This is a genomic window from Cupriavidus sp. 05T41, from assembly GCF_056396525.1.
Genome location: NZ_JBFTLQ010000042.1, coordinates 1 through 55981 on the forward strand (window position 1 = coordinate 1; position 55981 = coordinate 55981).

Annotated in this window: 51 protein-coding genes and 1 pseudogene; 29 read left to right on the top strand and 23 right to left on the bottom strand. The window is 68.2% G+C overall.

Annotation, left to right across the window (positions count from 1 at the left end):
• Positions 1 to 154: 154 nt before the first annotated feature.
• Together AC1DKV_RS23440 and AC1DKV_RS23445 are read left to right on the top strand one after the other, a co-directional pair.
• Positions 155 to 1171, top strand: a complete 1017-nt coding sequence (locus AC1DKV_RS23440; protein WP_441612151.1) for a tripartite tricarboxylate transporter substrate binding protein — start codon at positions 155 to 157, stop codon at positions 1169 to 1171.
• A gap of 37 nt (positions 1172 to 1208) precedes the next feature.
• Complete coding sequence (locus tag AC1DKV_RS23445) at positions 1209 to 2195, top strand: tripartite tricarboxylate transporter substrate binding protein (protein ID WP_441612152.1); 987 nt, start codon at positions 1209 to 1211, stop codon at positions 2193 to 2195.
• Here the strand turns inward: AC1DKV_RS23445 and AC1DKV_RS23450 are convergent.
• On the bottom strand, positions 2192 to 3760 hold the full coding sequence (locus tag AC1DKV_RS23450) for an MFS transporter (RefSeq protein WP_441612153.1): 1569 nt from the start codon (positions 3758 to 3760) through the stop codon (positions 2192 to 2194). The two genes, AC1DKV_RS23445 and AC1DKV_RS23450, sit on opposite strands and share 4 nt — an antisense overlap.
• Before the next feature lie 200 nt (positions 3761 to 3960).
• Here AC1DKV_RS23450 and AC1DKV_RS23455 point away from each other — a divergent pair, with 200 nt between their 5' ends.
• Positions 3961 to 4851, top strand: a complete 891-nt coding sequence (locus AC1DKV_RS23455; protein ID WP_441612155.1) for a LysR family transcriptional regulator — start codon at positions 3961 to 3963, stop codon at positions 4849 to 4851.
• A gap of 64 nt (positions 4852 to 4915) precedes the next feature.
• Here AC1DKV_RS23455 and AC1DKV_RS23460 read toward each other — a convergent pair whose 3' ends face one another.
• Positions 4916 to 5545, bottom strand: a complete 630-nt coding sequence (locus tag AC1DKV_RS23460) for a LysE family translocator (RefSeq protein ID WP_441612156.1) — start codon at positions 5543 to 5545, stop codon at positions 4916 to 4918.
• Between the two features lie 129 nt (positions 5546 to 5674).
• On the opposite strand from AC1DKV_RS23460, the gene AC1DKV_RS23465 reads away from it, so the two are divergent.
• Entirely contained in the window at positions 5675 to 6136 is a 462-nt protein-coding gene (locus tag AC1DKV_RS23465) for an Lrp/AsnC family transcriptional regulator (protein WP_441612158.1), read from the top strand.
• Between the two features lie 18 nt (positions 6137 to 6154).
• Here AC1DKV_RS23465 and AC1DKV_RS23470 read toward each other — a convergent pair whose 3' ends face one another.
• Positions 6155 to 6538, bottom strand: coding sequence for a hypothetical protein (locus AC1DKV_RS23470; RefSeq protein ID WP_441612159.1), 384 nt, complete (start codon positions 6536 to 6538; stop codon positions 6155 to 6157).
• Between the two features lie 261 nt (positions 6539 to 6799).
• Between AC1DKV_RS23470 and yfiR the strand changes: the two genes are divergently transcribed.
• The 4 genes from yfiR to AC1DKV_RS23490 all read left to right on the top strand — a co-directional run bounded on the left by yfiR (position 6800) and on the right by AC1DKV_RS23490 (position 10441).
• Positions 6800 to 7384: a regulatory sequestration protein YfiR gene (yfiR, locus tag AC1DKV_RS23475; RefSeq protein ID WP_441612160.1), complete on the top strand. Its 585-nt coding sequence runs from the start codon at positions 6800 to 6802 to the stop codon at positions 7382 to 7384.
• On the top strand, positions 7381 to 8661 hold the full coding sequence (dgcN, locus tag AC1DKV_RS23480; protein WP_441612162.1) for a diguanylate cyclase DgcN/YfiN: 1281 nt from the start codon (positions 7381 to 7383) through the stop codon (positions 8659 to 8661). The genes yfiR and dgcN overlap by 4 nt, the downstream gene beginning before the upstream one ends.
• 89 nt (positions 8662 to 8750) lie before the next feature.
• A complete protein-coding gene (yfiB, locus tag AC1DKV_RS23485; protein ID WP_441612163.1) occupies positions 8751 to 9257 on the top strand; it encodes an outer membrane lipoprotein YfiB in 507 nt (168 codons plus the stop codon).
• A gap of 107 nt (positions 9258 to 9364) precedes the next feature.
• Positions 9365 to 10441 carry a hypothetical protein gene (locus AC1DKV_RS23490; RefSeq protein ID WP_441612164.1) on the top strand — a complete coding sequence of 359 codons (1077 nt, stop codon included), beginning with the start codon at positions 9365 to 9367 and terminating at the stop codon, positions 10439 to 10441.
• 28 nt (positions 10442 to 10469) lie between these two features.
• Here AC1DKV_RS23490 and AC1DKV_RS23495 read toward each other — a convergent pair whose 3' ends face one another.
• The 6 genes from AC1DKV_RS23495 to AC1DKV_RS23520 all read right to left on the bottom strand — a co-directional run bounded on the left by AC1DKV_RS23495 (position 10470) and on the right by AC1DKV_RS23520 (position 15072).
• Positions 10470 to 10967 (bottom strand): FAD synthase family protein, encoded by a 498-nt coding sequence (locus AC1DKV_RS23495; RefSeq protein WP_441612165.1) that lies wholly within the window; start codon positions 10965 to 10967, stop codon positions 10470 to 10472.
• A 127-nt stretch (positions 10968 to 11094) separates the two neighbouring features.
• Positions 11095 to 12429 carry an ATP-binding protein gene (locus AC1DKV_RS23500; protein WP_441612166.1) on the bottom strand — a complete coding sequence of 445 codons (1335 nt, stop codon included), beginning with the start codon at positions 12427 to 12429 and terminating at the stop codon, positions 11095 to 11097.
• On the bottom strand, positions 12429 to 13142 hold the full coding sequence (locus AC1DKV_RS23505; RefSeq protein ID WP_441612167.1) for a response regulator: 714 nt from the start codon (positions 13140 to 13142) through the stop codon (positions 12429 to 12431). Before AC1DKV_RS23505 ends, AC1DKV_RS23500 begins: the two co-directional genes overlap by 1 nt.
• 27 nt (positions 13143 to 13169) lie before the next feature.
• Positions 13170 to 13463 (bottom strand): EF-hand domain-containing protein, encoded by a 294-nt coding sequence (locus AC1DKV_RS23510; protein ID WP_441612168.1) that lies wholly within the window; start codon positions 13461 to 13463, stop codon positions 13170 to 13172.
• A gap of 130 nt (positions 13464 to 13593) precedes the next feature.
• A complete protein-coding gene (locus AC1DKV_RS23515; protein WP_441612169.1) occupies positions 13594 to 14592 on the bottom strand; it encodes a hypothetical protein in 999 nt (332 codons plus the stop codon).
• Between the two features lie 312 nt (positions 14593 to 14904).
• Positions 14905 to 15072 (bottom strand): hypothetical protein, encoded by a 168-nt coding sequence (locus AC1DKV_RS23520; RefSeq protein ID WP_441612170.1) that lies wholly within the window; start codon positions 15070 to 15072, stop codon positions 14905 to 14907.
• A gap of 220 nt (positions 15073 to 15292) precedes the next feature.
• Between AC1DKV_RS23520 and AC1DKV_RS23525 the strand changes: the two genes are divergently transcribed.
• A complete protein-coding gene (locus tag AC1DKV_RS23525) occupies positions 15293 to 16201 on the top strand; it encodes an alpha/beta fold hydrolase (RefSeq protein WP_441612171.1) in 909 nt (302 codons plus the stop codon).
• Here AC1DKV_RS23525 and tdh read toward each other — a convergent pair.
• Entirely contained in the window at positions 16198 to 17271 is a 1074-nt protein-coding gene (gene tdh / locus AC1DKV_RS23530; protein ID WP_441612172.1) for an L-threonine 3-dehydrogenase, read from the bottom strand. The two genes, AC1DKV_RS23525 and tdh, sit on opposite strands and share 4 nt — an antisense overlap.
• Before the next feature lie 33 nt (positions 17272 to 17304).
• Positions 17305 to 18507: a glycine C-acetyltransferase gene (locus tag AC1DKV_RS23535; protein ID WP_441612173.1), complete on the bottom strand. Its 1203-nt coding sequence runs from the start codon at positions 18505 to 18507 to the stop codon at positions 17305 to 17307.
• 215 nt (positions 18508 to 18722) lie between these two features.
• On the opposite strand from AC1DKV_RS23535, the gene AC1DKV_RS23540 reads away from it, so the two are divergent.
• Positions 18723 to 19190: a hypothetical protein gene (locus AC1DKV_RS23540; RefSeq protein WP_441650010.1), complete on the top strand. Its 468-nt coding sequence runs from the start codon at positions 18723 to 18725 to the stop codon at positions 19188 to 19190.
• Positions 19191 to 19196: 6 nt separating this feature from the next.
• Here AC1DKV_RS23540 and AC1DKV_RS23545 read toward each other — a convergent pair whose 3' ends face one another.
• The 5 genes and pseudogenes from AC1DKV_RS23545 to AC1DKV_RS23565 form a co-directional block, all read right to left on the bottom strand.
• Positions 19197 to 19481 carry an Ada metal-binding domain-containing protein gene (locus tag AC1DKV_RS23545; RefSeq protein ID WP_441612175.1) on the bottom strand — a complete coding sequence of 95 codons (285 nt, stop codon included), beginning with the start codon at positions 19479 to 19481 and terminating at the stop codon, positions 19197 to 19199.
• Positions 19478 to 20557, bottom strand: a complete 1080-nt coding sequence (gene ada, locus AC1DKV_RS23550) for a bifunctional DNA-binding transcriptional regulator/O6-methylguanine-DNA methyltransferase Ada (protein ID WP_441612176.1) — start codon at positions 20555 to 20557, stop codon at positions 19478 to 19480. Before ada ends, AC1DKV_RS23545 begins: the two co-directional genes overlap by 4 nt.
• A 66-nt stretch (positions 20558 to 20623) precedes the next feature.
• Entirely contained in the window at positions 20624 to 21433 is an 810-nt protein-coding gene (locus AC1DKV_RS23555) for a 2OG-Fe(II) oxygenase (protein WP_441612280.1), read from the bottom strand.
• Positions 21382 to 21663 (bottom strand): annotated as a pseudogene (locus tag AC1DKV_RS23560) (methylated-DNA--[protein]-cysteine S-methyltransferase); the annotation flags it as partial. The gene AC1DKV_RS23555 and the pseudogene AC1DKV_RS23560, both read right to left, overlap by 52 nt.
• 326 nt (positions 21664 to 21989) lie before the next feature.
• The gene (locus AC1DKV_RS23565; protein ID WP_441612177.1) at positions 21990 to 22499 is read right to left on the bottom strand and encodes a TRAP transporter large permease subunit; all 510 of its coding nucleotides are present in this window, start codon (positions 22497 to 22499) and stop codon (positions 21990 to 21992) included.
• On the opposite strand from AC1DKV_RS23565, the gene AC1DKV_RS23570 reads away from it, so the two are divergent.
• From AC1DKV_RS23570 to hisD, 9 genes are all read left to right on the top strand, one after another.
• Positions 22466 to 23515 carry a LacI family DNA-binding transcriptional regulator gene (locus tag AC1DKV_RS23570; RefSeq protein WP_441612178.1) on the top strand — a complete coding sequence of 350 codons (1050 nt, stop codon included), beginning with the start codon at positions 22466 to 22468 and terminating at the stop codon, positions 23513 to 23515. The two genes, AC1DKV_RS23565 and AC1DKV_RS23570, sit on opposite strands and share 34 nt — an antisense overlap.
• A gap of 151 nt (positions 23516 to 23666) precedes the next feature.
• On the top strand, positions 23667 to 23990 hold the full coding sequence (locus tag AC1DKV_RS23575; protein WP_441612179.1) for a hypothetical protein: 324 nt from the start codon (positions 23667 to 23669) through the stop codon (positions 23988 to 23990).
• A 427-nt stretch (positions 23991 to 24417) separates the two neighbouring features.
• Positions 24418 to 25512: an ABC transporter substrate-binding protein gene (locus AC1DKV_RS23580; RefSeq protein ID WP_441612180.1), complete on the top strand. Its 1095-nt coding sequence runs from the start codon at positions 24418 to 24420 to the stop codon at positions 25510 to 25512.
• 28 nt (positions 25513 to 25540) lie between these two features.
• Positions 25541 to 26734, top strand: a complete 1194-nt coding sequence (locus tag AC1DKV_RS23585) for an ABC transporter ATP-binding protein (protein ID WP_441612181.1) — start codon at positions 25541 to 25543, stop codon at positions 26732 to 26734.
• The gene (locus AC1DKV_RS23590; protein WP_441612182.1) at positions 26727 to 28505 is read left to right on the top strand and encodes an ABC transporter permease subunit; all 1779 of its coding nucleotides are present in this window, start codon (positions 26727 to 26729) and stop codon (positions 28503 to 28505) included. The genes AC1DKV_RS23585 and AC1DKV_RS23590 overlap by 8 nt, the downstream gene beginning before the upstream one ends.
• Positions 28502 to 29764 (top strand): NAD(P)/FAD-dependent oxidoreductase, encoded by a 1263-nt coding sequence (locus AC1DKV_RS23595; protein ID WP_441612183.1) that lies wholly within the window; start codon positions 28502 to 28504, stop codon positions 29762 to 29764. The genes AC1DKV_RS23590 and AC1DKV_RS23595 overlap by 4 nt, the downstream gene beginning before the upstream one ends.
• 32 nt (positions 29765 to 29796) lie before the next feature.
• On the top strand, positions 29797 to 30498 hold the full coding sequence (locus AC1DKV_RS23600) for a GntR family transcriptional regulator (protein WP_441612184.1): 702 nt from the start codon (positions 29797 to 29799) through the stop codon (positions 30496 to 30498).
• Between the two features lie 64 nt (positions 30499 to 30562).
• The gene (locus AC1DKV_RS23605; RefSeq protein ID WP_441612185.1) at positions 30563 to 30943 is read left to right on the top strand and encodes a RidA family protein; all 381 of its coding nucleotides are present in this window, start codon (positions 30563 to 30565) and stop codon (positions 30941 to 30943) included.
• A gap of 267 nt (positions 30944 to 31210) precedes the next feature.
• Positions 31211 to 32524: a histidinol dehydrogenase gene (gene hisD / locus AC1DKV_RS23610; protein WP_441612186.1), complete on the top strand. Its 1314-nt coding sequence runs from the start codon at positions 31211 to 31213 to the stop codon at positions 32522 to 32524.
• 103 nt (positions 32525 to 32627) lie between these two features.
• On the opposite strand, the gene AC1DKV_RS23615 is transcribed toward hisD, so the two are convergent.
• Positions 32628 to 34922: a helicase C-terminal domain-containing protein gene (locus AC1DKV_RS23615; protein ID WP_441612187.1), complete on the bottom strand. Its 2295-nt coding sequence runs from the start codon at positions 34920 to 34922 to the stop codon at positions 32628 to 32630.
• Positions 34923 to 35299: 377 nt separating this feature from the next.
• Here AC1DKV_RS23615 and AC1DKV_RS23620 point away from each other — a divergent pair, with 377 nt between their 5' ends.
• Positions 35300 to 37354, top strand: coding sequence for an NAD(+) synthase (locus AC1DKV_RS23620; protein ID WP_441612188.1), 2055 nt, complete (start codon positions 35300 to 35302; stop codon positions 37352 to 37354).
• A gap of 15 nt (positions 37355 to 37369) precedes the next feature.
• Here AC1DKV_RS23620 and AC1DKV_RS23625 read toward each other — a convergent pair whose 3' ends face one another.
• Positions 37370 to 37570, bottom strand: a complete 201-nt coding sequence (locus AC1DKV_RS23625; protein ID WP_441612189.1) for a DUF2188 domain-containing protein — start codon at positions 37568 to 37570, stop codon at positions 37370 to 37372.
• A gap of 250 nt (positions 37571 to 37820) precedes the next feature.
• Positions 37821 to 38801: a LysR family transcriptional regulator gene (locus tag AC1DKV_RS23630; protein WP_441612190.1), complete on the bottom strand. Its 981-nt coding sequence runs from the start codon at positions 38799 to 38801 to the stop codon at positions 37821 to 37823.
• Between the two features lie 97 nt (positions 38802 to 38898).
• On the opposite strand from AC1DKV_RS23630, the gene AC1DKV_RS23635 reads away from it, so the two are divergent.
• Positions 38899 to 40158 carry an MFS transporter gene (locus AC1DKV_RS23635; RefSeq protein ID WP_441612192.1) on the top strand — a complete coding sequence of 420 codons (1260 nt, stop codon included), beginning with the start codon at positions 38899 to 38901 and terminating at the stop codon, positions 40156 to 40158.
• A 50-nt stretch (positions 40159 to 40208) separates the two neighbouring features.
• Here the strand turns inward: AC1DKV_RS23635 and AC1DKV_RS23640 are convergent, their stop codons facing one another.
• The gene (locus AC1DKV_RS23640; protein ID WP_441612193.1) at positions 40209 to 40457 is read right to left on the bottom strand and encodes a DUF2188 domain-containing protein; all 249 of its coding nucleotides are present in this window, start codon (positions 40455 to 40457) and stop codon (positions 40209 to 40211) included.
• 621 nt (positions 40458 to 41078) lie between these two features.
• Between AC1DKV_RS23640 and AC1DKV_RS23645 the strand changes: the two genes are divergently transcribed.
• The 3 genes from AC1DKV_RS23645 to AC1DKV_RS23655 all read left to right on the top strand — a co-directional run bounded on the left by AC1DKV_RS23645 (position 41079) and on the right by AC1DKV_RS23655 (position 44741).
• Positions 41079 to 42155 carry a porin gene (locus AC1DKV_RS23645; protein WP_441612194.1) on the top strand — a complete coding sequence of 359 codons (1077 nt, stop codon included), beginning with the start codon at positions 41079 to 41081 and terminating at the stop codon, positions 42153 to 42155.
• Positions 42156 to 42635: 480 nt separating this feature from the next.
• On the top strand, positions 42636 to 43922 hold the full coding sequence (locus AC1DKV_RS23650) for an MFS transporter (RefSeq protein ID WP_441612195.1): 1287 nt from the start codon (positions 42636 to 42638) through the stop codon (positions 43920 to 43922).
• A gap of 69 nt (positions 43923 to 43991) precedes the next feature.
• Positions 43992 to 44741: a creatininase family protein gene (locus AC1DKV_RS23655; protein ID WP_441612196.1), complete on the top strand. Its 750-nt coding sequence runs from the start codon at positions 43992 to 43994 to the stop codon at positions 44739 to 44741.
• Positions 44742 to 45095: 354 nt separating this feature from the next.
• Here the strand turns inward: AC1DKV_RS23655 and AC1DKV_RS23660 are convergent, their stop codons facing one another.
• Positions 45096 to 47042, bottom strand: coding sequence for an Atu1372/SO_1960 family protein (locus AC1DKV_RS23660; protein WP_441612197.1), 1947 nt, complete (start codon positions 47040 to 47042; stop codon positions 45096 to 45098).
• Between the two features lie 94 nt (positions 47043 to 47136).
• Entirely contained in the window at positions 47137 to 48150 is a 1014-nt protein-coding gene (locus tag AC1DKV_RS23665; RefSeq protein WP_441612198.1) for a tripartite tricarboxylate transporter substrate binding protein, read from the bottom strand.
• A gap of 145 nt (positions 48151 to 48295) precedes the next feature.
• On the opposite strand from AC1DKV_RS23665, the gene AC1DKV_RS23670 reads away from it, so the two are divergent.
• The 5 genes from AC1DKV_RS23670 to AC1DKV_RS23690 all read left to right on the top strand — a co-directional run bounded on the left by AC1DKV_RS23670 (position 48296) and on the right by AC1DKV_RS23690 (position 54580).
• Positions 48296 to 49225 carry a LysR family transcriptional regulator gene (locus tag AC1DKV_RS23670; protein WP_441612199.1) on the top strand — a complete coding sequence of 310 codons (930 nt, stop codon included), beginning with the start codon at positions 48296 to 48298 and terminating at the stop codon, positions 49223 to 49225.
• Positions 49226 to 49600: 375 nt separating this feature from the next.
• Entirely contained in the window at positions 49601 to 51394 is a 1794-nt protein-coding gene (locus AC1DKV_RS23675) for a caspase family protein (protein WP_441612201.1), read from the top strand.
• A gap of 277 nt (positions 51395 to 51671) precedes the next feature.
• On the top strand, positions 51672 to 52181 hold the full coding sequence (locus AC1DKV_RS23680) for a helix-turn-helix domain-containing protein (protein ID WP_441612202.1): 510 nt from the start codon (positions 51672 to 51674) through the stop codon (positions 52179 to 52181).
• A 217-nt stretch (positions 52182 to 52398) separates the two neighbouring features.
• Positions 52399 to 53997, top strand: a complete 1599-nt coding sequence (locus AC1DKV_RS23685; protein WP_441612203.1) for an MFS transporter — start codon at positions 52399 to 52401, stop codon at positions 53995 to 53997.
• Positions 53998 to 54115: 118 nt separating this feature from the next.
• Positions 54116 to 54580, top strand: a complete 465-nt coding sequence (locus AC1DKV_RS23690; protein WP_441612204.1) for a MarR family winged helix-turn-helix transcriptional regulator — start codon at positions 54116 to 54118, stop codon at positions 54578 to 54580.
• A 6-nt stretch (positions 54581 to 54586) separates the two neighbouring features.
• Here AC1DKV_RS23690 and AC1DKV_RS23695 read toward each other — a convergent pair whose 3' ends face one another.
• Positions 54587 to 55936 (bottom strand): cobyrinic acid a,c-diamide synthase CobB, encoded by a 1350-nt coding sequence (locus AC1DKV_RS23695; RefSeq protein WP_441612206.1) that lies wholly within the window; start codon positions 55934 to 55936, stop codon positions 54587 to 54589.
• Between the last annotated feature and the right edge of the window lie 45 nt (positions 55937 to 55981).

Below are 55981 nucleotides of genomic sequence, written 5' to 3' on the forward strand. Positions count from 1 at the left end.
GCGCCACGCTGGTGGCGTGGCTGCGCCGGCACGCCGTCGCGCGTGGCCGCCTCGACGGCGTGTTCCAGCGCGACTGGCGCGGCCGCGTGCTGGCGCCGGCCGCGGCGTTGCCGTGAGCGCCCGGATGTACCCGACAAAAACACAAGGAGACGACATGCAACCCAGTACCGAACAACAAGCCGGCCGCCGGCGCCCGGGGCCGGCGCCGGCAGCACTCGCCTGCGCGGCATGGCTGCTGGCCTGCGCCGAGGCACCGGCGATGGCCGCCGCAGCGCAGGCAGCCTGGCGCCCTGAGCGACCTGTCACCCTGGTGGTGCCCTACGCCGCCGGCGGCGGCACCGACGCCACCGCGCGCGCCGTCTCGAAGCAGCTCGGCGTGCTGTGGGGACAGCCCGTGGTGGTGGAGAACCTGCCCGGCGCCGACGGCCTGATCGGCACGCGCCGCGTGATGGAAGCCAGGCCCGACGGCTACACCCTGCTGCTGCAGGTGCCCGCCATCGTCGTCACCAAATACACGCCGGGCCTGAAAGGCATCGACCCGCTCGCGCGGCTGGAGCCTGTCACGGCCATCTCGCAGTCGCCCGCCGCCGTGGTGGCGAGCGGCAAGCTGCCGGTGAGGACCATGGCCGAGTTCGTGCAGTACTGCAAGGCAGTGGGCAGGGCGTGCTCGCTGGGCACCGGCGAAAGCGTGGCGCGCATCTCCGGCAGGCAACTGGCGGAAGAAACCGGCCTGCCCAATCTCATCATCGTCAACTACCGCGGCACCGGACCCATCGTCACGGACCTGATCGCCAACAACGTCAACCTGTCGTTTACCGGCATCACCGCGGCGCTGCCGCACTACAAGGCCGGCACGCTGCGGATCCTGGCCACCCAGGGGCAAAAGCGCGCGGCCGCGCTGCCGGAAGTGCCCACCACCGCCGAGGCCGGCTACCCGCAGTTCCAGTCGGTCACGTGGTACGGCCTGTTCGCGCCGAAGGGCACCCCGGCCGCGGTCACGCAGGGCGTGGTGGCCGCGCTACGCGAAGCCGTGAAGGACCCGGACGTGCAGAAGACCATCGCCGCCGCCGGCGCCGAGCCGGTGGTCAACTCGCCCGCCGAGTTCGCGACCCAGGTGCGCCAGGACAGCGAGCGACTCGGCGCGCTGGTCAAGCGCTACCCGTTCGAGTAGGCATGCCGCACGGCAAGGCAACGACCAGGAGCAAGACATGAAGCATTCAACCGACCGGCGCGCCGCAATGACGCGCGCCGCCGCGTGCCTGGCGCTCGCGCTGGCGGGCCTGCCCGCCTTTGCGCAGCCACGGTGGCCAGCCAGGCCAATCCGCCTGGTGCTGCCGTTCGCGGCCGGCGGTCCGGGCGACATCACCACCCGCATGATCGCGCGCGCGCTTGGCGCGCAGCTGGGCCAGAGCGTGATCGTGGACAACAAGCCGGGCGCGGGCGGCATCATCGGCACCGAGTTCGTCGCCAAGAGCGCGCCGGACGGCTACACGCTGCTGATCGCCGGCAACGGCGCGGTGGCCAACGCGCTGTTGCGCCCGAAGATGCCCTATGCGGACAGCGACCTCGTGCCCGTGGTCAGCACCAACGCCGCGCCGTCGGTGATGGTGGCGGGCAGCGCCGCGCCGTTCAGCGATCTCAAATCCCTGCGGGCCTATGGCAAGGCCAGGGGCGGCATCACGTTCGGCACCGCGGGCGCGGGCAGCACCGGGCATTTCGTCGCGGAGATGGTGCAGGCGGCGCTGGGCGTGCCGGTCACGCTGGTGCACTACAAGAGCGGATCGGAGACGCTCAACGCGGTGATCGGCGGCCAGATCGACCTGGCTTCGGAAGCGCCGGTGGGCGTGATGGGCTTCGTGCGCGGTGGCAAGCTGCGCGCGCTGGCGGTGGCCGACGACCAGCGGGCGCCGTCGCTGCCCGATGTGCCCACCACGGTGGAGCAGGGCTTTGCCGGCATCCGCATGGAGCATTGGGGCGGCATCTACGCGCCCCGGGGCACGCCGGGGCCGGTGCTGGACCGAATCGCGCAGGCCACGCAGGCCGCGTTCCAGGGCGACGCGGCCCTGCGCGCGCAGTTCGAGACCTATGGCTACCGGCCCGTGGCCGGCACGCGGGTCGAGTTCACGCGCTTTATCCAGCAGGAGAAAGCGCGCCTGGGCAAGATCGTGCACGATGCGCAGATGCGCATCGACTAGCCGGCATCACTCGCTACCTCCGCCGCCACTTTTTCGCGCGCCGGCTGGCGCACGGTGTTGTCGCGCATCAGCAGGCGCACCAGCACGGCACTCGTCAGCGCCGCCGCCGCGGCCACGCACAGCACCCACGAAAAGCCGCCCGCGAACGCGCCGCGCGCGAGCGGCGCCAGCGTGTCGCGCAGCGGCGGGGCGAAGGCGGCCAGCGCGCCGTCGAGGTCGCCGGCCGCCACGCGCGCCACGACGCGGGCAGCGGCGTCCTGCGGCAAGGCGCCGGGCGCCAGGGCGCGCAAGGCCGCATCGAACAGCGCTTGCATGTGCCAGGCCAGCAGGCCGGCGAGCAGGCCGAACGACAGCACGATGGCGCTGAAGCGGGTGGTGGTGCTGATGCCCGACGCCATGCCCGAGCGTTCGCGCGGGATGCAGGCCATGATGTTCTTCTGCGTATCGCCGTTGAGCAGGCCCGCGCCGCTGCCGGTGACCGCCATTGCCAGCGCGAATGGCAGGTAGCTCATGGTGGTGGCGGCCCACGCGCTCAGCAGGTTGCCCAGGCCGACCAGCACCAGGCCGGTCACCAGCATGGTGGATGCGTCGATCCGGTGCGACAGGCGCACGCCGATGCGCGGAAAGACCAGCATGGTCAGCGCGAACGGCAACATCGCCGCGCCCGAGGCGATGGCCGAGAAGCCCAGCCCGGTCTGCAGGTAGAGCGGGATCAGCGTCATCATCACCTGCGCGCAGCCGGCGTAGGCCGCCATCGCCAGCAGCGCGCCGATCAGGCGCGGGTTACGGAACAGCGACAGGTCCAGCATCGGCCGGCGCTGCACGCGCTGCGTGACGATAAAGAGCGCGAACAGCGCCGCGCCGCCGGCCACGCGCAGCAGCGTGTGCGGATCGCCCCAGCCGATGCGGTTGGCCTCGATCAGGGCCCAGATCATCAGGAACAGGCTGCCGCTGAAGGTGAGGGCGCCGCTCGCATCGATGCGCGCGGCGCCGGCATCGCGCGAGTTCTCCACATGCCGGATCACCATGGCGCCCAGCAGCAAGCCCACCGGCAGGTTCAGCAGGAACACCCAGCGCCAGCCCATGGTCTGGCTGATGATGCCGCCCAGCCCGGGCGCCACCAGCGTGGCCATGCCCATGCACGCGCCCCAGAACGCCCAGGCGCGGGCGCGCTCGCGCTCGTCGTGGAACGCATGCGCGATGGTGGCCAGGGCCGAGGTCAGCAGCAGCGCCGCGCCCACGCCCTTGGCCGCGCGCGCCAGGTTCAGCTGCAGGCTGGTGGCGGCAAGGCCGCAACCCAGCGAGGCCAGCATGAACACCGCCAGTCCCACCAGCAGCATGCGCTTGCGGCCGAACTTGTCGGCCAGGCTGCCCGCCGGCAGCAGGCCGCCGGCGAAGGTCAGCATATAGGCGCTGACCACCCATTCGATATCGGAGAACGTGGCATGCAGGTCCGCCGCGATGCGCGGCAGCGTGACGGCCACGATATTGGTGTCGAGCACGATCAGGGCGCAGGCGCCGGACGCCGTCAGGAGCGCCGCGCGGGAGCCGGTGCCGCCGCTCATGCTATTGCCCCCGATGAAACAATTGCGCCACTTGTGCCGCGCAGGCGGCCTTTTCGCCGCTGGTTCGCCGTATACCGCATGTCGTTGCTTCCTGTCTAGAGGAGCGCCAGCATACGTCTGGCCGTGGCCGGCGTTGTTGCGCTGGCCATGCTATTTTGTTGCCTACTAGCTAACAAAGCCTTGGGAGTGGTTGGCAACCAATGGAACTGCGTCATTTCCGCTACTTCATCGCCGTTGCCCAGGACCTGCATTTCACGCGGGCCGCGGCCCGGCTTGGCATTTCCACGCCCACCCTGACCAGGCAGATCCAGGAGATGGAGTCCGCGCTAGGGATCCGGCTGCTGGAGCGCAACCAGCGGTCGGTGGCGCTGACGCCGGCCGGCGAGGTGCTGCTGGTGGAAGCGCGCGCGGTGGTGGCGCAGTTCGAGTCAGCGCAACTGCATGCGCAGCGCGAGGCGCGCGGCGAAACCGGCGAGATCCATATCGGCTATGTGGCCTCGGCGGCGTATTCGGGCGTGCTGCAGCGGCAGGTGGAGGCCTTCCGCGCCGCTTGCCCCGATGTACGCCTGCTGGTGCGCGAGGCGCCGATGGACAGCCTGCCGGACCAGGTCAGGGATGGCCGGTTCGATATTGCCTACGTGCGCTCGCCGGTGCGCGTGCCCGAGGGCGTGGACGCGCTGCCGCTGGCCCCCGAAGGCTTCATCCTGGCGCTGCATGCCGCGTCCTGGCTGCGTGGCCTGCCCGAGATCCAGCCTGCGCATCTCAAGGAAGAGACGTTTATCCTGCCCGAGCAGGTCTCGGGCACGCTTTCCACCGCGGAGCAGGGCGGCTTCGCGCCGCGGCTGGGGCCGCAGCCCGGCGGGCTGGTCGCGGTGCTGACGCTGGTATCGCTGGGCGAAGGGGTGGCGATCGTGCCGAACGCGGTGGCCGGCCATATCAGCCTGCCCAGCCTGGTGTACCGCGAGATCGCCGGGCTCGGGGTGACTTCCTACCTCTCGCTGATGTCGCGCAGGCACGAACGGGGTGCGGCGATCCGGCGCTATATCGAACTGGTGTCGCGGCCGCCGCCCGGCCCGGAACCCGTTCGATGATGGCAGCCTCGGCGGCGCGGCAGACCGCCCGATGCGCGCCGGCGGGGCGGGCGGAGGCAGGCACTCACTCCATCGACAGCCGTGCCGCAAACGCCAGCAGCACCGCCGAGAACGACCAGCGCTGGACCGCCTGCGCGCGCGGGCTGCCGCGCAGCCAGGCGGCCATGCGCGCGGCGCCGAACACGCAGGCCAGGTCGAAGGCGATGCCGGTCAGCACCAGCACCACGCCAAGTTCCACCACCTGCGACCACACCGGCGCGCCGTGCGGATCGACGAACTGCGGCAGCAGCACCGAGCAGAACAACAGCGCCTTCGGGTTCAGCAGGCTGCTCAGCGCGCCGCGCGCGACCGAGGCGCGCAGGGGCGCGGCCGCGCCGGCGCCGCCCGCGCCGGTGTCGATGCCGAAGGCGGGGCTGCGCAGGATCTGGATGGCCACCCAGGCAAGGTAGAGCCCGCCCGCCACGCGCACGCCCTGGTAAAGCCACGGCGCGGCGCGCAGCAGCGCGGCCACGCCACAGGCAGACAACGTGACATGGGTGGCGCGCGCGAGCGCCAGCCCGGCCGCGTTGGCCAGGCCATGGCGGACGCCGCGGCTGGTGCTGGTCTGCAGCACCAGCGCCATGTCGGGGCCGGGCAAGGCGTAGACCACGGCCAGCGCGCCAATGAACGTGAGCAGCAGGTGAAGCGAAACCATGATGCACTCCTGTCGGGGATGGCGTCATGATGACGCACGGCGCGGAGGGATTTTTGGCGTTTTTCCACGGAAAAGTTATGGAAATTGGGGGAATGCGCTAATCTTCCGGGATTCCGTGGAGGCAGGACGATGGAACTCGATAAAGTGGATCGCGCGATCCTGATGGCGGTACAGGCCGACGGCCGCGCCACCAACGCCAGCGTGGCGGAATCCGCAGGGCTCAGCGAGACGCCCTGCGCGCGCCGGCTGAAGCGGCTGGAGGCGGAGGGCTATATCGAGGGCTATCGCGCGTTGCTGTCGCGGCAGGCGCTCGGGCTTGGAGTGATGGCGTTCACGCAGGTGCGCTTCGGCGTGCACAGCCGCGAACTGTCCGACCGCTTCGAGCGCGAGGTGCAGGCGATTCCGCGCATCATTTCCTGCCATAACGTCTCCGGCAGCGCGGACTACCTGCTGCTGGTGGTGTCGCGGGACCTGGACGACTACGGCATCTTCATGCGCGATGTGCTGCGCACCTTGCCCGGCGTGACGGCCGTCGAGTCGATGCTGTCGCTGCGCGAGGTCAAGCGCAACGCGGGTTTGCCGTTGCTCTGAAGGCAGGCGGGGCGCCCTTCAGCCCTCGCTGTCCCCGCCGCGATGCCGGGCCGCCAGCGCTACTTCGCGCGCCACCGCGAAGCACAGCAGGGCCGCCGCCGTGGCCAGGATCGCCAGCGTGATCGCCAGTTGCCTCCCGTGCCACAGGCCGCCGAACCACTGCGAAAACTCGGCCGCCAGCACCGCTGCCTTGCCGCCGATGCGCTCGAGCTGGAAATCGTATTGCCGCTGCCAGCCCGGGCCGTACAGCAAGTCGGCGGAGGCCTCTTCGCGCGCGGCGTTCAGGTAGATCAGCGCAGCACCGATCCAGCCCGCGCCGAGGATGACGGCGCCCAGCAGGTAGAGCCGGGCCGGCAGGGTCAGGCGCTTGCGCGCGGGCGGCGGGGTTTCGGTCTCGTTCATTGGGGCGCGGGGTCGTGCCTGGATGTTCCAGGCATTGTAGGCAAAGTCCGCCTAAGCCTCCGCCCCCGCCTCCGTCCCGGCCGTGCGCCGGGGTAAATATCGCTGCCGGCGCGCCGATATAGGGAGTGGGCTAGCAAGGCTTGCGGGTGCGTTGCATCGGCGCGCTGCCGTTTTTCTAGCCAGAGCCAGACCGGCGCGCATGCTGCGACCTGGTCTGCCCCGAACAAGACAATTGGCAGGCACCCCTCCTTGCCCCATTCCATGGCTACTGACCCAGGCGATGCGAGCAACCGCTCGAAGCGCTTGCGCCGGCTTCTTCTCTTGCGCATCGTGCCGGCCCTGTTCGCGGCGCTGCTGTGCGTGCAGCCGCCCGGCGCCGCGGCCGATACGGCCCAGCCGCGCTCCGAGGCGGTGATGCGCACCGTGTACAGCCTGCTCGGCTATGCGCGCTGGCCCGTCGAACGCGAGGTGCTGCGCCTGTGCGTGGACAGCTCGGCGCGCTACGCCGGCAAGCTGTCCGACGGCGGCACGCTGGCCAGCGGGCGCCCGATACAGTCGCGGCGCATCGATGTCATGGCCGCGGGCTCGATGACAGGCTGCGACTCGGTCTACCTGGCCGCGATGACCGACGCCAGCCGCAAGAAGGTCGCGGCCGATCTGGGCGGGCGCCCCGTGCTGGTCATCACCGAAGAAGACTTCGAGTGCGAGGTCGGCAGCATGTTCTGCCTGAGCGTGGCGGACAACCGCGTCTCGTTCCGCGTCAACCTCGATTCCGTCGCGCGCAGCGGCATCCATATCCATCCCGGCGTGCTGCAGCTCGGGCGCCGGCGGGGGGCGGCGTCATGAGGCCGCGCTCCCGCCCCGGCGCGGCGGCCGCGCGCCCCACGCTCTACCACACGCTGCGCCGCATCCACCTGAGCGTGGCGCTGATCGCCGTCTGCACGGCGGGGCTCTCGCTCACGGCGCTCGGCCTGGCCGCACTGCGCGTCTACGCCGACCACAACCTGCACCTGATCGCACGCTCGCTCGCCTACACGCTGGAGGCCCCGGTGGTGTTCCGCGACCCGGCGGCGGCAAGCGAAGCGCTGGTGGCCATCGCCACCGCCGAGGTGGCGCAGGCCAGCGTCTACGACCGCGACAACCGGCTGCTGGCCGAATGGCATCACCCGGCCAACAAGCGCCTCGCCGGCCTGCAGCGCATGGCGAGCAGGCTGATGGCGCCAGGCCCGGTGGAACAGGTCATCCTGCACGAGACCCAGGTGGTAGGCACCGTGCGCCTGTCGGCCGATCCCGCCAAGCTGTTCCAGTTCGTGCTCAGCGGCCTGCTTGGCCTGCTGGCCTGCCTGTTGCTGACCGCGGTGAGCGCGCACTACATGTCGAGCCGCATGCTGGTGCATATCATCGAGCCGGTGCGCAACCTGATGCGCGTGGCCCACGCGGTGCGCTCCGGGCGCGCGTTCGACCAGCGCACGCCGCCGGCGCGCATTGCCGAGCTCAATGCGCTGGGCGAGGACTTCAACGGCCTGCTCGACGAGCTCGAAAGCTGGCAGGACCAGCTGCAGCACGAGAATCGCTCGCTGGCGCACCGCGCCAGCCACGACAGCCTGACAGGGCTGCTCAACCGCGGCGCGTTCGAGGATGCGCTGCACCGCGCCGTGCGCTTTGCCGCGATTTCCCGCTCGCACGTGGGCGTGCTCTACCTGGACAGCGATGCGTTCAAGGAGATCAATGACACCTTTGGCCATGCCGCCGGCGACGAAGTGCTGGCCGGCATCGCCCAGCGCATCCGTGCCTGCCTGCGCGAGGGCGACCTGGTCGCGCGGCTGGGTGGCGACGAGTTCGCGGTGCTGGTCACGCCCCTGCGCCGGCCCGCCGACATCGTCCAGGTGGCCGAGCACATCCTGCAGCGCATGAAGGATCCGGTCCGGCTCAGCGGCGGCACCAGCATCGAGGCCTCGCTCAGCATCGGCCTGTCGGTGTTCCCGCAGCATGGGCAGAGCGCCGCCGAGTTGCTGCACAAGGCCGACGAGGCGATGTACGAGGCCAAGCGCGGCCGCGGGCGACGCTGGCAGATCGCGGAGCCGGGACTGGTTGCCGGCGAGCCCGTCGCCGAGCCGCAATAGGCCAGTGCCGGGAGCAGGGTGCGCCGGCGCCGGCGCGAAAGCAGCGCCATGGGCGCCGTACAAATCGCAAAGAGGATAGGAGAAGCATCGTGTCATCGAACCTGTCGGGAAGCGCAAGGCGATGCCTGGCCGCCGTCCTGGCCGCCGCCACGCTGGCCCTGGGCGCCTGCCAGAGCACGAGCGGCGCCGGGCTCAGCGTTCCGCAGATCGAGACGCTCAAGGAACAAGGCTTCACGCAGACCGAGAGCGGCTGGGAGCTGAACCTGTCCGAGAAAGTGCTGTTCGGCCTGAACGAAGACACCATCGGCACCGACCACGAGGCGATCGTGCTGCGCATCGGCATGGCGTTGAAGAGCGCGGGCATCGGCCGTGTCCGGCTCGACGGCCACACCGACGACTCCGGCCCGGCCGACTACAACCAGCAACTCTCGGTGCGGCGCGCGCAGGCAGTGGCCAGGGTGCTGGCCGTGAATGCCTTCGCGGCGCAGGACATCGAGGTGCGCGGGCTGGGCAAGAGCCGCCCGGTGGCGGACAACCGCACCGCCGCGGGCCGCGCGGAGAACCGGCGGGTTGCCATCGTGGTGACGGTGGAGTAGGGGACGCGCCTTGCGTGAAGTTTGCGTGCAAGCCTGCCCGCTGATCCGGCGATTGCCCGCCGCGCATTGCGCCTAGACTGGCGGCTCCGCATCGACAACGCAGCAGCATGGACACACAACCGGCACCACATCCGGCCGGCCAGGGCGCCGCCCAGGCCGCCGCCCAGTTTGGCGCGCTGACCGCACGCCTGCAGCAAGGCGGCGTGCTGCCGCCGGACGATATTCGCCAATGGTGCCAGCTCGGCCTCGAACAGGGCTACGCCGCCGCCGTGCAGCAGGTCTGCCAGAACCTGCTGGCGGCGCCGCAGGCGCATCCGGCGCTCCTGCCGTACTGGTTGTTCTTCCTCGGCACCGCATTGCTGCATCAGCAGCGCATCGAAGAGGGCGTGCTGGTGGAGCGGCAGGCGCTCGAAGCCTTGTGCGCGGCGCCGCTGGTCCACAATCCGCAGCCCGCCATGCGCAAGCTTGCCGATCCGCAGGTACAGGCTCTGCTGTGGCAGGTGCTGGCGCAACTCGCGGGCAGCGGGGTGCGCGCCTTCGCGCATGCCGGCACCCTGCTCGGGCTGGTGCGCGAAGGCCGCCTGCTTCCGTTCGACAAGGACCTCGACCTGGGCCTGCTGGTGGCGGAACTGCCGGCCGCGCACGCCATCCTGAGCGCCCACGGCTGGCAGCGCCCGCAGCCTGTCTTCGCCATCGACAATATGGCGACCTACCATCATCCGCGCCTGGACGTGGTGCTGGACCTCTGCGGCCTGCAGCCGCAAGCGGATGGTGCCACGCTGCTGGGCGGCTTCTGGACCGGCGGCGGCACGCCCGCCAGCCACCAGCGCGTGACCCGCTTCCCCGGCCCGCTGCAACTTGAACAAGCCGGCAGCCCCGCCGGTCAGGTGTGGCAGCTGCAGGATCCGCATGGCTGGCTCGAGGCGGTCTATGGCAAGGCCTGGCGCGTGCCGGATCCGGCCTTCGACACCATCATCGGCGCGCATAACCTGCTTGGCTTCTCCGCCCTGACGCAGTGGTATGCCTACTCGCGCATCGCCAATGCCTGCCTGAACGGCTACTGGGAGAAGGCGCTGCGGCTCGTGCGGCTGGTGCTGGAGCGCCATACGCCGGAAGACAGGCTGCTGCTGCGCATCGGCGGGGTGCTCGAAGGCCGGCTGGCCGGGTTGCGCCCGCCAGCCTGAAGCGCCGCGCCCGCACCGCTACGCACCGTTAAGCGGCGCGCTCCAGGCTGGCCAGAATGCGCTCGCGCAGCGCCGTGGTCGAGACCTCGCTGGCGCGCGGCGTCCAGCTCAGCCCGATGCCGAGCGCCGCCAGCCGTGGCGCCAGCCGCTCCCAGCGCGCGCTGCCGCGCCAGTCCTCGCCGATGAAGACGTGATCGACTCCCAGGTCCGCCACCCAGCGCACCGCGCCTTCGGTGTCATCCAGCCCGCCCGGCTGGAGCAAGGCCTCGTCCACCCACCCCAGCCCCCGCACGATTTCCAGCCGCTCGGCCTCCGGCACGGCCGGCGTGCGCCCCTTCCTGGCCAGCACGGTGGCATCGCGCGTGACCACCGTCACCAGCGTGGCGCAGCGCGCGCGGATGTATTGCAGGTAGCGCAGGTGGCCGACATGGAAGAGATCGAACACGCCCACGGCCAGGCCGCGGGCCGGGAGCGCGTAGAGAGGCAGGGTGGTTGCGCCGTGCGTGTGTGGCAGGTTGTCGGTCATGGGTGAACGCTGTCGGGGATGGCTTGCCGGCGGGGACCGCACGGCGGGATCGCCCGCGATGATAGTGCGGTGGGGCGCAGGGCAATCGAGGGAATAAGGGGGGGATTGGGGGCGGCGTGTCCCGCCTCTACGCGGAATGCCCTTTCAGCGGCAGTGCCACCACCGCTTCGAGACCGCCGCCGTCGCGCGCGCGGAACCGCAGCGAGCCGCCATGCAGGCGCGCGATGCGTTCGACGATCGCGAGTCCGAGCCCGGTGCCGCCCGAATGGCCGCGCGCGTTCCTGCCGCGGCTGAACGGCGCCTTGAGCTGTTCCAGTTCCTCCGCGCCGATGCCGTTGCCCCGGTCGCACACGGCGACGTACGCCGTATCGCCTTCGGCCCAGGTGCGCACGGCAAAACCCGCCCGTCCGTAGACGACCGCGTTCTGCATCAGGTTCATCAGCAGGCGCATCAGGCTTACCGGCCTGAACGGGAACACCGGCATGCCGCCGAGCGACAGCTCGAACTCGTGCCCGAGCCCCGCGAAATCCGCCGCGAGCTGGCTGATGAGCGCATCGACATCGCCGGGCTGCGGGACCTCGCGCTCGCCGCTGCCCGCGTAGTCCATGAACTGCTGGAGGATGGTGTCGATCTGGTCGAGATAGCCCTCCACCGATGCCACGAAGGTGTCGTCGGCGCCGCGCGGGATCGCCATCGCCATGGCGAGGCGCAGCTTGGTCAGCGGCGTGCGGATGTCGTGCGACACGCCGGCCAGCATCAGCGTGCGGGTCGCTTCGGCCTGTTGCAAGGCCTGCGTCATCTGGTTGAACGCGCCGCTCACCTGGGCGATCTCGGTCGGCCCGTCCGTGGGCAGCGGCACCGGGGCTTCGCCGGCGCTGACGTGGCGCGCCGCCCGTGCCAGGTCCTGCAGCGGACGGTTGATGTGCAGCTGGATCAGGTAGCCCGTGAGTGCCGCGAGCAACGCAAAGGCCGCCGACAGCGCGAGCGCGGCGGCGATGCCGCTCGCGCGCGCGTCTTCGGTCATCGGCAAGGCGATCCAGCTGGGCGCGCCGGCCACATGCACGCGGATCCATAGCCGCTCCGCGTCCCCCTCGCCGGTCTGCCATCGTACCGGCATGTCCGGCGGCAGATAGCGCTGCAATGCTTCCATGAAGACATCGCGCTGGTACGTACGAAAAATGCGGACCGGACTGGGCGGCGGCTCGAGTGCGACTTGCCCGGGCGGCTGCGCCATGGCGCCAAGCCGCGCGGCCGCCGCGCGGCCCTCGTCGGCCGGCATGGCGGCAAGCACGCCATCGAGCGTCTTCACGTAGTTGGAAAAGATGACCGCCGCGCGTTCGATGTGCGGGCGCTGCACGAAATGCAGCAAGACAGTGAGCGAGCAGACCTGGGTGAGCGCAACGAGCGCCACCAGCAAGGCGATGTTGCGCGCGAGCAGCGAACGGGGCAGCGCGAGCCGCATCACGACTCGATGCCGGCGATCAGCATATAGCCTACGCCCCACACGGTCTTGATGAAACGCGGCTTCGAAGGATCTTCTTCGAGGATCTGGCGCAGCCGCAGGATCTGCACGTCGATGCTGCGGTCGAGCGCGTCGTGGTCGCGGCCGCGGGCGCGCGCGAGCAGGTTCTCGCGGCTCACCGGCCGGTTCGGCGACGACCCCAGGGCGTGCAACAGCAGCATCTGCGCGGAATGCACCTCGACCGGTTCGCCGCGCAGCATCAGCGTCTGCTTGCCGACGTCGAACTGGAATTCGCCGAAGCGCAGGGTCTGCGAGGTCACGGTCGGCTCGCCGGCCGCCATTCTCTGCCTGCGCAGCAGCGCACGGATGCGCGCGACCAGCTCGTCCGGCACGAACGGCTTGGCGAGGTAGTCGTCGGCGCCGGTCTCCAGCCCGGCCACCCGGTCGACCGGATCGCCCTTGGCGGTCAGCATCAGGATCGGCAGTGTCTGTCCTTCGGCGCGTAGCCGGCGGCAGATGGTCAGGCCGTCTTCCGGCTCCATCATCAGGTCCAGCACGAGCAGGTCGTACGGCTCGCGCTGCAGGTAGCGGTCGAGGCGCTTGCCGTCGGCGACCACGCGCACCTGGAAGCCGTGCCCGGTCAGGAACCGTTGCAGCATATTGCGCAACTCGGCTTCATCATCGAGCACGATGATCCTGTTCGACTGCTCCATGGTGCGTCTCCGGCGATGATCGGGGAATCAGCGGGCCATCGATTTCTGTCTCATGAATTCCTCGATCTGCGCCAACGTGACGTAGCCGGCGCGCTGCGTGTCGATTTCGTCGAAGCGGCTGGCGACCATCGGCATGCCGGCCGCCGCCTGGTCCCGGGTCAGCTTGCCGTCGTGCGTCGTGTTGGCGCTGGCGAAGCGCGCCTGCAATTGCTGCATCGCACGCTCGATCCGGGCACCGCCACCCGCGGGCGGCGCGGCGACCTGAGCGGACGCGCCTGCAGAAACAATACACAAGATAAGAACTGCGATCATCTTCTTCATGATGGACTCCGTGGTGTAGCCGACACTCGGTGCCGGCCTGGTGATGGATGCCGAAGGGTTGAAAGGGCTGGAAAGACCGGAAGGACCGGAAGGACCGGAAGGACCGGATACCGGGTGGATGATGGTGCCGTTACGCCCAGTGCGCGGGTACCAGGACGCCGCCAGCCCAGTGCGCCGGTACCCATACCGCCGCACGCGGCGCCCGCGCGAAATAGACCGCGCGCGGCGCGACATAGACGACCCTCGGCGGCGGCGGTGCGACGTACACGACCTTGGGCGGCGGGGGCGCGACATACACCACCTTGGGCGCCGGCGCGACGTAGACCGGCTGCGGGGGCGGCGGCGGCACATAGGCCACCGGCGCCGGGGCGACCGCCACCGGCGTCGGGGCGACTACCACCGCCGCCGGGGCGACCACGGCCGGGGCGGGCGCGACGACCACGGGCGCCGGGGCGATGACCGCCGGCGCGGCACCGACTGCAACCGTGGCCCCTACCGTCGTCACCGTACCGCCGGTCGTTACCGTGCTGCCGTGTACGACCGTGGTGCCGCCGGTGGTCGTCACGACACCCGGCGCCACGCGGGTCGCGGTGCCGCCGTGCGTGACGGTGCCGCCGTCCGCACCCGTCACCGTGCCCGAGCGGGCACATGTCGACCCGGCGCAACTGGTCGATGCCGCATGGCTGACAGTGTTGCCGTTCGAACGGGTGACCGTGCCGGATGAGGAATACTGGCCCGGCGCCTCGCGCGTCACGCTGCCCGCCGTGGCGGCGGTCTGGCCATTGGGCCCGGTGACATCGCCGGTGTGCGAGCAGGTGCCGCCTGCGCAGCTGGTGTCGCCGGCATGCTGGACCGAACGACCGTTCGGCCCGGTCGCGGTGCCGGCGTTGGAGAACTGCCCCGGCGCGGTACGGGTCACCGTGCCGGTGTTGGTCGCGAGCCCGCCGTAGGGGCCGACGACACCGCCGGCGTGCGAACAGCTGCCGCCTGAGCACGATCCGAAGTGCGCGCCGTTATAAGTGCCGTGCGGCGTGTAGGCCGTGCCGTGGCCGGACCAGCCCGCGAAGGCCGGGGTGCTTGCAAGGATGATCAGCGAGGCGGTGGCTGCGAAGACGTAACGGGATGTCATGGGATGTCCTTCAGGTTCGGGTCTGGCCGCGCACTGCGACGTGGCAACGGGACGAACTATAGGAGCGGGGCGCGAAATAATCGCGGTGGAAAACATGTCGCGGTGTTACACCGGCGTGACTGGGCGACGGGCGGCGAATGCCGCGCCTGTCGGCGGCGCAAGCGCGCCAGGCACGCACGGCAGGGCATCCGCGCCACGTAAAAAAGGGGAGGCACGCCTCCCGGCGTGCCTCCCCTTTCTCCTTGTCAGCCCAGCCTTGTCAGCCTTGCCTGCGCCGACTGCCCCGGGCGCCTCAGAACGGCAGGCGGAGCTTCACCGAAGCGGTCTGGTTGGTGAAGCGGTCACGCACCTCTTGCGCTGGCCTTCGTTGTGGCCGGTGCCGAAGTCTGCCTGCACGCTGACGTCGGTGCGCGCATCCAGGCTGTAGCTGCCGTAGCCGATCAGGCGATAGCCGTCGACGCTGGCGCTCTGCGCCGCCACCGGCGAGTTGCCGTAGGTGCCTTCGTTGCTCAGTGTCAGGCAAGCCGCTGAAGTAGACTTGCCGCTTGTTTGTGTTCGCGACTTTCTTGCTTTCTTGCTTTCTTGTTGTTATGTGGTGCTCAAGGTGCCGGGGAACCGGTACCGCCTTGATTTCTTCCTTACTTCAATCCGTGTGTCTTTGCGTGTGTCGCCTCCCCGTTATTCGCCTGGTCTTTCATTCGTGCGGACCAAGGTCCTGATCCTGCTGGCGGCCCTGCTGCTGGCCGCCTGTACCCATTTCTCTCCTGCCGGGCGCCGGCAGGCCGCCGACGCGCTGGCGCTCACCCATGGCTGGCAGAAACTCCGCCTGCCCACACGGGATTTCGTGCTGACCGCCTATGCGCCGGCACCGGCCGTCGCGGCCGCCGCGGCCGATACGCTGGCCGTCTACATCGAAGGCGACGGCCTGGCCTGGCTCAGCCCGACGCAGCCCTCCGACGATCCGACCCCGCTGCGCCCGGTGGCCCTCGAACTCGCCCTGGCGCATGTCCGGGGCGCCGCGGCATACCTTGCGCGTCCGTGCCAATTCGTCGACGACCAAGACCTGCGCGGCTGCGGCACGGCCTGGTGGACCGGGCGGCGCTTCTCCACCGAGGTGGTCGAGGCCACCGGCCAGGCCATCGACGCGCTCAAGCAGCGCTTCGGCGCGCGCCGGATCGTCCTGGTGGGCTACTCGGGCGGCGGCGCGGTGGCGGCGCTGGTGGCGGCACGGCGCCAGGATGTCGCGCGCCTGGTGACCGTGGCGGGCAACCTGGAGCCGCTGGCGTGGACCACCCTGCACGGCGTGCCGGCACTCGAAGGCTCGCTCAACCCCGCCGACGACTGGCGCCGGCTGCAGGACATTCCGCAGCTGCACTTCGTGGGCGCGCAGGACACCAATGTCACGCGCGAGGTGGCCGCGGCCTATGCCGCGCGCTTTCCCGCCGCCCGGCGACCGCCCGTCCATCTGGTGGAAGGCGCCACCCATGCCTGCTGCTGGGCGCAGAAATGGCCGGCGCTGTGGCCGCTGGCCTTTGCGCCGGACGCGGGTAGCCCGGGCGAGCAGGCTTTCCTGCCCTCCCTGTTATCTGTCGGTCTTGTGATTTATTAAGCGGCGGGAGAGGAAGCCGGGGGCGCGGCGGGTGCGCCCGTGCCGCCGGTCCAGTCCAGCACCACCTTGCCGCTGTTGCCCGAGAGCATGGCAGCGAAGCCGGCCTGGAAGTCGTCCGCGCGGAAGCGGTGGGTGATCATGGGCGTCAGGTCGAGCCCGCTTTGCAGCATGGCGACCATCTTGTACCAGGTCTCGAACATCTCGCGGCCGTAGATGCCCTTGATCTCTAGGCCCTTGAAGATGACCTGGTTCCAGTCGATCGCCATCTTCGACGGCGGGATGCCGAGCATGGCGATCTTGCCGCCATGGTTCATGTGCTCGAGCATGGTGGCGAAGGCGCTCGGCACGCCCGACATCTCCATGCCGACGTCGAAGCCCTCGGTCATGTGCAGCGAGGCCGCGACATCCTTCAGGTTTTCCTGCCCGATGTTGACCGCGCGCGTGGCGCCCATCCTGCGGGCCAGCTCGAGCCGGTAGTCGTTGACATCGGTGATCACCACATTGCGCGCGCCCACATGGCGGGCGATGGCGGCGGCCATGATGCCGATCGGGCCGGCGCCGGTGATGAGCACGTCTTCGCCCACCAGGTTGAACGACAGTGCAGTATGGGTGGCGTTGCCGAACGGGTCGAAGATGGCGGCGATCTCGTCAGGGATGTCGTCGGGGATGCGGAAGGCGTTGAAGGCCGGAATCACCAGGTATTCGGCAAAGGCGCCCGGGCGGTTCACGCCCACGCCCACCGAATTGCGGCACAGGTGCCGGCGTCCGGCGCGGCAATTGCGGCAGAAGCCGCAGGTGATGTGTCCCTCGCCGGAGACGCGGTCGCCGATCGACAGTCCGCGCACCTCCTGCCCGATGGCGACGATCTCGCCCACGTATTCGTGTCCCACCTGCATCGGCACCGGGATGGTGTGCTGCGCCCACTCGTCCCATTTCCAGATATGGATGTCGGTGCCGCAGATGGCGGTCTGGCGGATGCGGATCATCACATCGTTGTGGCCGACTTCCGGCTCGGGCACGTCGGTCAGTGTCAGGCCGGGCGCGCGTTCGAGTTTGGCGAGGGCTTTCATGGCTGGGTTCCTGTGCTGGCGCGGGTTGCGGCTTCAGGCAATGGCGCCGAATTTCCTGCCCACCTTGGCGAAGGCGGCCACCGCGCGATCGATCTGCTCGGCGGTATGCGCGGCGCTCATCTGCGTGCGGATGCGCGCGCGGCCCTTGGGCACCACGGGGAAGGAAAAGCCGACCACGTACACATGCTCGGCCAGCAAGGCATCGGCCATGCCGGTGGCCAGCGCGGCGTCGCCCAGCATCACCGGGATGATGGGGTGCTGGCCGGGCACCAGCGTGAAGCCCAGCGCGGTCATCTCGCGGCGGAAGTGCTCGCCGTTCTCGCGCACGCGCATGCGCAGCGCGGCGCCTTCCGCGCTGGCCAGCAGATCGAGCACCTTCAGCGTGGCGGCGGCGATGCTGGGCGCCAGCGAGTTGGAGAACAGGTAGGGGCGCGAGCGCTGACGCAGCAGTTCCACGATCTCGCGGTGGGCCGCCACGTAGCCGCCGGAGGCGCCCCCCAGCGCCTTGCCCAGCGTGCCGGTGATGATGTCCACGCGGCCTTCCACGCCGCACAGTTCCGGCGTGCCGCGCCCGTGCTCGCCGACGAATCCCACCGCGTGCGAGTCGTCCACCATCACCAGGGCGCCGTACTTGTCGGCCAGGTCGCAGATCGAGCGCAGGTCGGCGATGATGCCGTCCATGGAAAACACGCCGTCGGTGGCGATCAGCTTGAAGCGCGCGCCGGCCGCGTCCGCCTCGCGCAGGCGGGTTTCCAGGTCGGCCATGTCGTTGTTGCGGTAGCGGTAGCGCTTCGCCTTGCACAGGCGCACGCCGTCGATGATGCTGGCGTGGTTGAGCTCGTCGCTGATGACCGCGTCCTGGTCGTCGAGCAACGTCTCGAAGAGGCCGCCGTTGGCGTCGAAGCAGCTCGAGTACAGGATGCTGTCGCCGGTGTGGAGGAATTTCGCCAGCACCGCCTCGAGCGTCTTGTGCACCGACTGCGTGCCGCAGATGAAGCGCACCGACGCCATGCCGAAGCCGTCCTGCTCCAGCCCGCGGCGCGCCGCCTCGATCAGGCGCGGGTCGTCGGCCAGGCCGAGATAGTTGTTGGCACAGAAATTCAGCACATGCTCGCCGCCGGCCAGCCGGATATCGGCCGCCTGCGGGCTGGCGATGACCCGCTCCGCCTTGTGGAAGCCGTCGGCGCGAATGGTGTCGAGGGTGTCGCGGAGATGGGAGAGATAGCGGTCGCGCATGGGATTCCCTGAGGTGGTGGATCGATGGCGTGTGGCGCCTCATGCGCCGTTGCTGTATTGCGTTGCAGCATGGGGAGGTGGGGTTTTGTTATGGTATGCCTGATGTGCTGTGGGTGGGGGAAATGGTTTGTTATCGGGTTTGTTATTGGTTTCTTGGGGGGAGGGATAGTCTTGGCTTCAGGGTCAACGTCTAGGGCGTAAAGGCTTTGGTTTTAATGTCGAAGACAACTTCGAAGGCGAATTCTCAAAGTCAACGTCAACATCAAAGGCAAAATCTTAAGGTCAACGTCAACGTCAACGTCAACGTCAAAGGCTTTCGCGCCCCCGGCGCGACCTACTTTCTTTTGTCCGAAAAGAAAGTAGGCCAAGAAAGCGGACTCCTGGCCGGAGGGGCAGAAGCATCCAGGGGTTACGGGATTTGCGGATTCGTGGTGGGTGTGTCGGTTCTGCTGGAATCTGCCGGTACCGGCGCTGACGGCCACTACACTGCGAGAGGTGCTTGTTTCGTGGTGATGCCCCTGAGCGCTGGTGCACTGCTTGTTCGGGCATCTGCCGTTACCGGGTCGGGCGGCCACGGCATTGTGGCCTCGCTGGTTTCGTGGTGGGCGTGGTGGACCGGTGGTCGAGTCAAAGCCGGCAGCTGCGGTGTTCGTCGCGCTGGCGCTGCTGCGCGCCAGGCGTGATCCTGTTCAAGGCGGTGGAATGGGCGGAAGAGCGGCTGCCTTCCAGCGGGCGTACGCCACTGGCATGCACGCCGCGCACGGCCGGTAGCCTGCCGCGATGGCATGTGCCTCGTCGAGAAAGAACACGCGTTGCGGCGCATAGCCGCCGCGGGCGATGGCGCGCAGCGCGCTGCGGCAATCGAGCCGGCCGTACAGGCGCCCGCCGCGGTGGCCGCCCAGCGTGCCGGGCGCCGGACTTTGGTATGGCTTGCCGTCCGGCCCGACCAGGGTCCAGTTGCGCGCCGCGGTCAAGCCTGCCCCTCGCGCTCCAGCAAGCTCCGCTTGCGCTCCACGCCCCAGCGATACCCCGATAGCTGGCCGTCGCTGCGCACCACGCGATGGCAGGGAATCGCCACGGCGATATGGTTCGCGCCGCATGCCTGCGCCACCGCCCGCACCGCCTTCGGCGCGCCGATGCGCGCGGCAATCTCCGCGTAGCTGGCGGTGGAGCCGGGCGGGATCTCCCTCAGCGCCTGCCACACGCGCTCCTGGAAGGCGGTCCCGCGTACATCGAGCGGCAGGTCGAAGCCCAGCGACGGCGCTTCGATCAGCCCGACCACCTGCGCGATCAACTGCTCGAAGCCGGCGTCGCCGCCGATCAGGTTGGCCTTGGGGAACTGGTCCTGCAACTCGCGCGCGAGCGCATCGGGGTCGTCGCCGAGCAGGATCGCGCAGACCCCGCGCTCGCTCTGCGCCACCAGGATGGAGCCGAGCGAGCACTCGCCCACGGCAAAGCGGATATCCGTGTTGGCGCCGCCGGCGCGGTAGCGGCTTGCGGTCATGCCGAGCATCTGGCCGGAGGTTTCGTAGAAGCGGCTGTTCGAGTTGAAGCCGGCGTCGTAGATGGCTTCGGTGACGGAGCCGGCGCGCCCCAGCCGGTCGCGCAGCTTGCGTGCGCGGTGGGCGCCGGCATAGGCCTTGGGCGTAAGCCCGGTGACGGCCTTGAACACGCGGTGGAAGTGGAACGGGCTCAGGCGGGCCTGGCTGGCGAGTGCGTCGAGCGCGGGCGGCTCGTCCGCGTTCTCGATCTGGCGGCAGGCCTCGGCAATCAGCGCGGCATGCTGGGCCGCCATTGCTGACTGGTCCGCCGCGGCCCGCTTGCTCGGGCGGTAGCCGGCAGCCTCGGCGGCTGCCGGTGTATCGAAGAACTCCACGTTTTCCGGGCGCGGCAACCGTGAAGGACTGCTCGGGCGGCAGTAGATGCCGGTGGTCTTCACCGCATAGACGAAGTCGGCGTCCGCCGCCGGGTCGCGCGCCAGCACGCGGGCCCAGCGCGGGTCGTGTTCGGTCGTTGCCTTCGTTGCCGCCGTTGCCTTCTTTGCTTTCATGATGCTCACTGTATGCCGATGCCGCGCGTTGCGCACGCCGTGGCTTGTGCCGCATGCCGCATGCCGCTAGGCGGCGTCGTGGAAGATGATGCCAAGCACATGCCGGTGTCCCGAACGCAGCCGGCTCACGCCGTGGCGCAGCTTGACACGATAGCTGCCGCGCGTGCCCTGCACCGGGCGCTGGTTCACCGCGAACACCACGGCGTCGCCCTTGCGCAGCGGCACCACCTCGGCGCGCGACTGCATGCGTGGGCGCTGTTCGGTCAGCACGAATTCGCCGCCGGTGAAATCCCTGCCCGGCTCGGACAGCAGGATGGCTACCTGCAGCGGAAACACATGCTCGCCGTACAGGTCCTGGTGCAGGCAGTTGTAGTCGTCCGGCCCGTATTGCAGGATCAGCGGGGTGGGGCGCGCCTGGCCGGCATCGTGGCAGCGGCGCAGGAAATCGGCGTGCCGTGCCGGATAGCGGATGCCGATGTCCATCGCGGCGTTCCAGCGGTTGGCCACGGGCACGAGATGCGCATAGAGCGCGCCGCGCAAGGCCTCGACCAGGCCGGGCAGCGGATAGCTGAAGTATTTGTATTCGCCACGGCCGAAGCCGTGGCGGCTCATGACCACGCGTGAGCGGAACAGGTCCTCGCGCGGGTAGAGCGCGGCCAGCGCATCGCAGGCCTGCGGTGCGAGCAGCCCGGCGATGACGGCGCAGCCCTGGCGCTCCAGTTCTTCGCCGATGGCATCCCAGGGCAACGTATCGGCATGCCGGCCAGCCGCCTGCGCGCCGCCCGTCAATGCGCCGCCGCTATCTGCCATTGCATGGTCTGCCTTCATGCCCGCGCCTCGCGCTGCAGCAGTTCGCGCTTGCGTTGCACCCCCCAGCGATAGCCGGAGAGCGCGCCGTCCTGCTTCACGATGCGGTGGCAGGGAATGGCGATGGCCAGCAGGTTGGCTGCGCAAGCACCGGCCACGGCGCGCGCCGCTGCGGGCCGGCCGATGCGTGCGGCGATGTCGGCATAGCTTGCCGTGCTGCCTGCCGGTACCGCGCGCAACGCCTGCCATACCCGCTGCTGGAAGGCGGTGCCGCCAATGTCCAGGGGCAGGTCGCAGGCACTTCCGGGCGACGAAGCCAGGCTGGCGGCCCGCGCCAGAAGCCCCGCCAGGTCTGGTTGCGCCCGCCGCAGCGTGGCGGCGGGGAAGGCCGCGCGCAGTTCGCCGTGCAGCGCCTGCTCATCCTCGCCGAGGAGCAAGGCGCAGACGCCGCGTTCGCTTTGCGCGACCAGCACGTAGCCAAGCGCGCAGGCGCCGATCGCGTAGCGGACTGGCGCGAGGCCAGGACCGGCGATCTTGCCTTGTGAGGTGGATGGCATGCCTTGCATGGCGGACTCCTTTGCATAGATGGCGATGAAGCCAACTCTAGGCCAGGATTCCTCGCCGATCACTCCGTGTCTTGCTGTCGAATTCCATGCCGGCGCGCCGCCGCGCCGGTGCGGTGGTGCGATTTCGGCGGGGCACTTGCATTTGCCCCGCACTCGCCTATCATCCTGTAAATCGTTTTAGTAAACCGTTTTACTGAAACACTTAAGACCTTGATTCCACCCACGGCCGTTGCGGCGCACCATAAGCAAGAAGCGTGGCAGGTGCCGAACAAGATCATCAGCGGCGCCGCGACCAGGACGAAGGCGCCACTGCCGTCGTGGGCGGCCAGCCCGGTCAGGGCCGCCTGCATCAGCGCGGGCAGCTGCTGCACCGAAAGCGAGAAGGCCAGGCTCGAGGCAGTGGCAAACACGAAGAGGATGCCTCCGGCCATGGCCGCGGCGCGCACGAACAGCCGCACCACCGCGCGCGCATCGAGTTCGCGGAACACCAGCACGCCGGCCAGCAACGCATGGAAGCTGGCCTGAGAACCCGAACATGGCAACCATACAAGATGTGGCCAGGCTGGCAAACGTATCCGTCAGCTCCGTCTCCAACGTGCTCAACGGCCGTACCGAGCGGCTCAATCCCGCCACCTTCGCGCGCGTGGAGCAGGCTATCCGCACGCTGGGCTTTCGCCCCAGCCAGGTCGCGCGCCAGCTCAAGACCGGGCAGACGCCGATGCTGGGCTTGCTCGTGCCGTCCACCGCCAATCCCATGTACGGGCAGTTCGCGGTCCTGATCGAAGCCGAGGCGCAGCGCCAGACCGGCTTCCGCGTATTGCTGGGCAATACCAACCGCGACCGCGACCAGGAAGCGAGCATGCTCGACGACCTGCTCTCCTTCGGCGTGCACGGCGTGATCATCGTCTCCTCCCTGACCGACGAGCTGCACTTCGAGGCGCCCGCGCGCCAGGGCCTGGCGATGGTGAGCTATGACGGCGGCGTCGATCCCAGGGTGCCGGCGCGCATCGACCACGTCCAGCCCGACAACTTCCAGGCGGGCCATCTCGCCGCCTCGCACCTCATTGCCCTGGGCCACCGGCGCATTGCCTTCGTCATGCCTGCCGGGCGCACCGTCAGCCGCGCCTGCAAGATCGATGGTTTTCTCGCCGCCGCGCGCGAGGCCGGCATTGGAGACGGCGCGGAGGTGCTCGAGTGCCCGCCAAGCGCTTACTATGGCGACGCCGAGCTGGCCGAGCTCGGCCAGCTCGAGGGCATGCGGCTGGCACGCAGCAAATCGCGTCCCACCGGGCTGATCGCGGTCAACGATATGATGGCCATCGGGCTGATGTCGGGCCTGCACCAGGCTGGCTTGTCGGTGCCGGCCGACGTTTCCGTGATCGGCATGGACGATATCGGCATGTGCGCCTACACCAATCCCGCGCTGACCTCGGTGGCCATGCCCTTCGGCGAGATGGCCGAGGCCATGGTGCGCCGGGTCGTGATGCGGCTGGCACAGCCGGAACTGGCGCCGACCCGCATGTGTTTCCCCAGCGGCCTGGTGCAGCGCCAGTCCACCGCGCCGCCGCTGGCGCCACGGCGCTGACGCAGGGAGCGGGTGGCCGGCACAACGGTTTTTACGCTCGAGGCACGCGGGGGAGCCGCGCGCCGCGGGACGCAGGTCGCGCGCGCCATGCCGTGCGCGCGGTGGTTGTCCGAGGTTGATTCTTGGAGCCGATTCATGGAGGAAACTGGAAATGGTGGTGGACAAAGAGGAACGCCGGCCGGCAGGAACGGCCAGGATCCACGTCGAGGCGGGCTACGCCATCGAGGTGGACATCATGCGGGTGGAGGACGGCTCGTGGGGGGCACTGGTGCGGTTGTCGAAGCTGGCCGACCGCGGCGCGCCCGCGGCCCATTTCATGCTCAACCGCACCTTCGGGGATCGCGCCATGGCTTTCTCCTACACGCTGGCGCTCACGCGCGAATGCGTGCTGCAGTTCGCGCCGGCCGAGGCGGTGGCCATTGCCCGCATGCTTGGCACTAGCCAGGCTCCGGCGAGCGGTAGCAGCGAGGACTAGCGGAGCGCCGCGCGAGGCAAGCGCGGATGGTTTTTTTCCACAAGGCGCAGATCGCGGGGAGATGACCAAGACGACACGCACGCCCCCGGCAAGAAGGGGCAGCGGTACGTCGTGGTGTCACGAAGGAGGGGCCGCCCGGCAAGGCGAGGGGGGCGACGATCACATTTCTGCCCGACGGCGAAGGACTGGCTGGCGAGGCGGGACAAGGGGCTGCACGCCGCGCGTGCGGCCCCTTTGCATTGGCGCGGCAGGTCCGGGCATAGCCCGCCCGCGCGGATCGGGGTGACGTGGAATGCAAGTGGGCGAGGGGGGCGCACTAAGCGTTTACCCCGCCTCATTTTTCTTTGACGTCCCTCTGTGACATGTCTACTATGATCGTGACATGTCAGCAAACGCTGGCGCTGATGATCCCATCCCAGGAGCCGAAATGGTCGCCGCGCGCAAAATGAAGTCGGGGAAAGTTGACGGAGCCCGACGCAAAGTCATCCACCAACTCGCCGGGGCGGCCGTTGCCGGCCTGGCGTTTCCCTATATCGGAGGCACGGCGCGTGCGCAGGAAAAGCGCATCGTCGTCCGGGACCCGGGCGGCCCGTATGCGGACGCGTTCGCCGAAGCCTTCTACAAGCCCTTCAAGGCCGCGACGGGCATCGAGGTCGTGCCGATCGTGGCGCAGTCCGATCCCACCGCGATGATCAAGGGCATGGTCGAGGCCAGGAACTATGCGTGGGACCTGGCGCTCCTGAACCGGCAGTCGCAGGAAGTGCTGACCGACCCCAGGACCGGAGTCTTCCTGGAAGAGGTCAGGGTCAAGGCGCCGGAGATCCCGGACAAGTACAACAGCCAGTACATGATCGCGACGCTGTTGCTGCAGACCGTGCTGGCGGTGCGCACCGACAAGTTCAAGGGCCGCGCCGTGCCCGCATCGTGGAAGGACTTCTGGGACGTGAAGAACTTCCCCGGACGCCGCGCGCTGCGCCGCCATCCGCAGGACACGCTGGAGGAAGCCTTCCTCGGCATGGGCGGCAACGCCGGGTCGGTCTACCCGATCGATGCGAAGGCGTCCTTCGAGGGGCTGGCGCGCATCAAGAAGGATATCCAGGTGTGGTGGACCAGCGGCGCGCAGACCTCGCAGATGCTAAAGAGCGGCGAGGTCGACATGTGCCCCACCTGGAACGCCCGTGCGCAGGCCGCCATCGATGAAGGGGCGCCCGTCAAGATCATCTGGAACCAGGGCCTGTGGAGCACCGAAGGCTTCTGCATTCTCAAGGGCTCGCCCAAGGCGGAGCTGTGCCGCGAGTTCATCAAGTTCACCTGCGACGCGCAGCGGCAGGCCGAATACACCAGGCGCCTCGCGTACGGGCCTTCCAACCCCAACGCCTACAAGTACATCGACCCGGTGCGCGCAAAGTCGCTGCCCACCCATCCCGACAACCTGGCCACCGCGATCCAGATCGATGCGCGCTACTGGGGCAACAACAAGGACAGGATGACGGAATCGTTCAACACCTGGCTGCTGGCATGAACCCGGCTGCGAGCAAAGGATGCAGAGCATGAAAATGGTAGCCAGGAAAGACGCCGGCGACGCCGCGCACGACCATCAGGCACCGGGCCAGGCCGAGGCCGGCGCCACGCCGCCGCAGGCGTGCCCGCAGCGCGCGGAAAAGCTGCGCATCGAATGCCTGTCCAAGCACTACGGCGATACCTGTGCGCTGGAGCCGACCGATCTCGCCGTGCGGCAGGGCGAGTTCGTGACCTTGCTCGGGCCGTCGGGTTCGGGCAAGACGACGCTGCTGATGATGATCGCCGGCCTTGTGCCGCCGACCTCGGGCAGCATCTGGATCGAGCAGAAGGACGCCACGCGCGCACCGCCCTACCGGCGCGATATCGGCATGATGTTCCAGAGCTATGCGCTGTTCCCGCACATGACGGTGGGCGAGAACATCGCCTTCCCGCTGCGCATGCGCAATATGGGCAAGGAGGCCATCGCCCGCGAGGTCGATGCGATCCTGGCCCTGATCAAGCTGCCGGGCATCCGCGACCGCTTCCCGGCGCAGCTCTCGGGAGGGCAGCAGCAACGCGTGGCGCTGGCGCGCGCGATCGTGCACAAGCCGTCGATCGTGCTGATGGACGAGCCGCTGGCGGCGCTGGACAAGTCGCTGCGCATCCATATGCAGGCGGAGATCCGGCAATTGCAGAAGCAGCTCGGCATCACGGTGCTGTACGTCACCCACGACCAGGAAGAGGCGATGACCATGTCCGATCGCATCTGCCTGATGAACAATGCCAGGATCGAGCAGATCGGCACGCCGGAATCGCTCTACTTCGCACCGCAGAGCCTGTTCGCCGGCCAGTTCCTCGGCGAGTCGAACTGCCTGCGTGGGGTGCTTGAATCGGTCGACGGCGAGCGGCAGCTTGCCTGCCTGCGCACCGCGTCGGGGCAGCAGCTGCGCGGGCGGCTGGCGCAAGCGGTCGAGCCGGGCCATGAGGCGGTGATGCTGGTGCGACCGGAGTCGCTGCGCGTCTCCATGAGCGTGGCCGACAGCAGCGCCAACCACCTGCCCTGCCGCATCGAGGACAGCGTGGTCATGGGTTCGCTGTCGCGCCAGCACGTCGTGCTCGCCGATGGCCAGCGCCTGGTGGCGGTGGGCCTGACGCGCGCGGGCCGGGCCGAGGGCGCGGGCAGCAGCAGCGCGGTTCATTTCAACGAGGCGGATGCCATGATCTTCGGAGCCCAGCATGGCTAGTCAATCGCTTGCCGCGCGGCAATGGACCGGCCCGGCGCTGGTCACGCCGACGCTGCTGTTCCTGGCCGCCACCGTGTTCGTTCCCGTGGTCCTGCTGCTCTGCGCGTCGCTGTTCGGCGCCGGCGGATTCTCCTCGTCCGCCTTCACGCGGCTGGCGAGCACGCCGGTCTATATGCAGGTACTCGGCCACAGCCTGTACCTGTCGGCAGTCGCGGCCACGGTTGCCGTGATCGCCGGGTTCCCCGTGGCCGCGGCGATCTCGCGGGCGTCGGGCGGATGGCGCCAGTTGCTCTGGCTCGGCGTGCTGCTGCCGTTCTGGACCAGCTTCCTGGTGCGCACCATCGCCTGGATCGTCATCCTCGGCCGCACCGGCGTGGTCAACAGCGTGCTCACGTCGAGCGGCATCAGCCAGGAGCCGCTCGAACTGCTCTACACCAACTTCAGCGTCATCGTCGGACTGGTGCATGTATTGCTGCCGCTGGCGATCCTGACCATGCTGCCGATCCTGGAGTCGCTCGACCGGCGCCTGCTGTCGGCCGCGCAGACGCTCGGCGCGCAGCCGGGCGTGACGTTCTTCACCGTGTACCTGCCACTGAGCGCGCCCGGCGTCACGGCGGCGTGGCTGACCACGTTCATCTCCGCGCTGGGCTTCTTCATCACGCCGTCGCTGCTGGGTTCGCCCAGGCAGACCATGATGGCGCAGCTCATCATCCAGCAGGTGCAGGAGATGCTCGACTGGGGCCTGGCCGCGGCGCTGTCGGTCCTGACCCTGGTCGCCACGCTGATCATCTACTGGTGCTACGACAAGCTGGTGGGGCTGTCCACGGTGGCGGGCGAGGCCGCCGCGCCGAAGGCCGGCGCGCGTGCCGGGGGCAGGCTTCGCAGTGCCGCCTATGCAGTCTGCTGGTTCCTCGGCAAGTCGCTCGACCGCGTGGTGGTGCCGCTGGCGCAGGCGCTGCCGCAAGCGCGCAAGGGTGCCGCCGATGGCCGGGGCCGGTTGTCGGCCACCGTGGCGGTGATCGTCATCGTCGCGCTCAGCCTGCCGGTGCTGCTGCTGATTCCGGAGTCGTTCACGTCCAGTGCGTTCATCGACTGGCCGCCCACCGGCTTCACCCTGCACTGGTACGAGGAGATCTTCGCCTCGCCGCTGTGGATGGGCGCGATCCAACGCTCGCTCGGCGTGGCGGCCGGCACCGCGGTGCTGGCCAGCGTGATCGGCATTCCCGCGGCCTTTGCCTTTGCGCACCAGCGACTGCCGCTGCGCTCGCTCGTGCTCGGCGCCATCCTCGCGCCCATGATCCTGCCGCGCATCATCGTTGCGCTGGGCCTGTTCTACGTGCTGTCCCGCCTGGGCTGGCTGGGGTCCTCCCTGGCGCTGGTGATCGGCCACACGGCGCTCGCGCTGCCGTACGTCGTGATCACCGTTTCGGCGTCCCTGCGGTCGTATGACCGCCGCCTCGACGACGCAGCCAGCATCCTTGGCGCCAACACGCTGACGCGGCTGCGCCGCATCACGCTGCCGATCATCGCGCCGGGCGTGCTGTCGGCCTTCATCTTTGCCTTCGTCACGTCGTTCGACGATCTCACGCTCGCGCTCTTCGTCAGCGGCGGGCTGTTCACCACGCTGCCCAAGCAGATGTGGGACGACGCACTGCTGAAGGTCAGCCCGTCGCTCGCCGCGGTATCCGTGCTGCTGTTCGGCGCGGTGCTGGCGATCATTGCCGTGTCTTACCTGCTGCGCCGCAAGGCTGCCGGCGCCGCGAGGGCATGATGAAAGAACAAACCATCGAGCAGGACGACGTGCTGGTCATCGGCGCGGGCATCATCGGCGTCACCGCCGCCTACAACCTGATCCTGCAAGGCCGGAAGGTCACGCTGCTGGACCGGCAGGCACCTGGCTTCGGTTGCTCGTTCGGCAACGCCGGCGGACTGAGCCCGGGCATCAGCTTTCCGCTGGCCACCCCCGGCATGTACCGTCACCTGGCCGGCTGGCTGCTGGACCCGGAAAGCCCCGTCACCGTGTCCTGGCGGCGCTTGCCCGCGGCGTTGCCCTGGCTGGCGCGCTTTCTTTTCGCGGGCACGCCGGCCCGGTCGCACACGGCGGCGGCCGGCATGCGCAAGATGATGCGCAATTCGCTGGAGGACTATGCGCCGATCATCGCATTCGCCGAAGCGCAGGACCTGATCCATCGCGTCGGCCAGCTGTACCTCTACAGCACCGATGCCGCGTTCGAGGAGGAGGCCGCCGCCGTCGCGGCGCGGGAACGGCTGGGAATCGCGCAGACGCTGCTGTCCGCGCAGGCGCTGGCGGAGTACGAGCCCGAGTTGTCGCCCGTGTTCCGGCACGGCATCTTTTTCCCGGGGCACGGGCATTGCTCGAACCCGCAGCAGTTCGTCGCCCGCATCGCCGATGCCTGCGTGCGCGCCGGCGGGGCGCGCCTGGTGCGCGATGAGGTAGTGCGTATCGCCGGTGCTGACGGCGGCATCCGCGTCTTCACGGCCAATGGCGAGCGGCGCGCGGCCCAGGTGGTGGTGGCGGCGGGCATCCATTCGAATGCGCTGATCCGCCCGTTCGGCTGGAAGGTGCCGCTCGAAAGCCATCGGGGCTACCATCTCCAGGTAGCGCAGCCGGGCGTCAACGTCACGCGCAACGTCATGTGGGCGGAGCGCAAGACACTGGTGACGCCGATCGGCGGCGGCTTGCGGGTGGCCGGGACCGCCGAGATCGGCGGGCTCGCCGCGCCGCCGACGCCGGCGCGCTTCACGCAGCTGGCGCGCACGCTGCAGGAAGTCTATCCGCGTGCCAATATCGGGCAGCGCTCGGAATGGATGGGGCACCGGCCCTGCACGCCGGATTCGCTGCCGGTGCTCGGGCCGCTGCCCGGCGCGGAGCGCGTGATCTGCGCGTTCGGCCATGGCCACGTCGGGCTGACAGCCGCCTCGTTCACGGGCCGCGTGATCGGCATGGCGGCAGCCAACGCGTCGATGTCCGATGCCTGGCAGGAATTCTCGATCGCACGCTTCGGTTGACGGCACGCGATCCACTACAAGGAAAACACAATATGAACGTTCGCGATCCCCTGCTGGACCCCGAACTCGGGGACAGCAAGAAGCCCTTGCAGCACCAGATCTTCGACGATATCAAGCGCCGCGTGATCACCTGCGACCTGCTTCCCGGCGCCGAGGTCACGGAAAAGGCGCTGGCCGACGAGTACGGCGTCACCAAGGCCCCGATCCGCAGCGCCCTGGCGCGGCTGACCGAGTCCGGCTGGCTGGTGAGCGCCCCGCGCAAGGGGCATGTGGTCTCGCCATTGACCGTCAAGGACGTGATGGAGATCTTCGATGCGCGCGAGCTGGTGGAGCCGCATACCGCGCGGCTGGCCGCGGGGCATGTGTCGCGCGCCACGCTGGTCAAGCTCAACGACGCCTGCACGCGCGAGTACGACCTGGACGACACCGAAGCCAAGCGGCAGTTCCTGCTGGCCAACGCGGCGTTCCATATCGGCATCGGGCGCGCATGCGGCAACGGCCGGCTGGCGCTGATGCTCGAGCAACTCCATGAGCAGGCGCTGCGCGTGCTGTACCTGAGCATCAGCGCGAGCGACCGCTCGGCGTCCTGGCGCCACGGGCACGAGTCGATGATCGACGTACTCGTCTCGGGCGACGCGGAAGAGGCAGCGGCGCGCACCCTGGCCGGCATCAGGCGCAGCCGCCAGTCGGTCATGGACATCGTCAGGCAGCACGAAGGCAGGATCTTCGTCTGAACGATCCTTGCCTTGCGCAGAACCAGTTTTTACCAACGGCTTAGCCATGGAGAAAGAGCAGGAAATGAGCACGTCTTCCATCACACGAATCAACACCGGCCCGCGCCTGTCGGACGTCACCATCCACAATGGCCTGGTCTACCTGGCCGGGCAGGTGCCCCGCGGCACGCTGGAGGGCACCATCGAGGAACAGACCGCGGAAGTCCTCGCCACCATCGACCGCCTGCTGGGCGCCGCGGGGTCGGGCAAGGAGCGCATCCTGTCGTGCCAGATCTTCCTGGCCGACATCGGCGAGATTGCGCGCATGAACACCGCCTGGGACGCCTGGGTGCCGCAAGGCAAGTGTCCGTGCCGCGCCACCGTGCAGGCGAAGCTGGCCAATCCCGCCTGGCGCATCGAGATCGTGGTGGTCGCGGCGCTCGCCGCGCAGCAACAGGCCGCCTGACATTCCCCTGGCCGGGCATGGCGCGGTCCGGCCACGTCATCGACGCTGGCTGTCTCCCGGCACCGGACCCGCTCCGATGACGCTGGACAGCACGGGCGGCAACAACGAATAGCAGCAACCGGTGCCCGGTGGCCCGCCACCGGCAAGGGCGGCGCTCGTCCTGAAAACCCGGGGCGGAAGGCTTTCCGCCCGGCAACAACCTGGTCGCCTCGCGCGCCGGCCACCGGCTGGCGTGCGGCGGCCTCCACTGACAAAATTGGAGCGAACGTGATCTCCCACCTGAAGCAAGCCGCCATCCAAACGAATATTTCCCAATCGTCCTCGCCGCAGGTGCGCCAGGTGGTCGAGGACGCGATCGGCCAGATCCGCGCCCGCGGCGACGCCGCGGTGCGCGATCTCTCGAAGCAGTTCGATAGCTGGGAGCCGGCCTCGTTCCGTCTCAGCCAGGCGCAGATCGAGGACGCCATCGCCAGGCTGCCAGCGCAGACGCTGGCGGATATCCGCGAGGCCCAGGCCAATGTGCAGCGCTTCGCGCAACTGCAGAAGGCGTCGATCACCGATTTCGAGGCGGAAGTCCAGCCCGGCATCGTGCTGGGCCAGAAGAACATCCCGATCAACTCCGTGGGTGCCTACATCCCCGGCGGGCGCTATCCGCTGCTGGCTTCGGCCCATATGATCATCACCACGGCGAAGGTCGCGGGCGTCAGGCGCGTGGTCGCCTGCACGCCGCCGAACCGCGGCCGCATTCCGGACGCTTCGGTGGCGGCGGCGCACCTCGCCGGCGCCGACGAGATCTACCTGCTGGGCGGCGTCCAGGCCGTCGGGGCCATGGCCATCGGTACCGAGACCATCGCCCGCGTGGACATGCTGGCCGGACCCGGCAATGCCTTTGTCGCCGAAGCGAAGCGCCAGTTGTTCGGCGAGGTCGGCATCGACCTGTTTGCCGGCCCGACGGAGGTACTGATCATCGCCGACGAGGCCGCGGATCCCTTCGTGGTGGCCACCGACCTGATCAGCCAGGCCGAGCACGGCCCGGACTCCCCGGCGGTGCTGGTGACCACGTCCAGGGCGCTGGGCGAAGCCGTGCTCAAGGAGATGGAAACCCAGTTCTCGAACCTGGCGACGCGCGATGTCGCGCAGGCGGCCTGGCGCGATTTCGGCGAGATCATTCTCGCCGATACGCTCGACGAAGCGTTCGCGGTATCGGACGAATACGGCAGCGAGCATGTCCAGGCGCTGATCAGGGAGCCGCGCCTGGCGCTGGAGAAGCTGACCACCTACGGCGCGCTGTTCATGGGCGAGAACACCTGCGTGTCGTTCGGCGACAAGGTGATCGGCACCAACCACGTGCTGCCCACGCGCGGCGCGAGCCGCTATACGGGCGGGCTTTGGGTGGGCAAGTTCCTGAAGACGGTGACGTACCAGGAAATCACCTCCCTGGAGGCCAGCGCCGCGATGGGGGCGCTGTGCGCGCGCGCCTCGCGCGCGGAGAACTTCGAGGGGCATGCCCGCTCGGGCGATGTGCGCGCTTCGCGTGCCAGCGGCGCCAGGCCGGAGTGGGCGGCCATGGCCGACGCCTGATGCCGCGCGGGCGGGGCAAGCGCGCGTGCATCGATGCGCCTGGGCCCCGCCAGGCGCGGGCGGCGCCGCGCGGCAGCCGGCAGGCGCCTAGCCAGGGCCCTCGCTAGGGCCCTCGCCCGGCGGTTGCCACGTCCCACCAGCCCGGCAACAGCGCCAGCACCTCGGGCCGCGCGAAGCGGTCGTCGATCAGGTGGACCACGCCGCGGTCCGCCTCGGTGCGGATGACGCGGCCCGCGGCCTGCACGACCTTCTGCAAGCCGGGATAGAGGTAGCCGTACTCGTAGCCGCTGCCGAACTCGGCTTCCATCCGTTGCCGGGTGAGTTCGTTGACCTCGTTGAACTGCGGCAGGCCGAGCGTGGCGATGAAGGCGCCGACCAGCCGGTCTCCGGGCAGGTCGACGCCTTCGGCGAACGCGCCGCCGAGCACGGCGAAGCCGAGCGCGCGGCCGCCCGGCTCGAAGGCACCGATGAATTCGGCCTGTGCCGCCTCGGTCATGGCGCGTGCCTGCCTGCGCACGGGGATATCGGGCCAGCCGAGCTCGAAGGCATCGGCCACCTGCCGCAGGTAATCGTGGCTGCTGAAGAACGCCAGGTAGTTGCCCGGGCGCGCGAGGTACTGCGCGGCCAGCAGTTCGGCGATGGGGCGCACCGAGCGCGCGCGGTCGCGGTAGCGCGTGGAGATGCCGCCGGCGATGTGCACGGCGAGCTGGCCGGCGCTGAACGGCGACTGCACTTCCAGCCATACCGTGTCGCGAGGCAGGCCCAGGGTGTCGCAGACAAAGCGTGCGGGATAGAGCGTGGCCGAGAACAGGGTGGCGGAGCGCGCCGCGGCGAAGCGCGGCGCGAGGAAGGGCGCGGGGATGATGTTGCGCACCGCCAGGCGCGCCCTGGCGGGGCGGGCCTTCGCGATGCCGGCGGGCGCGCCGGCGTCGTCCCTGCTGATGTCGAACACGGAATGCTTGTCGAGCGATCCGGCCAGGCGGGAGAAATGCAGCGCATCGAAATAGAAGCGCTGCAGCGCCGGGGTGACGCTGGCGGGCGCATCGGTGAGCTGGTCCAGGATCGCGGCGGCGGCGCGCTCGAGCGCGGCCATGAATGCCGGCGGGATTTCCGCATAGGCGGCGTAGGCGCCCTCCTGGTCCTTTGCCAGCCGGCTCCATTGCGTGCCCAGCCGGCGCAGCGCGCCCGCCAGCGGTTTCGGCGCGCCTTGGCGCAGCTCCGGCAGCACAGCCGGGTCGAGTTCGGCCGAGTACATCTTGCGCGCACGCTCGAGCAGGTTGTGGGCCTCGTCCACCAGCACCGCCACGCGCCAGTCGCCGGCGGCGGCCATGCCATGCAGCATGGCGCCGCGGTCGAAGTAGTAGTTGTAGTCGCCCACCACCAGGTCGGACCAGCGTGCCATCTCCTGGCCGAGGTAGTAGGGGCAGATGCCGTGCGCCAGCGCGACCTGGCGCAACGCGGCGCGGTCCAGACGGGTTTGCGCGGCGGCCTGCTCGCGCGCGGCCGGCAGGCGGTCGTAGAAGCCGCGCGCGAGCGGGCAGGCTTCACCGTGGCAGGCCTGGCCCGGATGCTCGCAGGACTTGTCGCGCGCGGCGAGTTCCAGCACGCGCAGGGGCAGGCCGGGGTTCGCGGCGCGCAGTCCCTGCGCGGCATCGAGCGCCATCTGGCGGCCGGTGGTCTTGGCGGTGAGGTAGAACACCTTGTCGAGCTGGCCCTGCGGCGCCGCTTTCAGGGTGGAGAAGAGGGTGCCGCCGGTCTTGCCGATGCCGGTGGGCGCCTGTGCCAGCAGGCAGCGGCCCGAGCGGCCGGCGCGATAGACCGCCTCGGCCAGCTCGCGCTGCCCGCGCCGGAAGGCGGCGTGCGGGAATGCCATGGCGGCCAGCGCGGTGTCGCGCGCCGCGCGGTGGTCGGCTTCCTGCGCGGCCCATTTGACGAAGCGCTCGCACTTGTCTTCGAAGAAGGCCTGCAGCTCGGCTGCATCGCGGTCTTCGCTGAACACCGACTCGCGCTGGCTCGTCATCTCGAAATACACCACGGCCACGCGCATGGCCGGCAGGCCGAGCCTGCAGCACATCAGCCATGCGTAGATCCTGGCCTGCGCCAGGTGCAGCTGCCGGTGGTTCTCCGGCAGCGCGGCCCAGTCGCCGCGCACGGTCTTGATTTCCTCGAGCTGGTTGGCGTGCGCGTCGTAGCCATCGGCACGGCCGCGCACCAGCAGGCCCTTGTACTCGCCCTGCAAGGGGATTTCCGCCTGGTAGCCGGCGCCGCGGCGTGCCTGCACCAGGGTGTGCGCGGCCTGGCCTTCGGCCGCCGTGGGCGAGGGCGTGAAGCGGATGTCGAGATCGCCTTGCTTGGCGGTGAACTCGCACAGGGCACGCACGGCGATGGCATAGGTCATCGGCGTGGCAGGCGCGGCGGGGCGCACTTATGGACGGAGATCACGGCGGTACGGGCATGGCAGAGGGGGACTGTATGAATATACAGTATCGCCCTTCGCTGCCGCCAGCCCGGCATGTCGTCCTCGCGTCCAGGACCCGTGGCATGCGCCATGTGGCCTGGCTGGCATCGCCGCCGCGCAGGACTGCCATGCATGCGGATCTGCGGGGGCTGCGCGAAGGGGCGCCCGATATCCGCGTGCGGCCTGCCGACGCGGCAGGCCGCACGGGTACGGCGCGCATCGTAGAATTGCACTGTTACCATGCCGGCGGCCGCGCGCGCCGCCGCGCATTCGCCAGCGCCGGGCCGCTGCTACGCGGCGGCGCAAGGACCAACGAGATGACCGAAAACTTCCTGAATATCTATTCCCACGGCTTTGCGCGCGTGGCGGTGGGCGTGCCCGTCTGCCGCGTGGCCGACCCCGCCTTCAACGCTGCCGGGACGATCGCCCTGGCCCGCCAGGCCGCGGGCCAGGGCGCGGCGCTGGTGGCCTTCCCCGAACTGGGGCTGTCCGCGTACACCTGCGACGACCTGTTCCACCAGCGCGCCTTGCTCGATGCCTGCGAGGCGGCGCTCGGCGAGATCGTCGAGGCCTCGCGCACCCTGGCCACCACGCTGGTGGTGGGGCTGCCGCTGCGGGTCGAGCACCTGCTGTTCAACTGCGCCGCGGTGGTGGCCGGCGGGCGCATCCTCGGCGTGGTGCCCAAGACCTACCTGCCGAACTACTGGGAATTCTACGAGGCGCGGCAATTCAGTTCGGCGGACAACGCCACGGCCAGCGAGGTGACCTTGCTGGGCAGGAAGGTGCCGTTCGGCGCAGGCCTGCTGTTCGAAGCCGAGGACATCGGCGGGTTCCGCTTCCACGTGGAAATCTGCGAGGACGTGTGGGTGCCGGTGCCCCCTTCGTCGTTCGCGGCGCTGGCCGGCGCGACCGTGCTGGTCAACCTGTCGGCATCCAATATCGTGGTGGGCAAGTCGGGCTATCGCCACCAGCTGGTCAGCCAGCAGTCGGCGCGCTGTCTCTCCGCCTATCTCTACAGCTCGGCGGGCAAGGGCGAATCGTCCACCGACCTGGCCTGGGACGGGCAGGCGCTGATCTACGAGAACGGCGAGTTGCTGGCGGAGTCCGAGCGCTTCGCCGACGATTCGCACCTCACCTTCGCGGATGTCGATCTCGAGCGCCTGTCGCGCGAGCGCATGCACCAGACCACCTTCGGCCATTCGGTGCGGCGCCATGCCGGCGAGGTGGAGAAATTCCGGGTCATCGGCTATGCGGTCGGCATCGGCGCGCAGGACGCGCTGCCGCTGCGCCGCAAGCTCGAGCGCTTTCCCTATGTGCCGTCCGACGCGCGGCGGCGCGACGAGCGCTGCCACGAGGTCTACAACATCCAGGTGCAGGCGTTGGCCCAGCGCTTGTCCGCCAGCGGCATCAGCAAGGTGGTGATCGGCGTATCCGGCGGGCTCGATTCGACCCATGCGCTGCTGGTCTGCGCCAAGGCGATGGACCGGCTCAAGCTGCCGCGCACCAATATCATCGGCATCACCATGCCAGGCTTCGCCACCAGCGACCGCACACTGGTGCAGGCCAGGAAGCTGATGGAGGTGGTGGGCTGCGTGTCGAAGGAAATCGACATCCGTCCAAGCTGCATCGAGATGCTCAAGGACCTCGGCCACCCCTACGCGGCGGGCGAGCCGGTGTACGACGTGACCTTCGAGAACGTGCAGGCCGGCGAGCGCACCAACCACCTGTTCCGCTTCGCCAATCACAACCAGGCCATCGTGATCGGCACCGGCGACCTGAGCGAACTCGCGCTGGGCTGGTGCACCTACGGCGTGGGCGATCATATGTCGCACTACAACGTAAACGGCAGCGTGCCGAAGACGCTGATCTCGCACCTGGTGCGCTGGGTGGCGGAGACCGGGCAGATCGGCGATGCCGGTTCCGGTGTGCTGATCGACGTGCTCGAGACCGAGATCAGTCCGGAGCTGGTGCCGGGCGCTTCGGCCAATGCGCCGCAGCAGAAGACCGAGCATTTCATCGGCCCGTACGAGTTGCAGGATTTCAACCTGTACTACACGCTGCGCTTCGGCTTCACGCCGAGCAAGATCGCCTTCCTGGCGCTCAGCGCCTGGGGCGACCGCGACCAGGGTAACTGGCCGGAGGGCCAGCACGTGGCCCGCAACGAGTACACGGTGGCGGACATCAAGCGCAACCTGCGCATCTTCCTCGACCGCTTCTTCCGCACCAGCCAGTTCAAGCGCTCCTGCGTGCCGAACGGGCCCAAGGTGGGCTCCGGCGGTTCGCTCTCGCCGCGCGGCGACTGGCGCGCGCCGAGCGATTCCGAATCCGTGGTGTGGCTCAGGGACCTGGACAAGGTGCCGGATTCGGTCTGACGCACGGGCGGGGCGCTATGGCCTGGCGGCGAGGACCATGTCCGCGCAGTTGCCGGACTCGTCGAGGATCAGCCTGACCGCGTGCCGCGCCGCCAGCACGGCCCCGGCTTGCGCCGCTTCTTCGCGCGTGTCGTATTGCAGAATCGCGGTGGCTGCGCCTGCCACCTTGAGCACCCAGCCGGTCTGCGTGGGCAGCACTATGAAATCCCGGAGCATTGCCTGGCCTCTGCATGCCCTTTGCGGGCGAGTCCGTCATGCATGAAGCCTAGGCGGGCCAGGCCTGCGCTGAAATCCGGCGGCGTCCTACATGACGTGGATTTCGTCCGATGCCCGCGCCTGGCGGCCGCGCAAATCGATGCGCGACCAGGCACGGGCGTCAGGCTGCCGCTGCATGATGCGGGTCTCGGACCCGTGGTTCCGCTCCGTGCCTCATCGCTGCGCCATCGCGCTCGCTATTCGCTGTTCGCTATTCCGCCTGCCTGGTCAGCGATGCCGAGCTTGCCATGGCCTGCGGCACCGCCTCGCGCATGGTTTCGACGAAGCGGCGCAGCTTGGCCGGATAGAAGCGCGCATACGGATAGATCAGCTGCAAGGGCAGCGGGGGAGGCTGCCATTGCGGCACAAGGTGGAGCAGGCGGCCCCGGGCGATATCGTCCGCCATCATCCACGCCGAGCCCATGCAGACGCCAAGGCCCGTCACCGCGGCGTTGCGCAGCGCATAGAGGCTGTCGGTGCTTACGCGAGGGCGGAACGACAGCCGCCGGGTCTCGCCGGTGCTCACGTGGGTGAGCGACACCTCGGTGCGATAGAAGGTGCGGATCGACAGCCACGGCAGCGCGGCCAGCGTGTCCGGTTGCGTTGGCGGCGCGGCACCCGCCAGCACGGATGGCGCCGCGACCACGATGCGCGGCACCTCCGCCAGCCGGATCGCCACCAGGGACGGGTCGCCGACCTCGCCCACATGGATGGCGCAGTCGATGCCGTCGGCGATGAAGTCGGGGGTGCGGTCGTGCAGCAGCCATTCCACGTTCACGCGCGGGTGGCGTCCCAGGTACTGCGCGAGCGGGCCCACCAGCTGTTCCTGGCCGAAGGCATGGGGCACCACCACGCGCAGCGTGCCCTCCGGCTCGTCACGCGCGCCGCGCAGGTCCGCCTCGAACGCCTCCCAGCCGGCTACCAGTTCCTTGGCGCGGTCATAGCAGCGCACGCCGTCCTCGGTCAGCTTCATCGCATGCGTGGAGCGGTGCAGCAGGCGCACGCCGAGCGAGCGCTCCAGCACCTGCAGGCGGCGGCTCACGGTGGGCTGCGTGGTGCCCATCTGCGCGGCGGCGGCGGAAAGGCTGCCGGCCTCCACGATGCGCACGAAGGTCTGCATCAGTTCGATGCGGTCCATGGCGGCCGCGGGCGTGGCAGCGCGGGGAGATGCGGGCAGGGCGGCTTTTGTCATACGCGAAGCGTATATCAGTTGTGCGGAGGGCGGTACTACCGCGGGACACGCCGCAACGGCAAACTCGGGTCTCGATTTCAAGTCAAGGGTAAACACCATGTCCTCCACGCAAGCCATGCCCGCAAGCGCCACCAGCCGCGCGGCAGACGGCGCCGCCCCCCATCAAACGAGCGATACGCCACAACTTCCGGCCAGGCTGATCCTGCTGCTTGCGGCGGGCGCCGGGCTGGCGGTGGCATCGCTCTATTACAGCCAGCCCATGCTGGGGGTCCTGAGCGGCGATATCGGCGCGTCCGATTCCATGGTGGGCCTGGTGCCTACGCTGACCCAGCTGGGCTATGCACTGGGGATCCTGCTGCTGGCCCCGCTGGGGGACCGCTACGACCGCCGGCGCATCATCCTGGCCAAGGCGGCGGTGCTCAGCGCCGCGTTGCTGGTCAGCGGCGCGGCCTCGGGCATCTGGCTGCTGCTGGCGGCCAGCCTGGCGACGGGCCTGGCCGCAACCATGGCGCAGGACATCGTGCCGGCCGCCGCCACGCTCGCGCCCGAATCGCATCGCGGCAAGGTGGTCGGCACCGTGATGACTGGGCTGCTGCTGGGCATCCTGCTGTCGCGCGTGGCCAGCGGTTTCGTGGCGGAGCATTTCGGCTGGCGCATCATGTTCGTGATGGCGGCGGCGAGCATTGCGGTGATCGGCGCCGTGGCCTGGCGCGCCCTGCCGCGTTTCAAGCCCACCACGCACCTGTCGTACCGCGCGCTGCTGGGCTCGCTGGGCAAGCTGTGGCGCAAGCACGGCGCATTGCGCCGGGCGGCGCTGGCGCAGGGGCTGCTATCCGTGGGTTTCAGCGCGTTCTGGTCCACGCTGGCGGTCATGCTGCACGGCGCGCCGTTCCACCTGGGCAGCGCCGCGGCCGGCTCGTTCGGCCTGGCCGGCGCGGCCGGGGCGCTTGCCGCGCCGCTGGCCGGGCGCCTGGCTGACCGCAAGGGGCCGGAACTGGTGACGCGCCTGGGCGCCGTGCTGACCGCGGTGTCCTTCGCCGGGATGCTGTTCTCGCCCCTGCTGGCGCCGCATGCGCGGCTCTGGCTGATCGCAGTCAGCGCGCTGGGCTTCGACCTCGGCGTGCAGGTGACGCTGGTTGCGCACCAGACCATCGTCTACAGCATCGAGCCGGGCGCGCGCAGCCGTCTCAATGCGGTGCTGTTCGGGGGGATGTTCGTCGGGATGGCTACCGGCGCCGCGCTGGGCAGCATGCTGCTCGCGCATTGGGGATGGATGGCCGTCACGGCCCTGTCCACAGCCACCGCGGGCGCCGCGCTGGCCGTGCGGCTGTGGCCCGGAGCGCGGCTGGCGGAGTGATCGCCTGCCGGCGCCTGGCGCCTGCAGCCAGATGACGGCGAGGGAAAGGCTCAAGCCGGGGCGAACGCCTCCTGGTAGTCCTGATAGTCCTGGTAGTCCTGGTAGAGCAGGCACTGGTCGCAGATGCGGCCGTCCATCTCATGGATCAGCAATTCCACGTGCTCGCGGCGCGCGTCCCGCGTGCCAGCGCGGATGGCGGCTTCCTGCGTGTCGTGGTGGGAATTCGCGTAGCGGGCGCCGTCGTGGATCACGTCCCAGCCATCGCCGTAGGGCCTGACATGAAGGTAGTGCGTTGACATTGCGTCTCCCGGAAACCGCGATGGCTCCATTTTGCGCAGGTGCCGCGGCTTTGCCATCGGTGCTTGTCTGACACGACGCGGCATGCGTCGCGATGCCGGCAGCGCCCGCGGCGTCTGGCGAGGGGCATGCGCCGGCCGGGCGCTCGCCCGGCGACCGAACTGGGGACTTCGGACGTCGAAGGCGCTGCGCGCCGCTCTCGCTGGCGCGCAGCGAGGATCAGCGTGTCGAGGCTTTCGCGGGTGGCCAGTCGTCGCCGATAGTCCTCGCCATTGAGGTCGGGTCCGCCGTTTCCACGCCATTTTTCTGCCAGGCCCGCGCCGGCACGTCTTCTTGTATCGCCTTGTATCGCCTTGTATCTACCGGGCCGACAGACAAACAAGGTTTCAATTTCTCTCGCTTGCGGAAACAGGGCGGATACACGCCCGCCGTCAAATTGCACGTGCCCCGGCACGCGCGCACGGCATGGCTCGCGCCTGCCTGGCCGCCGCGTGGCCGGCGGGCAGGAACAGGGCGGGCATGCACCGCCGCGGCCATCCGGAGCCGGATGGCCGCGATTCCTGCCGGCGATTCCTATCGCCTTTTCCCGAAATGAAGAGCCACAGACGACAATTGGAAATCCGATGAAGAAGACACTCGCGGTAGTCGCCGCATCCGCGGTAGCCAGCGCCGCATACGCCGAATCCGGCGTCACCCTGTACGGTGTCGCCGATGCCGGTATCGAGTACAACAGCCACGCAGGACGCGCGGGAGACAGTCTCTGGCGGCTGAGTTCCGGGAACCAGTCGGGATCGCGCTGGGGCGTGCGCGGCGCGGAGGATCTGGGCAGCGGGCTGAAGGCAGTCTTCGTGCTGGAGAGCGGCTTCGACCTGGATACCGGCAACGGGGGCCAGGGCGGCCGCCTGTTCGGCCGCAATGCCTACGTCGGCACCGAAAGCCGGTATGGCTCGCTGCTGCTGGGCCGGCAGCAGACGGCATTGCGCGACTTCGGCAACCTCTATGACCCGGCATCATTGGCCGACCACTACGGCATCCTGGGGATCGCGCCCGAGTTCGGCGCGCGCGCGGACAATGCCGTGAAGTATGTCGGCCGGTTCGGGGGGCTGACCGCCTCCGCCTTGTATTCGTTCCAGTCCAATGGCAGCGAGGTGGGCGGCAGCGCCGTATTCGGACGCGATTACGGCGCCTACCTCAGCTATGCCGAGGGCCCCGTTTCCGTGGGCGTGGCCTATGACGACGCGCATGTGGGCACCCCGGGCAATCAGGCGCCGGTCCTGCGGCGCTATGCGGTGGCCGGTACGTACGCGGCGGGCCCCGCCAAGGTCTTCGCGGGGTATCGCCTCGCCAAGGCATTCAATGGTGCCACCCTGCCCGGCGCGCAAGCGGCCAATGCCGGCTCGAGCTTCTACTGGCTCGGCCTGGGGTACAAGCTGACGCCGGCATTCTCGGTGACCGGCGCGGCCTATTACCAGGATTTCCGCCAGACCGGATCGGACCCGTGGCAGTTCGTGGTGACGGGCGACTACGCATTCAGCAAGCGTACCGACCTCTACGCGTCGGTGTCGTATGCCCTCAACAAGGACAAATCGTACCTGGGCGTCAACGGCTACAACAGCGGCTCCGGCGCGACGGCGGTCTATAACGTGCAGCCCGGCATGAGCCAGCTGGGCGCCGTGGTCGGGGTGCGCCACCGGTTCTAGGGCCTTGGCCTTCGGGGCACGGCGGGAGTCTCTGCCGCGCGGCAGAGATGGTGCCCTGGCGGGAAGCCGCCGGCTGGCGGGCCTCCCCATGCGTGGCTATCGTCGAGCGCGCCCCGGGACCATGGCACGGCCATCACGGCCTCCTGTTGCCGCAGCACTGCCACCGCAGAGCGCCTTTTCGACGGACATCGCAGGCTCCGTTATCGAGGCGGGATGCACAGGCGCCGGACAGCGGCGCCCGGGAACGCCTTAGTGACCGGCGCTCTGGCCGCCGTCGAGTCGTCCGGCAAGAATGGCGTCACGGAAACGCGCGGTCCCGCCCTCACGCTCCGCCTGCTGCACTTCTCTTCCGCACGCCCCTTCTGCGTTGCTCGTCGGGCAACGAAACGTAAGCATAGTTGCTCTTGCTGGATCAACCCGGCCTTGCCAATATGGATGGACCCGAAGGGCCCAGAAGAACATTGATGATTGGAGACAGGCATGCAAGCAATTCAGACCGCGAATGGACGGGACGATGTCGTGGCCCTCTACGACAAGCTCAACTGGCGATTGCTGCCATTTCTGCTGATCTGTTACCTCTTCGCCTACCTTGATCGCGTCAATGTCGGCTTTGCCAAGCTGGAGATGCAGAGTGCCCTGGGCTTTTCCGATGCCGCCTACGGGGTTGGCGCCGGCATCTTCTTCCTGGGCTATGTGCTGTTCGAACTGCCCAGCAACCTGATGTTGCCGAGAGTCGGGGCAAGGAAGACGTTCAGCCGCATTCTGATCCTGTGGGGTATCACTTCGGCGTGCATGCTTTTCGTACGCAACGTGCCGATGTTCTATGCCATGCGTTTCCTGCTTGGCGTTTTCGAGGCGGGTTTCGCGCCCGGCATGATCTATTACCTGTCTTGCTGGTACGGCCCGGCGCGCATGGCCCGTGCCATCGCGATCGTATTTCTCGCGGGTCCGATCGGCGGCATTGTCGGCGGGCCGGTCTCGGCGTGGTTGATGACCACGCTCTCCGGTAGTGGCGCTCTCGCCGGCTGGCAGTGGATGTTCCTGATCGAGGGACTGCCATGCATACTGCTCGGCATACTGGCGCTCTTCCTTCTGTCGAATCGACCCGCGGATGCCGCCTGGCTGAGCGCAGACGAGAAGCGCATGCTCGCGGCCGAACTCGGGACGTCGGCGGCACGAGGCCATTCCTTCAAGGCGGTTGCGCGGGACCCGAGAGTCTACATGCTTGCGTTCGCGTACTTCTGCATCATTGCGGCCATCTACGCCATCAGCTTCTGGCTGCCGACGATGCTGAAAGCGCAGGGCATCAACGATACGATTCAACTCGGCTGGTATTCGTCCATCCCCTATGTGGGGGCCGCCCTCGGGATGTATTTCATCGGCCGCCGGTCGGACAGATACGGCGAGCGGCGTTATCACAGCGCGGTGCCGGCAATCCTCGCCGCGATACTGCTCGCTTCGTCGATCTTGTCGGACGGCAATCTGCTGGTGACTCTTGTTCTGCTGACACTCGCCACGACCATGCTGTTCATGGCGTACACGGTGTTCTGGGCCATTCCCGCCGAGTACATCAAGGGTGACGCAGCAGCGGGCGGTATCGCCCTCATCAATACCATTGGATTGTCCGGTGGCTTCTGGGGGCCAGCGATCATCGGATGGACCAAGACAGCGACCGGCAACATGCATCTCGGCCTGCTGGTCCTGGCGTGCATGTCCATGATCGGCTCGATCCTGCTCGTCGCCAACCGGCTGCCAAAAAGGCAGTGAACCGTTCACTGCCGCCGGAAAACCAATGCGCCGCGTTTCAGTGGGAACCGGCTGAACAGAGGACTTCAAATGCTTTTACACTTATCCACCTGGGCTGAAATAGGGCAATTTCTGGAGCGCAGCCGCACAATCGTGGTGCCGATCGGTTCGAACGAGCAGCACGGCCCCACCGGCCTCCTGGGTACCGACTGGCTGTGCCCGGAGATCATCGCGCACGAAGCCCAGAAGACCGCCGATATCCTGATCGCCCCCACCTTCAATATCGGCATGGCCCAGCATCATCTGGGCTTTCCCGGCACCATTTCGCTTCGCCCTTCGACCTTTATCGCCGCCATTGGCGACTGGACGCGCTCACTGGCCGTCCATGGATTCGAGAGAATCCTGTTTCTCAACGGCCACGGCGGCAACATCGCGTCGATTGAAGCGGCCTTCTCCGAGATCTACGCCGAGGCCAGCTTCGCCAGGCGCCGATCGGGGGTCGCGCTGAAGCTGTGCAATTGGTGGGACCTGGATGGCGTCAGCGAGCTGGCGCGCGAGCAATTTCCAACCGGTCATGGCATCCACGCCACGCCTTCCGAGATTGCAGTCACGCAATGGGCTTTTCCCGACACCATCAAATCGGCCAGCTACACGCCGCAGATTGCCGCCTCGGGCCCGATCCGCGAGGCGCTCGACTTTCGCGCGCGCTACCCGGACGGACGAATGGGTTCCGACCCTGCTCAGGCGACGCCGGAAAAAGGCGCTGAACTGGTGAAGATGGCGGCGGCGAGCCTGGCAAGGGAGCTGGATGCCTTTAGCCGTGAGCCGCTACCGGACTGACTCGTCACGACGACAAGGCATCCTGGCGCGTTGCGCGGGGATGCCGGCTTTACCGATATCCGTTTCCGTGGCGAGCGCACCCGCATGTTCCTGACGGTTGTTGCGCGCCGGCCACTCTGCCGATTGCCGGGAGACCAGGCTGCATCTTTCGATGCGTGAGGTCGATCGGCAACCCCTGCGCTACCTTCGTGAGGTCCTCGCCGTGGCCCGGTTCTGTCGGGCCGTGCGCGTGCGCCAGCGCATGAGCCAGCGCGATTCGCGCTGGCGACCGGCGCGCCGGGCCTGAGCCCGGCGAATCCCCTCGTCATAGAAAGAGAAAGCATGGCACGGCGCCGCTCGCGCCGTGCCATGCAATCACGCCACTTCAACGATCAGTTCGATTTCCAGGCAGGCGCCGAGCGGCAGCTGCGGTACGCCGAACGCGCTGCGCGCGTGCTGGCCGCGCGTGCCAAACACCTCGGCGAACAGTTCACTGGCGCCGTTGGTCACCAGGTGCTGCTCGGTGAAGTCGGCAGTCGAATGGACGAGGCTCGTCAGCTTGACGATCCGCACGATCGCATCGAGATCGCCGGTGGCGGCATGCAGCGTGGCGAGCAAGTCGATGGCGACCAGGCGTGCCGCCGCGATACCGTCGGCGGTGCGCAGGTCGTCGCCGAAGCGGCCGGTGCGAACCTGGCCATCGAGGCGAGACAGATGGCCGGACAAATGGATCAGGTTGCCGGATCGCACGCTTGGCACGTAGGCCGCCGCCGGGCCGGAAGCCTTGGGCAGTTCGATGCCGAGCTGCGCGAGCTTGTCGTAGACTCCCGGCGCCGGCGCGAATGCCGGACCCTCCGGCTTCAGGCGCATGCCGGGCTTGAGATGCTTCCACGGCAGGTCCGCCGGATCCGCCATGAACGGACCGGGCGCACGCACCACGGCAATGTCTTCCGCGATCGCGGCGAAGTCGGCGCGGAAATGCACCGAGCTTTTGTTCACGAGGATCTTCATCTGCGCCGGTTCGATGCCGACCGCGCGGTACATGTTGCGGTCTAGCAGTTGTGCCTTGGTCGAGCTGACGGCGACGAGCACGCCGTCGATCCGCAGTCGCGCCATCGGCCCCATGTCGGCAGCCTTGCCATGCATCATCGGCCCACCGTAGACGAACTTGCCATCGGACAGCGCTTCGACCTCGAAGGTCGCCCGCAGCGGGGCATCCTCGCGCACCTGCGGGCAGCCCCCAAGCGCGATATCGAGCTTCGCGCCGACACCGGCCTGGTGCGCGGCCGCGGCCGCGGCGGGATCGCAGATGATGCCGATCGCGGCGTCCTGCGCGCCAGCCTTGAGAAGCGCGCGCAGCATGCCCATGGTGTTGCCATCGCCGCCGACGCCGGGGTTGTCCTGCGTGTCCGCGAGGATCACCGGCCGCACGGCCTGTTGCGCGATCCGCATGGCACGCTGCACAGCCGCATCCGGCTCCTCGAACTGCACGGCCCACTGGCTCTCGGGCTCGCAGATGCGCGCGAACAGTGTGTCGACGGCCTGCTCGATGCGCGCCTTGTCGAATCCGTAGCCCCAAACCACGGGGCCGCACTCGGCGAAGTCGGCCGCGGGAAAGCCCGGGGTGAACGACAGCGACAGCACGCCTTGCTGCTCCAGTTCTTCGAGCAAGGCGTAGATGCCTTGGGCGGGCTGCATCTCCGTGGACATGCTGTTGACCGGGATCAGGAACGGCACGCGCCGTGCCACCAGATGCGCGCGCGTCTGCCGCGTGCTCAGTTCCAGCAGCAGTTCGGCCGCGCGCTTGCCCGTGGCCGCCATGTCCACGTGCGGGTAGGTGCGGTATGCCACCACGCCATCCGCGAGGGCGAGCATCTGCCCGGTGACGTTGGCGTGCAGGTCCAGCGAGACAACGATCTTCATGTCGGGGCCCGCCACGGCACGGATGCGCGCCAGCAATTCCCCCTCGCCATCGTCGAGGTGCCGGGCCACCATGGCGCCATGCAGGTCGAGATAGATCGCGTCGTACGAGGCTGTCCTTGCCGCCTCCACGATCTCGCCTGCGATGCGCTCGTAGGCATCGGCCGCGACGTGGGCCGAGGCGCCGGCGGCCGCCCAGATCACCGGCGTGACGGTGTGACCGTACTCGCGCATGTGGTGGATGAAGCCGCTGATCGGCACATTCACCGTCAGCAGGTCATAGATCGCTTCGCCGCGGACCATGGCGGGGAAATCCTCGCCACGGACGAAACTCTCGTAGGTGGCCATGGTTGGCGCGAACGTATTGGTTTCGTGCTGGAAACCGGCTATTAGGATATTCAAGGGAGACCTTCCTGGATCGGAGTGCTGGAACGAAGCAATGCCCATGGCGACGCCGGGACTGGCGCCGCCATGGGCATTGCCGTGACGGAGGAAACTATTGCGGCGTCAGCTTGATCGAGTGGGCCAGCTTCCTGAACTTCTGAGTCTCGTCGACGTAGAACGCCGCGGAGGCCTCGAGTGTCTGCGGCTTCATCGGCTGCACGCCGGAGAGCTCAAGCGCCTTGATCAGTTCGGCGGAGCGCAGCGCCTGCTGCGATGCTTCCAGCAACAGGCGCGCGCGTTCTGCGGGGATGCCGGTCCTGCCCATGACCCCCAGCCAGATCGAATAGACGAACTCGGACTTGCGCGCGACGCTGGTTTCGGAGATCGCTGGCACATCGGGCAAGGTTCGCATGCGCTGCGTGTCCAGCACCGCGACGGCCTTGATCTTGTGTGCCTCGAGCAACTGGGTGGAGGCACCGAGGTTCGGCAGGATCGTCATGTCGATCTGGCGGCCGGTCAGGTCCGCCAGCATCGGCGTGGCGCCCTTGTACGGCACCTGCAGCATCCTGGCGCCGGTCAGCTGCGCCATGTACTCGGCGACGATGTGGTACATGGTCCCGTAGCCCGGATTGCCGAAGGTCAGGCTCGGGCTGCCCGGCTGCCTGCCGGCCGCAATGATCTGTTCGAGTGAGTTGTACGGCAGGTCGCTGCGAACCATGACCACGAGCGGGTGGATCGAGACCGGGGCCAGCAGCGCCAGTTCCTCCGACTTGTACCTGGCGCTGGCGAGCGCCAGCGGCGTCAGGATGGCTTCGTTGGGCGAACCCATGATCAGCGTGTAGCCATCGGCCGGGCGGCTCAGCAGCCGCTGCACCGCCAGCGCGCCGCCGGCGCCGGGCAGGTTTTCGATGACCACGGGCTGGCCGAGCACCTTGGCCATGGTTGGCTGCATGGCCCGCGCAAGCACGTCGGCGGGTCCCCCCGGCGGGAATGCGACCAGCATCGATACCGGCTTGGTGGGAAACGCGTCGGCGGCGGACGCCGGCGCACTGGCCAGCGCAATCCCCAGGAGGGCGGCACTAAGCGCCACCCAGTGTCTGAGGGGGGATAGTCCTTGGTCTTGCATGTCGTCCTCGGCTCTCTTATTGGCATCGCGCGCATGACGCGAATTGGTTGGTGAGGACCATTGTTGGCTGTAATATTCGTTCGAGCAACAGCAATTAATCAGACAAATCGTTGCTATATGGGCAACGGAACGCGGACGGCACACCATGCGAGAAATCAATCAGAAGCGGCTGAAGTACTTTCATGAGGTGCTGGTGCACCGCTCGATCCGTGGCGCCGCGGAAGCGCTCAATACGGCGCCCTCGGTCATCACGCGGCAGGTCGCCTTGCTAGAGGAGGAAATCGGCCTCACGCTGTTCGAGAGGCGGGCGCGCGGCGTGGTTCCCACCGACGCCGCCGAGCATCTGCTCGAGTACTGGCGCGCTTGCCAGGCCCATCAGGAGCAGCTTGCCGAGCGCTTGCGCGCGATCGAGTCCATGGATGCCGGCATGGTCCGGATCGTCGTGAGCGAGGGGTTTATCGACGGCCTTACCGAGCAGATCGTTGCCCCGTTCTGCAAAGCGCATCCGAAACTATCGGTCGAACTCGATGCACAGCCCGCGAGCGATCTGAACAATGCGGTGATCGAGGACACGGCGCACATCGGCCTTGCCTACAATCCCGAACCCGATCCGCTGCTCCATTTTGTGATGAGCGCGCCGGCGCCGGCCAAGCTCATGGTGAGGGCCGGGCATCCACTGACCCGGATCGCCGCTCCGCTGCATCTAAGCCAGATACTCGACTTTCCGCTGGCACTGATGCCGCCCGGCTACGGCGTCGAGCGGCTGGTGGAAATGCTCGAGTACGCCGAGCACGTGAAGCTGCGCCCCTCGCTGCGCAGCAACTCGGTGACGGCGCTCAAGCGCTTCGTGCGATCGACCGATGGCGTGACATTCATCGGCGCGGGACTGGCCGCGGCCAACGAAATCGAGGCAGGCCAGATGGTCGCGCTCGAACTCGCGCACCCACTCTGCCAGACGGCACAGGTGAGGCTGTTCGTGCGCCAGGGACGGCCGCTGTCGGTGGCGGCCAACCGCTTGCTGACGGAAATCGAGAAGAACTTCTCCGTGTTCCTGGATCGGCCGGCCAGCGTGTGAGCCTTGTTCGCTCGATCCAGGCGGAACACTGCTGAGCGATCGGGGCAAGCACCGCACGCAAGTATTCGCGCTGGGGGATGTCGCCCTCGATGCGATGCAAGGCTTCCGGATGCTGCCGCATGTACGCAGTTTGAGTTTTGAGCTGGTGGGTGACGCCGAAGGAAACCCATGCAAGGATTGGTGGCACTTCACCCTGTGCTTCCGCGATGCCGGGCTCGACTTTCCTTGCGTATTCAGCGGCGTTTAAATCAGCCATAAATATATTGATACGCCGCATCCGCCTTCTGGCTGATTCTGTGCGCCCGCATCCGGCCTAAGCTGGTTCGCACTCATGCCTCTTATCGCGAATCCACGCAGAGCAGGAAGGGACAACAGATGGCCAAGACGATCTCTGTTCTATGTGTGCATGGCGTCGGTCATGGCGACGCCGATCCGGACCTGCAAGGTGGCTGGACCAGCGCGATACACGACGGACTGGTAGCGTGGAACCCGGCGCTGGATGGCGCCGTCACCTGCGACTTTCTACTGTACGACTCGCTTTTCGAAAAGGCGCCTCAGAATCCGGTCGCCTACGCAAAAGCCTTTGCCGGCCTGTTGGAAAGCGGCGTCGTCCACGGCATCGGTGACCTGTTCACGCGCGACCGTGGCCTGTTCGACATCCCCGAAACGCTGCGTTGGACCGCCGGCATGACAGCGCAGTGGGTGAGTGACGAGCAACTCAGAGCCGACGCGCGCGATAGCGTCCTCGCAAAGCTAAAGGCGGGCAGCTATGACGTCGTTTGTGCCCATAGCCTGGGATCGCTGATCTGCTATGACGCCTTCATCAGGAATCCGGCCGCGGTAAAGGACATGTACTTCGTCTCCTTTGGCTCGCAGATTGGCAATCCCTTTGTGCGCGACATTTTCGCCGGACGAATCGTGGCGTTGCCCCAGGCCACTACGTGGTTCCATCTGTTCAACCCGGACGATCACGTGCTGACCGCCGATATCCGCCTCTCCGCGGAGAACTTCGAGGAAATCGGGACGAAGTTCGACATCCCCAACGACGTGCTCAACCATAGTGCCATCTGGTACCTGGGGCATCAGAACACGCGCGCGACGGTGTGGCGAAACATCTCCGGCGCCAAGGTGGCCAGGACACTGGCCCGTGGCGGGAAGGAGTATCGCAGCCTCAGCGTCAAACCGACTCGCCGTGCCTTGCTGATCGGCATCAACGACTACCCGGACCCCGCCAACCGGCTCGAAGGTTGCGTCAATGACGTATTCCTGATGAGTGCCGTGCTGCAGGAATGCGGCCTGGCCGCGGAAGACATTCGCATCGTCCTGAACGAGCGTGCCACGGCGGCGTCGATCCTCGATCGGCTCAAGTGGCTGCTGGATGGCATCAAGGCCGGGGATGAGCGCGTGCTTTTCTACTCCGGGCATGGCGCGCAGATGCCGGTCTACGGGCCCAGTGACGAGGTCGACCACATGGACGAATGCCTGGTTCCCTACGATTTCGACTGGACCCCCCAGCACGCCGTCACCGACAAGCAGTTCGCGGAGCTCTACAGCCAGATTCCTTACGATGCCTACTTCGCCGCCATCTTCGACTGCTGCCACGCCGGCGGCATGACCCGCGAAGGCGGACGCCGGGTGCGAGGCCTCACGCCGCCCGACGACATCCGCCACCGTGCGCTGCGCTGGAACCCCAGTCTTCAGGTGTGGGAGGACCGTCCGTTGCCAAGTCCAAATCCGTCGCTGACGGACAGCAGGCAGGGGGTCGACTTCCTCGGCTCCGACGGCGCCACCTATCGGATGGGGCGGGCGATCCGCCTGCGCACGCTGCCCCAGAAGACCTATGACAGCGTGCGCAGCAAGCTCAAACACCACGGCCCATACCTTCCCGTCCTCATGGAAGCTTGCCAGGAGAGCCAGCTCTCCTACGAGTATCGCGACGGCGCGCAATCCTATGGCGCATTTACCTTCTGCCTTGCGGCCAGCCTCCGGGCTGCCCGCGCCAAGAACAAGAATCCGACTTTCACGCAACTCATGGACGATGTGAGTACCCGGCTCGCCGTCATGAAATATGACCAGACGCCAAATCTGCTTGGTGCGAAAGATATCCTGGGGAGCAAGGTGCCATGGACCAGGCCGGCCAGCCCGCCGCGCGGAAAGAGAAAGCCGTAGGGCTGTGCCGGGCCGGGGATTTGTGGATTCGCAGATGGGGAGCGCGCCGGCATGAAGGCACTGTCAACCTCCGCGTTCGGCGCCCACGCAAAAAAAAGGACCGCGGCCGCGGTCCCCGGGAAAAAGCTGATCCCAAAGGGGGTCAGAAGGATCAGTTCCTCCAATATCGACTTCTTTGATCGAGATGACCAGGTGGTGATTTGCTTGAGGTCAAGAATGTGTCGAGTCTGGCCGGACGGCCTCAATATGCACTCAATGCTCCGCGTGTGGCCGGGACGTGGAAGACCGAGACGGCGTCGCTCATCCGCTCCGCCTGTTCCTCCAGCGATTGCGCTGCGGCTGCGGATTCTTCCACCAATGCAGCGTTCTGCTGGGTAACACGCTGTGTCGCATCAATGTGCCGGCACTGCGGGCCCTTGCCAGTAACCTGCCGTCGCTGCACAACAATATCCTGCGCCTGCTCTCCACCGAGGTGCAGCGCGACCACCGGATGCTCTCGACGCTTGGCGTGATGAGCGCGGAGGAGCGGCTGATCTGCTTCCTGCTTGATTTGTCGGTCCGCCTGTCGGCGCGCGGCTTTGCGTCGAGCGAGTTCCGGCTGCGCATGACGCGCGAGGAGATCGGGCGCTATCTCGGCCTGCAGCTGGAAACCGTCAGTCGACTGTTCTCGCGGCTCTCCGATGCCGGCCTGATCGAAATTCGCCATCGCAGCGTGAAGTTGCTCGACGCCACGGCGCTGCACGCGATCTATGCCCGGACAATCGCGGAGGCTCCGGCCGAGCGCTGAGGGAACGCCGCCCAGGCGCAGCAATGGCTGGACGACGCGCACCGCGCCACTCGGCTGTTTGATATCCGCTCCGCGCAGGAATTTGCCCATCGCGCATCGTGTTCGACGACGACGGTGAAATCTCGGCCTCTCTCTTGTCGCCGCACCAACCCGGCCCCCATTTCCCCGGTGCTGTCCTATAATGGTTGACACTACAATCATTGATTGGGCAACAAAAATGATATCGCAGCCTCACCCGCCGCATAGCAGCGGGCAAGTGCTACCGTTCCGGGAGTCCCTCCTGGCGATGCTGGGCATCGCGTTCGTGGTGATGCTGGTGGCGCTCGACCAGACCGTGGTCGGTACCGCGCTGCCTACCGTGGTGGCGGAACTGCAGGGATTCGAGTACTACGCCTGGGTGGCTACGGCTTACCTGCTGTTCTCGGTGATCACGGTGCCGATCTTCGGGCGGCTGGGTGACTACTACGGCCGCAAGCCATTCGTCATGGCGTCGATCGTGGTGTTCACGGCGGCCTCGGTGCTGTGCGGGATGGCGCCGAGCATGCTGTTCCTGGTGCTGGCGCGCGGCCTGCAGGGCATCGGCGGAGGCATGCTGGTGGGCACGGCCTTTGCGTGCATTCCCGATCTGTTTCCCGATTCCCATGTGCGCCTGCGCTGGCAGGTAATGATGAGCGCGGCGTTCGGCATTGCCAACGCGGTGGGGCCGTCGCTCGGCGGCTTGCTGACCGAGGCCTACGGCTGGCGCGCGGTGTTTTATGTGAACCTGCCGGTGGGCGTGCTGGGCTTGCTGTTTGCCTGGCGCTATCTGCCGCACCTGCGCCAGCAGGCGCATGCGGGTGCGATCAAGGTGGACTGGCTGGGCGCGGCGCTGATCGGCGCGGGCCTTGGCGGCCTGCAACTGTGCGTGGAACTGATGCCGGAGCGCGGCTTTGGCTGGTTGACAGGGGGGCTGCTGGTGGCGTCGGTGTGCGCGCTGGTGGGACTGTGGCAATGGGAGCGCCGTGCGCCGAACCCGATCCTGCCGCTGGAGATGTTCCGCAATCCTGGCCTGGCGCCCTTGTTCGTGCTCGCGGTGTTCGTGGGTTTCACGATGTTCTCGCTGCTGCTCTACGCGCCGCTGCTGTTCCAGGGGGGCTTCGGCTATTCGCCGAAGGAGGCGGGCGTGCTGGTGACGCCGCTGGTCGTGTGCATCACCCTGGGCAGTATCCTGAATGGCCGTATCATCACGCGCATCCGCCAGCCCAACAATATGCTGTATGCCGGCTTCGCGATGCTGGCGCTGGCCTGCCTCGGGCTGTCGCAGGCCACGCGCGGGATGCCGCACCAGCTGTTGCTCGGCATCATGCTGGTGGGCGGATTCGGGCTGGGCTTCATCATGCCGAATCTGACCGTGTTCGCGCAGCAGACGGCGGGGCGCGAGCATCTAGGCATCGCCACGGCCATGCTGCAGTCGCTGCGCATGGTGGGTGGCATGGTGGGCACGGCCATCGTCGGGACGCTGGTCACGCGCAGCTACATCAGCGGTGTGCGCGATGCGCTGCAAGGCGCCGGTGCCGGCGAATGGCAGGCGCGCATGGCGGACCCGCAGATCCTGATCGACCGCGCCGGGCAGTCCAGCCTCGTGGCGCAATTGCAGGCGGCCGGCCACAATGGCGCCTTGCTGCTGGAGCAGGCCAGGCTGTCGCTGGTCGGCGCGATCCATATCGGGCTGGCGCTGGCGGCGGTGATTGCCGTGGTTGGCCTGTGGCGCTCGCGCCGCGTGCCGCCCGTGAAGCTGGAGCGCGCCGTGAAGCAGCAGGTCATGGCCGCGGAATGATTTTGCCCTGGGCCGTCCGGGGAACGCCCCGGATCATGCCGGGGTGCCGGACAGGTCCGATGGTTTGTGAAGCCGCCGTGCGCACGCAACGCGCGGCGGGCCCAGACGGGAGAGTGGATTGGAACTGGAGCGACAAAGCCTGGCTGTGCTACAGCAGTTCGGGCGGACTTACCGGGCCTATGCGGCCGCGTTCGAGCAACGCATCGGGCACCCCTTGCCGCGCTGGCGCATTCTCTACGCCTTGCACGGCCATGCCGGTCCGATCGCGCAGAAGCCGCTGGCCGATCGCGTGGGCATGGATCCGGGCGCGCTCACGCGCCAGCTCAAGGCCCTGCAGGAGCTGGGCTGGGTGGAGCGCAACACTAGCGAACGCGACAACCGCGTGACCAACGTCACGCTGTCGGCATTGGGCCTGAGCATCGTGGAGCAGGCGCTGCCGCAGCGCGCGTCCTTCCTGCAGGACGTGCTGGAGAACGTTTCCGAGACCACCATGCGCAATCTGTCCAAAGGCCTCGAGCAACTCGAGTCGGGCATCGCCCTTGCCGTGCAGCGCGGCGCCCAGGACAAGGCCGACGCGGCCTGACGACGGCTACCCCGCCGTGGCGCCGAACAGTCGCGCCACCGCCTGCGGGTTGGACGGAAAGTAGATGTGCGTATAAGAAGCGGTCAGCGCGCCATGCCGGAACACCGGCTCGCCACGCGAGCCATCGCGTGGCACGGTCGCATGACAGTACGGCGCCAGCGGCGTCTGCGCGCTGGAGTAATGGAAGGTATGGCCGCGCACCGTGCCTTCCGGGAGCGCCAGCCACTGGTGCCCCAGCGCGGCCAGCCGCGCTTGCATGGCGACCGTGCCGGGCAGCAGGCCCGCCAGGCTGTGCGCTTGCCCGGCCTTGTCCACCAGCGTGTCGAACAACATCATCATGCCGCCGCACTCGGCCAGCATCGGCAACCCGTTTGCGTGGGCGGCGCGCAGCGAGGCCAGCATGCCGCCGTTGGCCGCGAGGCGCGCCGCGTGCAGTTCGGGATAGCCGCCGGGCAGCCAAAGCGCGTCGCAGGCAGGCAGGGCTTCATCCGCCAGCGGCGAGAAGAAGACCAGGCGGGCGCCCAGCCCCTGCAAGGTGTCGAGATTGGCGGGATAGAGGAAGCGGCAGGCTGCGTCGCGGGCCACGGCGATGGTCCTGCCAGCCAGCAAGGGCGGCAGCGGTGGCAGCGGTGGTGCGGCTGCAATCCCGACGGCCGCCGGCAAGGCGGCGATCGGCTGCCCGGCCAGTGCGTCGGCCAGCCGGTCGAGGCGGGCGGGAAGATCGGGAAGCTCGTCGGCGGCATGCAAGCCGAGGTGACGTTCCGGCAACGAGGCATCCTTGTCGCGCGCCAGCCCGCCAGCCCAGCCGATATGCGCCGGCAGGCTCTCGCGCAGCATCTCGGCATGCCGTGCGGAGGCCACGCCATTGGCCAGCACCTGCATGGAAACCAGCGGCTGGCCATAGCCCGCCAGCCCGAAGGCCAGCGCGCCGAAGGTCTGCGCCATCGCGCCGGCCTGGATCACGCTGAGCACAGGCAGCCCGAAATGACGCGCAATATCCGCGCTGCTCGGCGTACCGTCGTGCAAGCCCATCACGCCTTCCACGAGTATCAGGTCCGCCTCTCGCGCAGCCTGCGCCAGGCGCGCCGCGGCGTCCTCGGCGCCGGTCATCCACAGGTCGAGCGAGTGAACCGGCGCGCCGCTTGCAGCCGCCAGTATCGACGGGTCCAGGTAGTCGGGGCCACTCTTGAAGACGCGGACCTTGCGGCCCTGGCGGCGGTGCAGCCACGCCAGCGCGGCGGTGACCGTGGTCTTGCCTTGCCCCGAGGCCGGCGCCGCGACCAGCAGGGCTGGCACGCGCAGGCTGCCGGCGTCGGGGGATGGTTTGCCAGCGAAGGCGGGTGAGGGGGCAGACATGACGAGGGCCGTGAGGAAAATCGAAGGGCGGAGCGCGCATGCCGG

Excerpts from the sequence above, each read along its gene's own strand:
- AC1DKV_RS23630 (WP_441612190.1), bottom strand. The coding sequence starts at position 38,801 with ATGACAAAAGCCGCCCTGCCCGCATCTCCCCGCGCTGCCACGCCCGCG.
- AC1DKV_RS23445 (WP_441612152.1), top strand. The coding sequence starts at position 1,209 with ATGAAGCATTCAACCGACCGGCGCGCCGCAATGACGCGCGCCGCCGCG.
- AC1DKV_RS23495 (WP_441612165.1), bottom strand. The coding sequence starts at position 10,967 with ATGACCGACAACCTGCCACACACGCACGGCGCAACCACCCTGCCTCTC.
- AC1DKV_RS23640 (WP_441612193.1), bottom strand. The coding sequence starts at position 40,457 with ATGTCAACGCACTACCTTCATGTCAGGCCCTACGGCGATGGCTGGGAC.
- AC1DKV_RS23515 (WP_441612169.1), bottom strand. The coding sequence starts at position 14,592 with ATGACATCCCGTTACGTCTTCGCAGCCACCGCCTCGCTGATCATCCTT.
- AC1DKV_RS23620 (WP_441612188.1), top strand. The coding sequence starts at position 35,300 with ATGACCGAAAACTTCCTGAATATCTATTCCCACGGCTTTGCGCGCGTG.
- AC1DKV_RS23570 (WP_441612178.1), top strand. The coding sequence starts at position 22,466 with ATGGCAACCATACAAGATGTGGCCAGGCTGGCAAACGTATCCGTCAGC.
- AC1DKV_RS23670 (WP_441612199.1), top strand. The coding sequence starts at position 48,296 with ATGCGAGAAATCAATCAGAAGCGGCTGAAGTACTTTCATGAGGTGCTG.
- AC1DKV_RS23580 (WP_441612180.1), top strand. The coding sequence starts at position 24,418 with ATGGTCGCCGCGCGCAAAATGAAGTCGGGGAAAGTTGACGGAGCCCGA.
- AC1DKV_RS23695 (WP_441612206.1), bottom strand. The coding sequence starts at position 55,936 with ATGTCTGCCCCCTCACCCGCCTTCGCTGGCAAACCATCCCCCGACGCC.
- AC1DKV_RS23635 (WP_441612192.1), top strand. The coding sequence starts at position 38,899 with ATGTCCTCCACGCAAGCCATGCCCGCAAGCGCCACCAGCCGCGCGGCA.
- AC1DKV_RS23470 (WP_441612159.1), bottom strand. The coding sequence starts at position 6,538 with ATGAACGAGACCGAAACCCCGCCGCCCGCGCGCAAGCGCCTGACCCTG.
- AC1DKV_RS23460 (WP_441612156.1), bottom strand. The coding sequence starts at position 5,545 with ATGGTTTCGCTTCACCTGCTGCTCACGTTCATTGGCGCGCTGGCCGTG.
- AC1DKV_RS23655 (WP_441612196.1), top strand. The coding sequence starts at position 43,992 with ATGCTTTTACACTTATCCACCTGGGCTGAAATAGGGCAATTTCTGGAG.
- AC1DKV_RS23590 (WP_441612182.1), top strand. The coding sequence starts at position 26,727 with ATGGCTAGTCAATCGCTTGCCGCGCGGCAATGGACCGGCCCGGCGCTG.
- AC1DKV_RS23440 (WP_441612151.1), top strand. The coding sequence starts at position 155 with ATGCAACCCAGTACCGAACAACAAGCCGGCCGCCGGCGCCCGGGGCCG.
- AC1DKV_RS23505 (WP_441612167.1), bottom strand. The coding sequence starts at position 13,142 with ATGGAGCAGTCGAACAGGATCATCGTGCTCGATGATGAAGCCGAGTTG.
- ada (WP_441612176.1), bottom strand. The coding sequence starts at position 20,557 with ATGAAAGCAAAGAAGGCAACGGCGGCAACGAAGGCAACGACCGAACAC.
- AC1DKV_RS23455 (WP_441612155.1), top strand. The coding sequence starts at position 3,961 with ATGGAACTGCGTCATTTCCGCTACTTCATCGCCGTTGCCCAGGACCTG.
- dgcN (WP_441612162.1), top strand. The coding sequence starts at position 7,381 with ATGAGGCCGCGCTCCCGCCCCGGCGCGGCGGCCGCGCGCCCCACGCTC.
- AC1DKV_RS23615 (WP_441612187.1), bottom strand. The coding sequence starts at position 34,922 with ATGACCTATGCCATCGCCGTGCGTGCCCTGTGCGAGTTCACCGCCAAG.
- AC1DKV_RS23685 (WP_441612203.1), top strand. The coding sequence starts at position 52,399 with ATGATATCGCAGCCTCACCCGCCGCATAGCAGCGGGCAAGTGCTACCG.
- AC1DKV_RS23665 (WP_441612198.1), bottom strand. The coding sequence starts at position 48,150 with ATGCAAGACCAAGGACTATCCCCCCTCAGACACTGGGTGGCGCTTAGT.
- AC1DKV_RS23500 (WP_441612166.1), bottom strand. The coding sequence starts at position 12,429 with ATGCGGCTCGCGCTGCCCCGTTCGCTGCTCGCGCGCAACATCGCCTTG.
- AC1DKV_RS23450 (WP_441612153.1), bottom strand. The coding sequence starts at position 3,760 with ATGAGCGGCGGCACCGGCTCCCGCGCGGCGCTCCTGACGGCGTCCGGC.
- AC1DKV_RS23605 (WP_441612185.1), top strand. The coding sequence starts at position 30,563 with ATGAGCACGTCTTCCATCACACGAATCAACACCGGCCCGCGCCTGTCG.
- AC1DKV_RS23585 (WP_441612181.1), top strand. The coding sequence starts at position 25,541 with ATGAAAATGGTAGCCAGGAAAGACGCCGGCGACGCCGCGCACGACCAT.
- AC1DKV_RS23540 (WP_441650010.1), top strand. The coding sequence starts at position 18,723 with ATGTCGAAGACAACTTCGAAGGCGAATTCTCAAAGTCAACGTCAACAT.
- AC1DKV_RS23650 (WP_441612195.1), top strand. The coding sequence starts at position 42,636 with ATGCAAGCAATTCAGACCGCGAATGGACGGGACGATGTCGTGGCCCTC.
- AC1DKV_RS23510 (WP_441612168.1), bottom strand. The coding sequence starts at position 13,463 with ATGAAGAAGATGATCGCAGTTCTTATCTTGTGTATTGTTTCTGCAGGC.
- AC1DKV_RS23575 (WP_441612179.1), top strand. The coding sequence starts at position 23,667 with ATGGTGGTGGACAAAGAGGAACGCCGGCCGGCAGGAACGGCCAGGATC.
- AC1DKV_RS23465 (WP_441612158.1), top strand. The coding sequence starts at position 5,675 with ATGGAACTCGATAAAGTGGATCGCGCGATCCTGATGGCGGTACAGGCC.
- AC1DKV_RS23595 (WP_441612183.1), top strand. The coding sequence starts at position 28,502 with ATGATGAAAGAACAAACCATCGAGCAGGACGACGTGCTGGTCATCGGC.
- AC1DKV_RS23490 (WP_441612164.1), top strand. The coding sequence starts at position 9,365 with ATGGACACACAACCGGCACCACATCCGGCCGGCCAGGGCGCCGCCCAG.
- AC1DKV_RS23675 (WP_441612201.1), top strand. The coding sequence starts at position 49,601 with ATGGCCAAGACGATCTCTGTTCTATGTGTGCATGGCGTCGGTCATGGC.
- AC1DKV_RS23625 (WP_441612189.1), bottom strand. The coding sequence starts at position 37,570 with ATGCTCCGGGATTTCATAGTGCTGCCCACGCAGACCGGCTGGGTGCTC.
- yfiR (WP_441612160.1), top strand. The coding sequence starts at position 6,800 with ATGGCTACTGACCCAGGCGATGCGAGCAACCGCTCGAAGCGCTTGCGC.
- AC1DKV_RS23535 (WP_441612173.1), bottom strand. The coding sequence starts at position 18,507 with ATGCGCGACCGCTATCTCTCCCATCTCCGCGACACCCTCGACACCATT.
- tdh (WP_441612172.1), bottom strand. The coding sequence starts at position 17,271 with ATGAAAGCCCTCGCCAAACTCGAACGCGCGCCCGGCCTGACACTGACC.
- AC1DKV_RS23600 (WP_441612184.1), top strand. The coding sequence starts at position 29,797 with ATGAACGTTCGCGATCCCCTGCTGGACCCCGAACTCGGGGACAGCAAG.
- AC1DKV_RS23645 (WP_441612194.1), top strand. The coding sequence starts at position 41,079 with ATGAAGAAGACACTCGCGGTAGTCGCCGCATCCGCGGTAGCCAGCGCC.